Below are 49,224 nucleotides of genomic sequence, written 5' to 3'. Positions count from 1 at the left end.
CAAACGCTGGTTGAGCTGCTGCGGAGCGGTGCGACGAGGTGTGTGTCTGTGGTGGTTGAGCTGCTGAGGAGCGGAGCGACGAGGCGTGTCGAAACCTCTGCCGGCCGGGTTCGGCGACCCGGCCACCGCTGAGGTGGTCGCCACACCACGGAAGCGGCGGAGATTTCGACTCGGGTCCTCGCTTCGCTCGGTCCCGGCTCAATCATCAAGTGGCAAACGCTGGTTGAGCTGAGTGCGGGGTGGTGGGTGGCTGACATTGTTGCCTCACCGGATTTCGACTCGGGTCCTCGCGATGCTCGGTCCCGGCTCGATCATCGAAGGGAGTCCTCGCCCAATCATCAACTGAGCATTGGTGGTTGAGCCGGCGAGGAGCGCAGCGACGAGGCGTGTCGAAACCTCCGGCGGCCGAGTTGCCAACCCGGCCAACTCCGAGGTGGTCACCCGACTCGGGTATCAACCGGCGATCCTGCACGATCGACGTCGGGAACCTCTCAGATGTCCAGTCCGAGAAGGGCGTTCTCCAGGACCTCGGGCATCGCCGGGTGAATCCAGTACTGGCCACGAGCCATCTGTTTCGCGTGCAGCCCAAAGGACATGGCCTGGATGACCGGCTGGATCACCGTCGGAGCCTGCGGACCCATGATGTGGGCGCCGAGCAACTCGCCGGTACCGCGCTCGGCGATCAGCATGCAGAATCCGGTGGTGTCCTCCATCGCCCAGCCATAAGCGACGTCGCCGTAGGCCTGCACCTTGACGGTGATGTCGCGACCGGTGGCGCGGGCCTGTTCCTCGGTCAGCCCGACCGTGGCGATCTGCGGATGGGTGAACACCGCCGCCGGAACGTACCGATGGTCGAACGACTCGAGATCGGTTGCATCCCAACCTTTCAGCACATTCTCCTGCACCACCCTCAGTTCGTGGTTGGCGACGTGCTTCAGCTGGTACGGCGACGACACGTCACCGAGAGCCCAGACCTTCTCCGCCTGCGTGCGGCCGTGGGCGTCGACGATCACCCGACCGTCGTCGGCGAGCGGCAACCCGATGGTCTCCAGACCCAGCCGGTCGCCGTTGGGCTCGCGGCCGGTGGCCACCAGCAGGACGTCGGCGTCGAGGTGCTCACCGTCGGCGAACTGCACCCGCACGCCGCCGTCGGGGAGATCGCCCGCCCCGACCACATGGGTGTCGAGGTGCAGATCCCACCGCTTCCGGGCGACTTCGGTGAACCGGCGCGAGATCTCGTCGTCCAGCTTGCGGAGCATCCGCGGGCCGCGCGCCACGATCGACACCTCGGTGCCGAGTGCGCCGAAGACATGCGCGAACTCGGCGGCGATGTACCCGCTGCCGAGGATGATCATCTTCTGCGGTAACGATTCCAGCCGCATCACATCGACATTGGTGTAATAGCGGACCCCGCTGTCGGCGATGGGCGACGGAACCGATGCGCGCGAGCCGGCGGCCAGCACCACCTCGTCGGCGAGGATCACGTCGTCGGCGGTCACCAGGCGGTAGCGGCCGTCGGCATCCCGGCCGGCAAACCGGACATGCGTGTCGAAGACGGTGATGTTGTCGCAGTCCTCGACGCGATACCGCTTGCCACCCGCCGAGATCGGATCGATCCGGCCGAACACCCGGGACACGATCGACGGCCAGTCGGTCCCGTCGACATGCGAGTGCACGCCGAGCCGATCACCGTCGGCCGCGATCTCGGCGACCTCGGCGGCGTAGACGAACATCTTGGTGGGGATACAGCCGACGTTGAGGCACGTCCCGCCGTAGATGCCCTCCTCGAAGATCGCGACAGACCTGCCGGCGTATCGCTCGTCGGGCAGCGAGTTGCCACTGCCGGAGCCGATGATCGCGAGATCGACGGTGTGGGTGGTCATGGATTCAGTTCTCCTCAGCATCGTGCACGGCAACGCCCGTCCCGGCGGCGACGCCCGGGACGTCGGTCACCGTGGTGTCGGCGTCGACCGTGGCCGCGAGCCAGGCGTCCACCTCGCGGTAGGCCTGCTCACGGGCATGCGCGACCGACAGGAATACGTCGTGCCGGGCATCGGTGACCGGGATCGTGGTCACGCGATTGCCCAGGCAGCCGCTCCACTGCGCGATCTGGCCGACATCGAGCACGGCATCGGCAACGTCGACCGCGGCCGAATACTTCCCGGCGAAATGTGTCTTGTCCGACCGCAGTACCAGCGACGGCACCCCGACATCGATCCCGTGATGCAGATGACGCTGTCCGGTGCGGACCGCGTCGAGGAAGCCGACGGTCACCGGGAAGCCGCCCAACGGCTTGAGGGTGAGGTCATAGCTCCACTCACCGCGCGAGTCCTGGTGCAGGCTCTCGCCATAAGCGGACGAGAGTTCTTGCGGGATGACGGTTTTCGGTTTCACCGCGGCGACGGCTCTGATGCCCATCGATACCGGGAGCGTTCGCAGCACCGGCTTGCCCTGCAGGTCGAACCACGGACTGTTGAGCAGCAGCCCGTCGATGTGGGCATGCCGGACCGGATCGTCACGGCGCAACCGGTCCAGCCACAGCGGGGTGATCAGCCCACCGGTCGAATGGGCGGCCACGAGGATCCGTGTGTCCGGTCCCAGCTCGTCGACGATGATGTCGACGGCCTTGCCGAGCTCCTCGTCGTAACACCGCAGATCGGTGGTGAAGTGCGCGGTGTGGTGCTCCTGCAGGGACCGACCGCACTTGCGCAGGTCGATCGCATAGAACGCACGGCCACGCCCGGCGAAGTACTCGGCCAGCGGCTCGTGGAAGAAATAGTCGGTGAACCCGTGCACATAGAGGACCGCGCCACGCTCGGCGTCGGCGGTGGTGTGCGGGCGTCGGACGAGGGTCGCGGTGATCGGGTCCTCGCCGTCGGGGTCTGGGCCCAGGTCGATCGTGCGGACCTCGTAGTGATCGAGGAAGTGGTCGGGTTGCCAGCCGGATGCGAGGGCGCCGGCGGCGGTCTCAGAAGCGGTGGTCTCAGAAGACGTCACGAGACCACTGTAGAGAGGATCGGCACGCCCGCGACCCGACGGCGACGGCCTGGGACGTGATGGCACAGTGCTCGATGGAATGTCGCACAGCCCACATTCCGTCGACTCCCTTGAGGCGGGTCGGGGTAGATGGGGGAGAATGGGAGGTCGACAACGGACGAGGGTCGTCCGAGCTGCGTGAAGTGGAGTCCAGGGTGTCGCAAACGGTGATCAAGACAGATGTGGCGTTGGTGGGCGCGGGCATCATGAGTGCCACGCTGGGAGCGCTGCTGCGTCAGCTGCAGCCCGACTGGTCGATCAGCCTGTTCGAACGACTCGACGCCGCCGCGGCGGAGAGCTCGGACCCGTGGAACAACGCCGGCACCGGTCACTCGGCGCTGTGTGAGCTCAACTACACCCCCAAGACCGCCGACGGCGATGTGAACATCGACAAGGCACTCAACATCAACGAGCAGTTCCAGGTGTCGCGGCAGTTCTGGGCCCACGCCGTGGACAACGGCGTGCTCGGCGCCCCGGACGAGTTCATCAACCCCATCCCGCACGTCAGCTTCACCCACGGTGCGGCCGGTGCGGAGTACCTGCGCAAGCGCTACGACCGCCTCTCGGCGCAGACCCTCTTCGAGGGCATGGAGTACATCACCGACCCCGACGAGTTCAGCAAGCGACTCCCGCTGATGGCCACCGGGCGTGACTTCGACGAACCGGTCGCCCTGAACTGGTTCACCGACGGCACCGACGTCGACTTCGGCGCCCTCACCCAGGGTCTGCTCAACTTCGTCTCCCGCGGCGGCGACATCTACTTCGGTCACTCGGTGACCAACCTGCACAAGCAGTCCGACGGCAGCTGGATCGTCAAGGTGCGCAACACCCGCACCGGCGAGAAGCTCGAGGTGCACGCCAAGTTCGTGTTCGTCGGCGCCGGCGGTGGGGCCCTGCATCTGCTGCAGAAGTCCGGTATCGCCGAGGCCAAGGGCTTCGGTGGGTTCCCGGTCTCGGGTGAGTTCTTCCGCTGCACCAACCCCGATCTGATCGAGCAGCATGCCGCCAAGGTGTACGGCCAGGCCGCCGTCGGTGCCCCGCCGATGTCGGTGCCGCACCTCGACACCCGGGTGATCAACCACAAGAAGGGCCTGCTGTTCGGCCCGTACGCGGGCTGGTCGCCGAAGTTCCTCAAGAGCGGCAGCTTCATGGACCTGCCTAGCACGATCAAGCCGGGCAACATGCTGCCGATGCTGTCGATCGCGCCGCAGGAGTTCGGCCTGCTCAAGTACCTGATCTCCGAGCTCGCCGCGACCCCCGCCGACCGTGTCGCGACGCTGTCGGAGTTCGTCCCGCGTGCCCTCGGCTCCGACTGGGAGATGATCACCGCCGGTCAGCGCGTCCAGGTGATCCGCAAGACCGGTGTCGGCGGTTCGTTGGAGTTCGGCACCGCCGTCGTCGCCGCCGGTGATGGCACCATCGCCGGACTGCTCGGCGCATCGCCGGGCGCGTCCACCGCCGTGCCGGCCATGCTCAACGTCCTGGAGAAGTGCTTCCCGACCGAGTACAAGACGTGGACACCCAAGCTCACCGAGATGATCCCGTCGTTCGGGCAGAAGCTGTCGGGCAACCGCGACCTGTTCCGTCAGGTCTGGGACTGGACCAGCACCAGCCTGCAGCTCAAGCGTGACTCGGCGCTCGCCCCGGCCGGAGCCTGAGCCGTGGATGTCCGCGCGGACCGACCCCGGACCGCGCGGGCATCTCGCATCTCACCTGCCCGGATACCGCCGATGGCCGCAGGTGTGATACCCACGAACCCATGACGTCACCGATGCCGGAACCGCAGCTGTATCGGCGGTCGTCCGCCGACCTCGACACCGCGACCCTCTACCGCCTCCTGCGGTTGCGGGTGGATGTCTTCGTCGTCGAACAGGCGTGCCCGTATCCCGAGCTGGACGGCCGTGACCTCGAACCCGCCACCCGCCACTTCTGGTTCGCCGACGACGACGCGGTGCTCGCCACCCTGCGTCTGCTCGAGGACGGGCCGGGCCTCGACGGCCGCATGGTCTACCGGATCGGCCGGGTGTGCACCGAGCGCGCGCATCGCGGCCAGGGGCTGACCGCCCGGCTGATGCAGGCCGCCCTCGACGAGATCGGGGCGCACACCTGCCGGATCGAGGCGCAGGCGTATCTCTCGGAGATGTACGCGCGCTTCGGTTTCCGCGCCGACAGTGACGAGTACCTCGAAGACGGCATCCCACACGTCTCGATGGTGCGTCCCGCCGGGACCACCCCGACCCAGAACCCGGAGGTCACCGACGCGTGACGAGTTCCACCATCCGTCCGGACGGACCGCAGCGGATCGCGAACACGGGCGCCCCCGCGCCGCTGCGCTACCCGTTCACCGCAGTGGTCGGCCAGGACCGGCTCAAACTCGCGCTCATCCTGTGTGCGATCTCACCGGGGATCGGCGGAGTGCTGATCCAGGGTGAGAAGGGCACGGCCAAGTCCACCATCGTCCGGGCGCTGGGGCCCCTGCTCGACGACGGACCACACGGACGGGGACGCGTCGTCGAGTTGCCGATCGGTGCCACCGAGGACCGGGTCATCGGATCGATCGACCTCACCAGCGTGCTGCGAGACGGGCGTCCCGAGTTCACCCCGGGTCTGCTCGCCCGCGCCGACGGCGGCGTGCTCTACATCGACGAGGTCAACCTGCTCGCCGACCATCTCGTCGACGTCCTCCTCGACGCCGCCGCCAGCGGTCGTGTCACCGTGGAACGTGACGGCGTCTCGCACACCCAGCCCGCGGACTTCGTGCTGGTGGGCACCATGAACCCGGAAGAGGGGGAGTTGCGGCCGCAGCTACTCGACCGGTTCGGGCTCGCGGTGGCCGTCACCGCCGCCCGCGATGTCTCCGAGCGCGTCGAGATCGTCCGTCGCCGAATGGATTTCGACACCGACCCGGAGTCGTTCCGGGCCCGTTACGCCGCCGCCGAGGCCGACCTCGCCGACCGGATCGCCCGCGCCCGTGACGTGATCGGCGACGTGGAACTGTCCGACCCCCAGCTGCGGCGGATCGCCGGGATCTGCGCGCATCTCGAGGTCGACGGGATGCGCGGCGACATCGTCGTCGCCCGGACCGCCACCGCGCATGCCGCATTGCGTGGGGCCGACGCCGTCGACGCCGACGACGTCCGGGTCGCCGTCGAACTCGCTCTGCCACATCGGCGGCGCCGCAACCCGTTCGACGAGTCGGGCCTCAGTGACCAGCAGCTCGACGAGGCGCTCGCCGCCGGTGACGACGCCGCCGGTGACGACCCCCAGCCCCCGGACACCGACCCGGACGGTGGGCCGGGCGGCACACCCGACGGTCCCGATCCGAACGCCGGCCCGCAGGGCGACGCCGGATCGGGCGCCGGCCCAGACGAGCCCGGCCACCCCGACAACACCGACACCGGTCCGGCCACCCCGGCCCCGGCACCGGGCACAGAGACGGGTTCCGACGCGGAACCGAAGGGTCCGGCGGGCCACCCACCGGGTGGGGCGTTCGGCACCCCGCCGACCACCGCGCCCCGTCGGATGCGGGCGTTGCGGGTCGACGGGATCGGCGACGGCGACCCGGGCCGCCGGTCACGGGCCCGCAGTCGACGGGGTCAGACCGTGCGGGCCGTCGAGTTCGGCAGCGGCGCACCGGTTCACCTGTTCGGCACGGTCCTCTCGGCCGCGGCGCGGGGCCTCGCCGACACCGGACGGGTCCAGATCACCGAACCGGACCTCAGGGGCGCCGACCGGATCGGCCAGGAGGGCAATCTCGTGGTGTTCGTGGTGGATCTGAGCGGGTCGATGACCGCCCGCCGACGACTCGAAGCGGTCGGTGACCTGTGCGTGGAGCTGCTGCGTGACTCCTACACACGACGCGACCGGGTCGCGGTGATCGTCGCCCGCGGATCCCGCGCCGACACCGTCGTGCCGCCGACCAAGTCGGTGGAGATCGCCGTGCGACGCCTCGCCGGTGTCCGCACCGGCGGGCGCACCCCGCTGGCCGAGGGGCTTGCGATGGCCGACGATCTGATCGCCCGCGCACGCCGGACCGAGCCGCAGCGTCGCCCGTTGTTGGTGGTGCTCACCGACGGCCGGGCGACCGCCGGCGCCGACGCCTCGCAACGCGCGCGGGCCGCCGCGGATCTGCTCGGCGCCAGGGGGATCGACACCGTCGTCGTCGACTGCGAGCAGGGGATGGTCCGCCTCGGCCTGGCCGCCGAGCTCGCCACCCACCTGCGCGCCGACCTGATACCGATGGCACAGCTCAGCGTGACCGCCCTGCAGCGCCCCGCGCACTCCGCCGCCTGAGGTCCGACCACCGACGTCCGGCGCACCCGCCCCGCCCGCCCTTTCACACAGGAGACCCACCGTGCCGCAAGGAGTCCCGACCTCAGTCCCCGACGACGGCCTGACCACGCGCCAGCGCCGCAACACCCCGCTGCTCGCCGTCCACACCGGCGACGGCAAGGGCAAGTCCACCGCAGCCTTCGGCATGGCGATGCGCGCCTGGAACGCCGGGATGCGGGTGGCGGTGTTCCAGTTCGTGAAGTCGGCCAAGTGGAAGGTGGGAGAGGAGTCCGCACTCACCGCGCTCGGCGACGTCCACGAGGCCACCGGCGCCGGCGGACCCGTCGAATGGCACAAGATGGGCCAGGGCTGGTCCTGGCTGCGCGCCAATGCCGATGCCGACGACGATCACGCTGCCGCCGCACGCGCGGGGTGGGACGAGATCGCCCGTCGACTGGCCGCCGAACAGCACGACTTCTACGTGCTCGACGAGTTCACCTACCCGCTGGACTGGAACTGGGTCGACACCGACGAGGTGGTGTCCACACTGGCCGGCCGCCCGGGCCGTCAGCATGTCGTGATCACCGGCCGCCGCGCCCCCCAGGCCCTGGTCGACGCCGCCGATCTGGTCACCGAGATGCGCAAGATCGCCCATCCGATGGATGCCGGCCGCAAGGGTCAGAAAGGCATCGAATGGTGATCCGGTGAGCGCGATCCCGGCGATCGTGATCGCCGCACCCGCCTCGGGTAGTGGCAAGACCACCGTCACCACCGGCCTGCTCGGCGCGCTGCGTGCGGCCGGCCACACCGTCGCGCCGTTCAAGGTGGGCCCGGACTACATCGACCCCGGCTACCACGCGGTGGCCGCCGGTCGTGTCGGCCGCAACCTCGACCCCAACCTGGTCGGCCCCGACGCCGTCGCACCGCTGTTCGCGGCCGGATGCGCGGGCGCCGACATCGCCGTCGTCGAGGGCGTCATGGGGCTGTTCGACGGCCGAATCACCGACGACGATTCCGACCCGATCGGTACCGGCTCCACCGCCCACGTCGCCACCCTGATCGGGGCACCGGTGATCCTCGTCGTCGACGCCGCGGGCCACAGCCAGTCGGTGGCGGCGCTGCTGCACGGCTTCCTCGGCTACTCGCCGGCGGTCCGGATCGCCGGGGTGATCCTCAACCGCGTCGGATCGGCCCGGCACGAGACCGTGCTACGGCAGGCGTGCACCCGGGTCGGGCTCCCGGTCTACGGTGTGCTGCACCGTGATCCGGCGTTGACGGTGCCCTCCCGGCATCTGGGGCTGATCCCCGCCGCCGAGCGTCGGGGCGAGGCGGTGGCCGCGGTCGACGCGATGACCGCCGGGATCGCCGCGGGCCTGGACCTGCCCGGGATCGTCGCCGCCGCCTCGCGACGCACCGCCACCCCGGTCCCGCCGTGGTCGGCCGACGAGGCGATCGGCACCCACCCCGTCGCCGCCCACCCCGGCGGATCGGGGGAGCGGCCGGTGATCGCGGTCGCCGCCGGTGCAGCCTTCACCTTCGGCTATGCCGAGCACCCCGAGATGCTGCGCGCCGCCGGGGCCGAGGCGGTCACCTTCGACCCGCTCACCGACCGACTCCCCGAGCGGACGGCCGGGGTGGTGATCGGCGGCGGCTTCCCCGAAGAACATGCCGAGGATCTCGCCGCGAACACCGACCTGCGCGCCGACCTCGCCGACCACGCCCGGGCCGGGCGTCCGATCCACGCCGAGTGCGCCGGACTGCTCTATCTGTGCCGCGAGCTCGACGGGCATCCGATGGCCGGGGTGATCGACGGCGTCGGACGATTCGGGCCGCGCCTGACGCTCGGCTACCGCGACGGCGTGGCGGTCGGCGACTCGGTGCTCTACCGCACCGGCGAACGTGTCACCGGACACGAGTTCCACCGCTCCCATGTCGAACTCGACGAGCACCCGCCGGCCTGGGGGTGGCGCGATGCCACCGGGACACCTACCGTCGACGGTGTCGCCTCAGGGGTGGTGCATGCGTCCTACCTGCATGTTCATCCGGTCGCGCAACCACAGGCGATCAGCCGGTTCGTCGCCGCGGCGGCCTACGCAACCGTCGGAGAAGGAGACCGCCATGGCTCATGAGATCGGCGAGGCCCTCGACGCGCTCGTGGCGCACGGTGCCGACAAGCCCGAGATCCTGCGCGACCTGCTCGAGTCCGTTCTGGTGGTCGGCCGCGGACTCGACCTCGACCGCGCGCTGACCCGGATCATCGAGGTGGCCGTCGGCGTGGTCGACGCCCGGTACGGCGCACTCGGTGTGCGCGGACACGACTGGCAGCTCAAGGAATTCGTCTACACCGGTATCACCCCCGAGCAACGGGCGGTGATGGGGCCGCTGCCGGTCGGGCGCGGTGTGCTCGGCGTGCTGATGGACTCCCCGCACGTGCTGCGTATCCCCGACCTCGCCCAGCATCCGGCGTCGGTCGGCTTCCCGCCGAACCATCCGCCGATGACCACCTTTCTCGGTGCGCCGATCATCATCCGCGGGTCCATCTTCGGCCGGATCTACCTCACCGAGAAGCAGGGAGCCGCGGAGTTCAGCGAGATCGACGAAACCCTGATCGCCGTGCTGGCAGTCGCCGCCGGCATCGCGATCGACAACGCGCAGCTGTTCGAGAGTGCGCGTACCCGGCAGCGTTGGCTGGAGCTGGTGGCACGGCGTGGGTCCGAGCCGCTCGCCGGGATCGCGTTGTCGGACACCCTGTCCCGGATGTGTGTCGACGTCGCCGAGCTGGTCGGTGCGGTGGATGTCTTGCTGATCACCGGAGAGCCCGACGAACCCGAGATCGGCGGCTCCACTCGACCCGGCGTCGACGCGTGCGGGCTGACCATGCCGGCCGGGCCCGCCCTCGCGGTGCTCCCGGCCGCCGACATCGGGGGTGCGATCGTCCGCGACGGAGCGCAGTGGGCGACGGTGCAGCCGCTGCAGCGGGCGTCGGGGGCGTTCGGGTGGGTGCTGATCACCCATCGCACGAGGCCACTCTGGGACGACGAGGACCTGTCCGGGCTGGTCGGTGTGGCCGAGATCGCCTCGCTGGCCATCGTCTACGCCGAGCAGCAGCAGGTGGCGCGTGACCTCGAGGTGCTCGAGGACCGTCACCGAATCGCGCGTGACCTGCACGATCACGTGATCCAGCGTCTGTTCGCGATCGGCATGTCGGTGCAAACGCTGCAGGCCGGGCGGGCCTCGCAGACCGGGGACGGCGCCGTCGACGACCCGATCACCGTCCGCCTCGATCAGGTGATGACCGACCTCGACAAGACCATCGCGCAGATCCGGACGTCGATCTTCGACCTGCAGACCGTCCCGGGCCACCACGACACCTCGACGCTGCGGCGCCGCGTCCTCGACATCGTGTCCGAACTCGCCGTGCACGCTCCCATCGCGCCCAGCGTGCAGTTCGCCGGTCCGGTCGACACCGTCGTGCCCGAGGCCCTCGGCCCGCACATCGATGCCGTTCTGCGCGAAGGTCTCTCGAATGCCCTGCGACATGCCAGGGCGGAGCACATCTCGGTGGCGGTCAGTGCCGACGACGTGCTCACGGTCGAGATCGGTGACGACGGGATCGGGATCGACACCGCGGTCGCCTACCGCGGGCTGGAGAACCTGACCCGCCGCGCCGAAGAATGCGACGGCACCTTCGACATCACCACCCGGCCCGGCCGTTCCGGTGGGCGCGGGGGCGGCACCACACTCACCTGGTCGGTGCCGCTCACCCCGGGGTAGGAGCGTCCGGATCGGGGCGGGCCCCGATCGGATCCGGCACGATCGGATCTGGCCCTGCCGGATCCCGGCCTCGGGCAGTTCTCGGATCCACGTCAGATCTTGCCGTCGCGGATCTTGGTGGCCATCACCGCGACCTGGGTGCGTCGCTGCATGTCCAGCTTCGCCAGGATGCGCGAGACGTAGTTCTTGATCGTCTTCTCCGCCAAGAACATCCGCTCGGCGATCTGACGGTTGGTGAGACCCTCGCCGATCAGGTTGAACACCTCGCGTTCCTGATGGGTCAGTTCGGCGAGCGGATCGGCCTTCTGTTCCTTGCCGTCACGCAGCTTGGCCAGCAGGGCAGCAGTGCTGCGGTCGTCCAACAGGGACCCGCCCTGCCCGACCGTGCGGACCGCGGCGACCAGGTTGTGGCCGAGGATCTGCTTGAGCACGAATCCGGAGGCACCGGCCAGCACGGCGGCGAGCAGCGCGTCGTCGTCGGCGTAGCTGGTCAGCATCAGGCATCGCACCGACGGATCGGCGGCGCGCACATCGCGGCACAGCTCCACGCCGTTCCCGTCGGGCAGGCGGACGTCGAGTACCGCGACGTCGGGCCGGGTGGCCAGGATCCCGACCTTTGCCTCGCCGACGGTCGCGGCCTCACCGATCACCTCGATGTCGTCGGCGGTGCCGAGCAGATCGCGCAGACCGCGTCGCACCAGTTCGTGATCGTCGACGAGATACACGCGCACGGGCGTGCCGGCCGGGGTGGACATGATTCGAAACTACCGCACCTCCGAAACCGATTCGCGACGTCGGTCCCCATCGGGTCGGGACCTTCGGCACAGGTGTGACGGGTGTGACCGAGACGAAAGTGGTTACCGGCCGGAGTGCGTGTCCGGACTCTGTGACCGGAGTCCCACCGACGAGCCCACGACGAGGTGGGCGACGACGTGCCGCACCGAACCGACGTCCCACAAGAACAAGGAGTCCCTGTGACCACCCTCATCGGAGAAGCCACCAGCGACACCGGCATGACCGGGTCGGATCTGTTGCGCGAGTTGCTGCCGGTCTGCGAGGCCGAGGTGGAACGGCACATGAAGATGACCAAGGACTGGCATCCCCACGACTACGTGCCGTGGGACGAGGGCCGGAACTTCGCCGCACTCGGCGGCATCGACTGGGACCCCGCGCAGTCACAGCTGTCGGAGGTCGCCAAGGCCGCGATGATCACCAACCTGCTCACCGAGGACAACCTGCCGTCGTATCACCGGGTGATCGCCGACAACTTCAGCCTCGACGACGCCTGGGGCTTCTGGGTGGGTCGCTGGACCGCGGAGGAGAACCGGCACAGCATCGTCATGCGTGACTACCTCGTCGTCACCCGCGGTGTGGACCCGGTGGAACTCGAAGAGATCCGCATGGCGCACATGACCCACGGCTTCAACCCCCTGCCCGAGGACGACGGCCAGCGGGACCACAGCTTCGACATGCTCTTCGCCGTGGCGTACGTGTCATTCCAGGAACTCGCCACCCGCGTCAGCCACCGCAACACCGGCAAGGCCTGCGGTGACCCGATCGCCGATCGCATGCTGCAGCGCGTGGCCGCCGACGAGAACCTGCACATGCTCTTCTACCGCAACATCGTCGCCGGGGCGCTCGACCTGGTCCCCGACCAGGCGATGGCCGCGATCTACGCGATCGTCTCGAACTTCCAGATGCCCGGCGCCACCATGCCGAACTTCCGGCGCAATGCGGTGCTGATCGCCAAGGGCGGCATCTACGACCTGCCCCAGCACATGTCGGAGGTCGTGATGCCGGTGCTGCGGAAGTGGCGGATCTTCGAGCGTGACGACTTCGGGCCGCTCGGCGAGATGTACCGCGACAAGCTCGCCGACTTCCTCGAGGAGATGAACGTCAAGGTCGACAAGTTCGAGCGGGCCCGTGAGCGTGCGCTCGAGCGTGCCGCCCGCAAGGAACGGGCCGGGGCGTGACCATCGTGGCCGAGGTACCGGTCGGATTCGAGGCGGCGATCACCATGGCCGAGGCCGCGGCCAGCCGCAATCCGACCTGGTGGAACGAGGTCCGCACCCACAGCGACGACGCGGCCGCCGGGGAGTACTGGAGTTCGATGCTGCTCGGCACCCTGCTGCAGTCGGCGGCCCACCGCCTCGGCGTGCCATCCGCCGACGTGTGGGCGCACATCCGGCGGACCGGGGAACTGCCGCTCTGAACCCCGGTCGGTAGGGTGTTCACTCATGGTTGCGCCCCCTGCCGACACCACGTCCCCTGAGCCCGGAACATCCGGCTTCGGCCACTATCTGGCAGGTCTCGACCTCGTCGGCCGCAAGGTGGTCGTGGTGGGCGGCGGGTCGGTGGCGCAACGCCGGCTGCCCAACCTGGTGTCGGTGGGTGCCGATGTGCACGTCATCGCGGTCGAGGCGACTCCGGCGGTCGAGTCGTACCCGGGGATCACCCTGCATCACCGGGCCTATGCCGACGGCGACCTCGACGGCGCCTGGTACGCCATGGCCTGCACCGACGACCCGGAGGTCAACGCGGCCGTCGTCGCCGAGGCCGAACGCCGTCACACCTTCTGCGTGCGCGCCGACGACGCGCGTTTCGGCACCGCCGTCACCCCGGCGTCGGGGCGTCACCGCGATGTCCAGTTCGGCGTGCTCGCCGGTGGCGACCACAAGTTGTCGGCGTCGTTGCGTGCGGCCATCTCCCGCGCCCTCGCCGACGGCGAGCTGGCGGTCGAGGAGGCGCCGCACCCGCCCGGCGTGGCCCTGGTCGGCGGGGGCCCCGGTGACCCGGACCTGATCACCGTCCGCGGTCTGCGGCTGCTGATGGCCGCCGACGTCGTCGTCGCCGACCGGCTTGCGCCACCGGCGCTGCTCGCCGCACTCGGCCCGCAGGTCGAGATCATCGACGCCGCGAAGGTGCCCTATGGGCGGGCGATGAAGCAGGAGGCCATCAACGACGTCCTCGTCGCCAAGGCCAAGGAGGGCAAGTTCGTCGTCCGGTTCAAGGGCGGCGACCCGTATGTCTACGGCCGCGGATTCGAGGAACTGCAGGCGTGTGTGGCCGCCGGGGTGCCGGTGAGCGTGGTGCCCGGCATCACCAGTCCCATCTCGGTGCCCGCGTCGGCCGGGATCCCGGTGACCCATCGCGGGGTGACCCACGAGGTGGTGATCGTGTCGGGGCATGTCGCCCCCGACCATCCCGACTCCCTGGTCGACTGGCCGGCGCTCGGGAAGCTGCGCGGCACCCTGGTGCTGATGATGGCGGTGGAACGGATCGACAAGTTCACCGCGGCCCTGCTCGACGGCGGACGCCCCGCCGACACGCCGGTCGCGCTGATCGAGAACGGTTCGCTACCCACCCAGCGGCTCATCCGCACCGACCTCGCGCACGCCGCACAGACCGCGGCCGACGAGAACTTGAGGCCGCCCGCGATCGTGGTGATCGGCACCGTCGCCGGGTTCACCGACGCCGACGCTCTCACCGGCGGATAGGTGTCGGCCACGTCTCGATTCGTCATCGGGGATTGGCATATGCGCGGCGGGTACCGGTAGCGTCGACCTCCATGTCGACATCGGGCCACACACAGCGCCGAGTGTCCGGCGGCATGGGGGAGGGTCCGGGGACCCCGTCGTCGGCCGCCTTCCAACCGGTATTCGGACTGGCCATCCTGGTGTTGTCGGGGATGCAGTTGCTGATGGTGCTCGACGGTACCGTCGCCGCCCTCGCGTTGCCGTCCATCCGGGATCACCTCGACATGGGGGAGTCCACCGCCAACTGGGTGATCACCTCGTATGTGCTGGCCTTCGGCGGACTGATGCTGCTCGGTGGCCGACTCGGAGACACGTTCGGCCGCAAACGCATGTTCATCATCGGCGTCACGGCGTTCACGGTGACGTCGCTGCTGTGCGGTGTGGCCTGGGACAGCACGAGCCTGATCATCGGCCGCGGTCTGCAGGGGGCCTCGGCGGCGATCGCCGCACCCACCGCAATGGCATTGGTCGCGACCACCTTCGCACCCGGTAAACCACGAAGCCAGGCCTTCGCGATCTACGCCGCGATGACCGGACTGGGGTCGGTGGCCGGCCTGATCCTCGGTGGCGTGCTCACCCAGGTGTCCTGGCGGCTGGTGTTCCTGATCAACGTGCCGATCGGTATCGCGGTGGCCGTCGGGGCACTGTGGGTGCTGCGTGAATCGCAGGGGGAGCGGCTGGCGCTCGACGTGCCCGGAGCCGTTCTCGCCACACTCGGCTGCACCCTGCTGGTCCTCGCGGTGAGCGAAGGACCCAACGGGTGGGGACGGCCGCTGGTGATCGTGTCGTTCGTGCTCGGCACGGTCGCGCTGATCGCATTCGTGATGGTCGAGCGGCGTGCCGCCAACCCGATCCTGCCGTTCGTGTTGTTCGACAACTCCAGTCGTGTGGCCGCACTCGGGGCGATCTTCCTGTCCAGCATGATCATGATGTGCATGGCGGTGTTCATCTCGCAGTACCTGCAGGGAATCCTCAAGTACACACCGATCCAGAGTGGACTGGCCGTGGTGCCCTTCGCCGTGGGACTCGGCGTGGCCGCCGCCATCGCCTCCAAGTTGGCGTTGCTGATCCAGCCGCGCTGGCTGGTGTTGTTCGGCGGTGCGGTGATCCTGTTCGGCTGTCTCTACGCCTCCTCGATCGCCGACGACAAGCCGAGCTATCTGCCCAGCATCGCGATCCCGGTGATCGTGATCGGATTCGGCGTGGGGCTGGCGGTGATCCCGCTGACGTTGTCGGTGGTGGCCGGTGTCGGCCCTACCGAGATCGGTCCGCTCACCGCCCTCGCCCAGGTGGCGCAGAACCTCGGCGGGGCCATCGGTCTGGTCATCGTCGGCGCCATGGTCACCTCGCGGGCTCTGTCGCAGGGCGGTACCACGGCACCGGTGGAGACGATGAACGAGACCCAGCTCGCGGCGCAGGCCGACGGCTACGGACTGGCCTTCGCCTGCTGTGCCGGTATCGCGGTGATCGCGGCGGTGGTGGTGCTGTTCATGCGGTTCACCCCCGAAGAGGTCGCCGAGGGACAGGCCGCGCAAGAGGCGGCCAACTCCGATCTCGACCCGAACTAGTCGTCGCCCCGTCTCCCGAACACGTTCACCGGGCGTCCGTTCGCGTTGACTGGGCGCCTGATTTCGTTGACCGGGCGCCTGACTTCGTTGACCGGGCGCTCGATCGCGTTGACCGGGTAGCCGGCCACGTCACCATCGGATGTGGGCGAGTCCCACTCGTACCCGGCGCAGTTGCCGCCGCGGCCCACGAAGCGGCGGACGGCGCAGGGTTAGTCCGGTCAGGGCGGCAATCGTCTCGACGACGGCATCGAGCGAGCGGCCGTCGGTCGGCACGTGGACGGCGAACCGCGGAGCGGCGAGTGCCTCGACGCAGCGGTCGATCTGTGCCATCGCCCATGTCTCCTCGCGTCCCGCGACCCGGCCGATCCAGTACCCGCTGCGCGTACGGAGCCGGCGCTGCAAGGTCGCCGGTGTCGCCGACAACGAGACGTGGGTGACGTCGATGCCACGGTCGGCGAGGCCGGCCATGATCTCGTCGAAGTGGTCGGCGTCGACCAGCGTCATCGGCACGATCACCGGACCGTCCCACTCGGCGACGGCGTCGGCGAGGGTCGCGACCACCGCCGATCGCCAGTGCGGTCGGTCCTGGAAGTCGCGGCGCGCGTGGGCGGGCAACACCTTGTGGATGCCGTATCCGATCAGCTCGGGATCGGCGACATGCGCGTTCCCGCAGCGGCGGGCCAGTTCGAACGCCGTGTGGGTCTTGCCCGCGCCGAAGGCGCCGTTGATCCAGACCAGCATGGCGCCGAGTGTAGGGACCGGCACGTGAACTCCTTGTGAGCGTTGGCGCCCGGTCAACCTGTTCTGGCACCCGGTCGACGTGGTAGGGCGCCCGATCGGCGGGATGGGGCACCCGGTGTACGTCCTCATGCGCCCAGTCGACGCGATCAAGCGCCCGGTCAACGAGATCTGACGCCCGGTCGGCGGGATGGGGTGCCCGGTCAACGAGATCTGACGCCCGGTCGGCGGGATGGGGCGCCCGGTCGGCGGGATGGGGCGCCCGGTGAACGTGCTCATGTGCCCACTCGACGGGCAGGGAGGACTATTCGGTGACGACGACGATCTCGGTCGGCGAGGCGATCTCGACCCGCTGTCCGGCGTCGGCGAGTACAGCGGCGAGTGCGTTGACATCGCGCACGATGCGCCGGGTGCGGACCAGCTCGCGTGCCATCAGCCCCTTGTAGTGCTTGTTGAAGTGGCTCACCACCTTGCGGGAGCCATCGGCGGACTCGGTCACCACGGTCGCGGTGACCGCCCCCGACACCGGCCCGAGCTGCTGGTAGATCCCCGACCGCAGATCCACCACGAAGTCGTCGACCGCGTCGAGCGTCGCCGACAACTCGCGCTTCCACACCGAGGTCAGCGTGCCGAAGCCGGGTAGTTTGGAGCCGCCGGAGAGCCGATAGGCGGGAATCGGATCACCGGCACGTACCACCCCGAACAGTGCCGAGCCGATCGCCAGCCGCTCGGCGGCCTTCGCCTTGCCTGCCCTGGTCAGGGACGCGTGGTCGAGGGCGTCGTAGAGCACCCCGGTGTACCGCTCGATCGCCGGACGGGTGGGCGAGAGCCACAGGTCGGCGTTGCGGTCGACCTCGTCGAGCTGGGTACGACCCAGGCCGAGCGCCTTCTGGCTGGCGTCGAGGTCGGCGGCGAGGACGACCAACGCATCGCCCAGGGTCTTGCGGATGGGATTGAGGTCGCCGAAGGAGAGGGCGTCGAGGTCGAGCGGTGAACCCGGGCCACCGTCGGACTTGGTCTCCGAGGGAGGGAGGATGACGAGCACCGCAACACCATAACTAAACTGGTCACCCGTGATCACACGCATGTCGACCCTGTTCCTTCGCACGCTGCGCGACGACCCTGCCGATGCCGAGGTGCCCAGCCACAAGCTGCTGGTCCGTGCCGGGTACGTCCGACGCGCGGCGCCGGGTGTCTACAGCTGGCTCCCGTTGGGGCTGCGCGTGCTCAGGGCCGTCGAGAACGTCGTCCGCGAGGAGATGAACGCCATCGGTGCGCAGGAGATCCTCCTGCCCGCGCTACTGCCACGCGACCCCTACGAGCAGACCGGCCGGTGGACCGAGTACGGCGATGCGCTGTTCCGTCTCAAGGACCGCAAGGGCGTCGACATGCTGCTCGGCCCCACCCACGAGGAGCTGTTCACCCAGCTGGTCAAGGGTGAGTACTCGTCGTACAAGGACATGCCGGTCACCCTGTACCAGATCCAGACCAAGTACCGCGACGAGGAGCGTCCCCGCGCCGGCATCCTGCGCGGCCGCGAGTTCGTGATGAAGGACTCGTACTCCTTCGACCTCGACGACGACGGTCTCAAGGCCAGCTACGACGCCCACCGCGAGGCCTACCAGAAGATCTTCGCCCGCCTCGGCGTCAAGTACGTGATCGTCGCCGCCACCTCCGGCGCGATGGGCGGCAGCGCCTCCGAGGAGTTCCTCGCCGAGAGCGAGGTCGGCGAGGACACCTTCGTGCGCTGTCTCGAGTCCGGATATGCCGCCAACGTCGAGGCCGTGATCACCCCGCCGGTCGAGCCCGTCCCGTTCGACGGTCTGCCGCAGGCGAAGGTGCACGACACCCCCGACGCCCCGACCATCGATTCGCTGGTCGACTGGGCCAACAATGCCCTCGACGGCACCTACACCGCCGCGGACACGCTGAAGAACGTGCTGGTCAAGGTCCGTGCCCCGGGTGCCGACTGGGAATTGCTCGGCGTCGGCGTGCCTGGCGACCGTGAGGTGGACTTCAAGCGCCTCGAGGCATCGCTGGAACCGGCCGAGGTGGAGTTGCTCACCGAGGACGACTTCACCGCCAACCCGTTCCTGGTCAAGGGTTACATCGGACCGAAGGGGCTGCAGGACAACGAGGTCCGCTACCTCGTCGACCCGCGCGTCGCCGACGGCACCGCGTGGATCACCGGCGCCGACGAACCCAACAAGCACGTCGTCGGCCTGGTGTCCGGCCGCGACTTCACCCCCGACGGCACCATCGAGGCAGCGGAGGTCCGCGACGGTGACGCCTCGCCCGACGGCAAGGGCACCCTGGTCAGCGCCAAGGGCATCGAGATCGGACACATCTTCCAGCTCGGTCGCAAGTACACCGATGCCTTCGAGGTGGACGTGCTCGGCGAGACCGGCAAGCCGGTCCGCCTCACCATGGGCTCCTACGGAGTCGGTGTGTCACGACTGGTCGCGGTGCTCGCCGAGCAGTGGCACGACGACAAGGGCCTGCGCTGGCCGCGTGAGGTCACACCGTTCGACGTGCACCTGGTGATCGCCAACAAGGACCAGGCCGCGATCGACGGGGCGGGCACGCTCGCTGCCGACCTCGACGCCGCCGGCCTCGAGGTGCTCCTCGACGACCGCAAGGCATCGCCGGGCGTGAAGTTCAAGGATGCCGAGCTGCTCGGTATGCCGACGGTGGTCGTCGTCGGACGTGGTTACGCCAACGGCGTGGTCGAGCTGCGTGACCGGTTCACCGGCGAGAGCACCGAGGTGCCGGTGGCCGACGCGGTGTCGGCGATCACCGCGGCCGCCCGGAGCTGATCGGCGCCGGCGAGATCCCCACGCGATCACCATGGGCACGGTGGATCTGCCGCGCCCCTGGTGATTCGGCGCGCCCCTGGTGATTCGGCGCGCCCCTGGTGATTCGGCGCGCACGTGGTGGTCGGGCGCACAGCGCAGGTGCGCACGCGTCCGTGGTGTGGCTGCGGTGCGCGGACCGTGGACCACTACGTCGCCGGGGCGCCCGGGAAGGCGACGGTGGCCGGTTTGTCACCCAACGCCACCCGCCAGTCGGAGGCCCGGCGTGCCGATGCCGTCAGTTCGTCGACGGCGAGGGTGTGGGCCTTCTCGTCGTCGGACTGCTCGAGCACCGCGCGGTAGGCGACGGTGCAGTCGACCTCGGCGGCCAGCGCCACCTTCGCCGCGCTCAGCGGATCGGTCACGTCCACCGGCAGTGTGTAGCCGGCGGCGGCCAGCGGGGGGGTGCCGCCGGCCGCGGTGATCGCCGCGCCGACCGCATCCCGCGCGGTCCGATGGGCGGCGATGTTCTCGTTCACCGTCGGTCGGCGCGCGGCCGTCACGAACGCGGTGATCACCCCGTAGGTGAAGATCGCCGCATTCTCTGCGTCGGCGGCTGCGGTCAGGGACTCGATGGTGCTCATCCGAGCTGTACCTCCACGAGGGTCGTCGTCGATGCGCCGACCGACCCGGCCAGGCCCGACGAATACCCCGACAGCGAGATCGCCGCCTGACGGGCGGCTGTGGCCGAGGAGGTCAGCGAGGTGCGCAGGTCGTCGAGGGTGGCCGGCCCGGTCGGTGCCGTCGGGGTGGGTGTGACCGACGCCGACGCCGACGCCGTCTCCGACACCCGGGACGCGATGTCCTGGTCGAGGCGGGTGATCTCGGCGGTCAGGGCCTCGGCATGCTGCTTGCGCTGATCGGCCACCACCGCGAGCGCCGCGGAGTACTCGGTCACACGCGGGGCGAGATCGCGGGCCGTGGCCGCATCGACGTTCGCCGACCGTGCCAGCGGCAGCAACGCCTCGGCGGTGGTCTGGCCGGGGGTCGGGCCGCTCTCACACGCCGACACCGATGCCGCGACCACCACTCCGGCGCCGATCACCAGACCGCCACGCAGGACGGTGCGTCGGTTCGGGGATGCCGGGTGGGGGGCGGGGTCGATCGGCAGCTCGGTCACCCGAGACATGATGCCAGCCGGGTGGACCGGTGGTGGTCACGTGCTGGATGACCGATTCCGTACCGACATCCTCTAGCATGGTGTGCGCTCGCAGACGCCGTGATCGGCCGGACCGACGCCGTCGATCCCGATCCGAACAGCCCCGGCGATTCGGACAGCCCACACAACTGAACACCGACGACAACTGAACACCGACGACAACTGAACACCGACGACAACTGAACATGAGGAGGACACGGTGAGAATCGACGGAGATCGGGTACGCGACCTCGTCGAAGGCATCGTCACCTCGTGCGGACTCGACCTCGAGGACGTCGTGGTGACCACGTCCGGGGGACAGGACGAGATCGTCTTGGTCGTCGACCGCGACGGCGGTACCGACCTCGACCTGCTCGGCGATCTGACCCGAGAGATCAACGACGTCCTCGACGCCCACCCGGACGTCTCCGAGGACGCCTACACCCTGGAGATCACCTCGCCCGGCATCGGCCGGCCTCTCACGTTACCCCGCCACTGGCGCCGCGCGCAGGGACGCAAGGTCCGCATCGACCTCACCGGAATCGACCTCACCGGAGATGCCGACCGGAAGGTCACCGACGACAAGCGGATCACCGGCCGGATCGGGACCATCACCGACGACGCGGTCGAGATCGTCAGCAACAACAAAGGCCGGATCGGCATGCGCACGGTGCCGTTCGACACCATCGCCGCGGCGGTGGTGGAGGTGGACTTCTCCCGGCCCAGCGTCGCCGACCTGCAGCGGTGCGGACTCGACGAGGACGAGATCGCCCGCCGGCGCGATCCCGGACCCACCGAACTCGACAGATGAAACCGACAAGTGAATAGGAGTCCTTCCCGATGAACATCGACATCAACGCCCTGCGGATGATCGAGGCCGACAAGGGTATTTCGATCGACACGGTGATCACCGCGATCGAGACGGCCCTGCTCACCGCCTACCGTCATACCGACGGCTTCGCCCCGCACGCCCGGATCGACGTCAACCGCAAGTCCGGTGCCGTCCGCGTGATGGCGCAGGAGCTCGACGACCACGGCAATGTGGTGCACGAGTACGACGACACCCCCGAGGGCTTCGGCCGCATCGCCGCCACCACCGCCCGGCAGGTCATCCTGCAGCGTCTGCGTGACGCGGAGAACGAGAAGAGCTTCGGTGAGCTGGCCGCGCACGAGGGCGAGATCGTGGGCGGTGTGGTGCAGCAGGACGCCCGCGCCAACGCCCGCGGCATGATCGTGGTGCAGATCGGCAACGAGGCCAATGCCACCGAGGGCATCATCCCCTCGGCCGAGCAGGTGCCGGGCGAGACCTACCGCCACGGCGACCGGATCAAGTGCTACGTGGTGGGCGTGGCCCGCGGTCAGCGCGGTCCGCAGATCACGCTCTCGCGTACCCACCCGAACCTGGTGCGCAAGTTGTTCTCGCTCGAGGTGCCCGAGATCGAGGACGGTTCGGTGGAGATCGTGGCCGTCGCCCGCGAGGCCGGCCACCGGTCGAAGATCGCGGTGCACACCGGGGTCAGCGGACTCAACGCCAAGGGGGCGTGCATCGGCCCGATGGGTCAGCGCGTGCGAAACGTGATGAGCGAACTGGCGGGGGAGAAGATCGACATCATCGACTTCGATTCCGATCCCGCGGTGTTCGTCGGGAATGCCCTGTCGCCGGCGAAGGTTGTGTCGGTGGAGGTCGTCGACGCGGCGGCCAAGGCGGCGCGCGTGGTGGTCCCCGACTACCAGCTGTCGCTGGCCATCGGCAAGGAAGGGCAGAATGCCCGGCTCGCCGCCCGGCTCACCGGGTGGCGGATCGACATCCGCTCGGACGCCGACACCGGTCCCGCCGGAGATGCCGAGGCACCCCGTCCCGACGCCAGGTGACAGGCGATTGTCCTACCGGCCACGACGCGCGCTAGACTAAGCGATGGTTCAGCGAAAGTCGTCGGCACCGTCAACGGACGGAGGTCGGCGTGATCGGCGTCGAGCCGTGCGGCAGGGTTCCGCGCGGGTCGGCCGGCATCGTCCGATTCGGATGTGTGTCGGATGTCGGCAGCGGGCTGACACCTCGGATCTGATCCGGGTGGTCGCCCGCGCAGGGGAGGACGGCCAGTGCGTCGTCGTCGATCTCGCGAAGACCATGTCGGGACGGGGTGCGTGGCTGCATCCGCGGAGGGACTGTGTGTCCGTCGCGGTGAGGCGACGCGCGTTCGCCGCGGCACTGAGGACGCCGCGTCTGGTCGTGGAACCGGACGACCTCACCGAAGTGATCGGAACCGGAGTCCCGGCACCGGCCACGGACGACAGCACAGGCCCCGACAACGGGCCAGAACAGGTAGCAGAAGACATGAGCACACCGTGAAGTCACCACGATGACCTCGTATCGGACGTAATCCGAGGCCGCAGCGGGCAGCCCCGCTCGGCCTCCATAGTGAGGAGAGCAGTGGCAGGCAAGGCCCGCGTGCACGAACTGGCCAAGGAACTGGGAGTGACGAGCAAACAGGTGCTCGAGCGACTCAAGGAACAGGGCGAGTTCGTCAAATCCGCGTCGTCGACCGTCGAGGCCCCGGTGGCCCGTCGACTCCGCGAATCATTCCCCAAGAAGGACGGCTCCGGCGGAGCCGGTTCTTCGGCACCGAAACCCGGTGCCAACGGATCGAACGCCAAACCCGGCGCCGGTCCGCGTCCCGGCCCGCGTCCGGGATCCCCCAAGCCCGGTCCCGCGCCGGCGCCCGAGGCCCCGGCAGCGCAGGCACGTCCTGCCGCCCCGGCCCGTCCGGCCGCACCTGCGGCCGCCGCGCCGTCGGCCCCGTCGCGCCCGCAGCCCGGCCCCAAGCCGAGTACGGCAGCACCCGGCCCCAAGCCCGGTGCACCGCGTCCCGCGGCCGCACAGCAGAGCGCTCCGGAGACCAAGCCCGCCGGACAGAGGCCCGGCGGCCCCACCCCGGGCCCGCGTCCGGGACCCAAGCCCGGTCCGCGCACCCCGCGTGTGGGCAACAACCCGTACTCGTCGGCTCCGGCCCCCGCGCCGCGTCCGCCGGCCCCGCGTCCCGGCCAGGGCGGTCCTCGCCCCGGCGGCGGACGTCCCGGTGGTGCCCAGGGTGGCGGCCGTCCCGGTCAGGGTGGCCCCCGTCCCGGTGGTGGTCAGGGCGGTAACCGTCCGAGCCCCGGCAACATGCCGCCGCGCCCGAACCCGGGTGCGATGCCCAGCCGTGCCGCACGGCCCGACGCCCGTCCGGGCGGTCGTGGCGGCGGCGCCGGTCGTGGTGGCCCCGGTGGCGGTGGCGGCGGCGGTGGATACCGTGGTGGCCCCGGTGGCGGTGGCGGAGGTGCCCCCGCCGGTGGTGGCTTCCGCGGACGCCCCGGTGGCGGTGGTGGCGGCGGTCGTGGCCGCGGCGGTGCCGCGGGTGCGTTCGGCCGTCCCGGCGGTGCCCCGCGCAGGGGTCGCAAGTCGAAGCGGGCGAAGCGCGCCGAGTACGAGAGCATGCAGGCACCGGCAGTCGGCGGTGTCCGGCTGCCCCGCGGCAACGGTGAGGTCATCCGCCTCGCCCGCGGCGCATCGCTGTCGGACTTCGCGGACAAGATCGGTGCCAACCCGGCATCGCTGGTGCAGGCCTTGTTCAACCTCGGCGAGATGGTCACGGCGACCGAGTCGGTCAACGACGAGACGCTGGAGCTGCTCGGCGGCGAGATGAACTACAGCGTCCAGGTCGTGAGCCCGGAGGACGAGGACCGCGAGCTGCTCGAGAGCTTCGATCTCAGCTACGGCGAGGACGAGGGTGGCGAGGAAGACCTCGCACAGCGGCCGCCGGTGGTCACCGTCATGGGTCACGTCGACCACGGCAAGACCCGACTGCTCGACACCATCCGTAAGGCCAACGTCCGCGAGGGCGAGGCCGGTGGTATCACCCAGCACATCGGTGCCTACCAGGTCGACACGCACCTCAACGGTGAGGATCGCCTGATCACCTTCATCGACACCCCGGGTCACGAGGCGTTCACCGCCATGCGTGCCCGTGGTGCGAAGGCCACCGACATCGCGATCCTCGTGGTCGCGGCCGACGACGGCGTCATGCCGCAGACGGTGGAGGCGGTCAACCACGCCCAGGCGGCCGACGTGCCGATCGTCGTGGCGGTCAACAAGATCGACAAGGAAGGCGCCGACCCGACCAAGATCCGTGGTCAGCTCACCGAGTACGGTCTGGTGCCCGAGGAGTACGGCGGCGAGACCATGTTCGTCGACATCTCGGCCAAGCAGGGTCTGCACATCGAGGAACTCCTCGAGGCAGTGCTGCTGACCGCCGACGCATCGCTGGATCTGCGGGCGAACCCGGACATGGACGCGCAGGGTGTGGCCATCGAAGCCCACCTGGACCGCGGTCGTGGCCCGGTGGCCACCGTGCTGGTCCAGCGTGGCACCCTGCGGGTCGGCGACTCCGTGGTCGCCGGCGACGCCTACGGTCGCGTGCGCCGCATGGTCGACGAGTACGGCGACGACGTCGAAGAGGCGCTGCCGTCGCGTCCGGTCCAGGTCATCGGCTTCACGTCGGTGCCCGGTGCCGGTGACAACCTGCTCGTCGTCGAGGAAGACCGCATCGCCCGGCAGATTGCCGACCGGCGCAATGCGCGCAAGCGCAACGCGCTGGCCGCACGCAGCCGTAAGCGGATCAGCCTCGAGGACCTGGATTCGGCGCTCAAGGAGACCAGCCAGCTCAACCTCATCCTCAAGGGTGACAACTCGGGTACCGTCGAGGCGCTCGAAGAGGCGTTGCTCGGGATCGAGATGGGCGACGAGGTCTCGTTGCGGGTCATCGACCGCGGTGTCGGTGGCGTCACCGAGACCAACGTCAACCTGGCTGCGGCGTCGGATGCGATCATCATCGGCTTCAACGTCCGTGCGGAGGGCAAGGCCACCGAGCTGGCCAACCGCGAGGGCGTCGACATCCGGTACTACTCGGTGATCTACCAGGCCATCGACGAGATCGAGAGCGCGCTCAAGGGCATGCTCAAGCCGGTCTACGAAGAGGTGGAGCTCGGCCGCGCCGAGATCCGCGCGATCTTCAAGTCGTCGAAGATCGGCAACATCGCCGGTTGCCTCGTGCAGTCGGGCATCGTGCGCCGCAACGCCAAGGCCCGTCTGCTGCGTGACAACGTCGTGGTCGCCGAGAACCTCACGATCGCCTCGCTCCGTCGCGAGAAGGACGACGTGGTCGAGGTCCGCGAAGGCTACGAATGTGGTCTGACGGTCACCTACAGCGACATCAAGGTCGACGACGTGATCGAGACCTACGAGTTGCAGGAGAAGCCGCGCGACTGACGCGCACCGTTACACCCAGGCTCCCCTTCCGCCCGGCACGCACCGCACCCGGTGCCTGCCGGGTCGGGAGGGGAGCATCTTCTGACCTCAGGGAGGAACCCGATGGCCGATCCGGCACGAGCACAACGACTCGCCAAGCGGATCTCGTCGATCGTCGCGTCGGCGATCGCGAACGAGATCAAGGATCCGCGGCTGGCACATGTGACCGTCACCGACGCACGCGTCACCGCGGACCTGCACGACGCCACCATCTTCTACACGGTGATGGGTGCGGGCATCGATGACGAACCCGATCTCGAGGGTGCCGCGGCCGGCCTCAAGAAGGCCACCGGCATCCTGCGCTCCAAGGTGGGCGCCGGCACCGGTGTCCGATTCACCCCGACACTGACCTTCGTCGTCGACACCGTGCCCGACGCGGCCCGGCAGATGGAGGAACTGGTCGCCAAGGCCCGGGCGAGTGACGAACTCGTCGCCAGGCAGGCGGCGGGTGCGAGCCCGGCCGGTGACGCCGACCCCTACCGCAGCAAGGACGACGACCATCCGGAGACCGCGGACGGCGAGGACGCCGACGAGTGACCGCCGGTTCGAGTTCGGACGTCGCGGCACTGCTACGCCGCGCCGCCGACGACGCGGGAGCGGTGACCGTCCTGTGTCACATGCGACCGGACGCCGACACGATCGGCAGTGGTCTGGCGCTCGGTCTGGCCCTGGACCGTCTCGGGATCGACGTCGAGGTGGCGTTCCCGGGACCCGAGGATCTACCGGCCGCGTTACGGGAGCTGCCGGGCAGCAAGCTGCTCGTCGATCCCGCGGATCTGGTGGGACATCGGGTCGCGGTGTCGGTGGATGCGGCGAGTATCCAGCGTCTGGGAGCGCTCGGTACGCACTTCGGTGCGGCCGAGTCCTCCGTGGTGATCGACCACCACGCCTCCAACCCGGGGTTCGGTGACATCGACTTCATCGACCCGGCCGCCGACTGCACCGCGGAGTTGGTGCTGCGCGTCCTCGACGACATGGGGGCAGACGTCGATGTCGACATCGCGACCTGCCTGTATGCGGGACTGACCACCGACACCGGTTCGTTCCGGTGGGCGCGGCCGGACTCCCTGCGGGTCGGGGCCCGACTGCTCGACGTCGGGGTGGACGGACGCGGCTGGAGCCGACGGCTCTTCGACACCCATCCGTTCTCCTGGTTCGGCATGGTCTCCCAGGTCCTCGGCGCCGCACAGCTCGATCGAACCGCCTGCGGTGGTGAGGGTCTGGTGTATGCGGTGGTCGACGCCGCAGCCCTCGCCGACCTCAGCTGGGAGGAGTCGGAGAGCATCGTCGACATCGTGCGCACCGCCGCCGAGGCCGAGGTCGCCGCGGTGTTCAAGGAGGTGGAGGCCGGGCAGTGGACGGTCTCGCTCCGATCGAAGAACACCGTCGACCTGGTCCCGATCGTCCGTGGGCACGGCGGCGGCGGCCACCGGCGTGCCTCCGGGTACAGCGATGCCGGCCCGATCGACGAGGTCGTCGCGCGGCTGCGGGACTCGCTCTGATCCCCGCACCCCCGGCACCCGCCGACCTCGACCCCGGGATGCGACGGGTCGGTGTCCTGACGGTGTCGGCGCTGGCGGTGCTGATCGCACCGCCGCTGTACCTGCTGTTGGACCTGGCCGTGGTCGGCAGGCTCGGCGGCGACGAACTCGCCGCAGTCGCCGTGGCCACCCTGGTGCTGTCGATCATCAGCACCCAGTTGACGTTCCTGTCGTACGGGACCACCGCCCGCTCGGCCCGCCGGTTCGGTGCCGGCGACCGGGCCGGGGCGGTGGAGGAGGGTGTGCAGGCGAGCTGGATCGCCGTCGGCGCGGGACTGCTGATCGTCGTGATCGCCTACCCGATCGCCCCCTGGGTGATGTCGGCGCTGGTCGGACACGAGTCCCCGGCGTCGGCGGTGGTCGCCGCGGATGCCACCCAGTGGCTGCGCATCGCGGTGTTCGGGGTTCCGTTGATCCTGCTGTCGATGGCCGGCAACGGCTGGATGCGGGGGGTGCAGGAGACCCGTCGTCCGATCGTCTACGTGGTGGTGGGGCTGTCGGTGGCGGCGGTCCTCGTCGTCGGGCTCGTGCACGGCATCGGCTTCTTTCCACGGCTCGGTCTCGACGGCAGCGCCGTGGCGAACGTGATCGGCCAGGGGATCACCGGCCTGCTCTTCGCGGCACGGGTGATCCGGGAACGCGTCGCCGGCGCCGAACGGCCATGGGCGGCGTTCGCTCCGCGCCGGTCGGTGATCGGCGCACAGCTGCGCATGGCCCGGGACCTGATCGTCCGGAGCCTGAGCTTCCAGATCTGCTTCGTCTCGGCGGCCGCGGTGGCCGCTCGGTTCGGGGTGGCCCAGGTCGCCGCCCACCAGCTCGTGCTGCAACTGTGGGACTTCATGTCGCTGTTCCTGGACTCGGTGGCGATCGCCGCGCAGGCCCTCGTCGGTGCCGCCCTCGGCGCGGGGTCGGTGGCCGTGGCGCGCAGCGTCGCCCGGCGGGTCACCATCATGTCGGCGGTGGCCGCGGTGCTGATGGCCGGTGTGTTCGCGCTCGGGTCGTCGGTGCTGCCGCGGGTCTTCACCTCCGACGACGAGGTCCTCGCCGCGATCGGGGTGCCGTGGTGGTTCTTCGTCGGCATGCTGCCGGTCGCCGGGGTGGTGTTCGCGCTCGACGGTGTCCTGCTCGGAAGCGGCGACGCCGCGTTCCTGCGTACCGCCACCCTGATCGGCGCGCTCGTCGGCTTCCTGCCGCTGATCTGGATGTCGCTGGCCTTCGACTGGGGCCTTGCCGGGGTGTGGTCGGGTCTGGTGCTGTTCATGGTGATCCGGTTGATCGCCGTGGTGTGGCGGGTGGCCTCCGGTCGCTGGCACCGGACCGGTACCGAGATCGCCTGAACACCGGGCGGTCAGACCCCCGACGCGGTGCGGGAGTCCGCCGATTCCACCGCACGCCGGGGTCCGTGGCACGATGGATCCTCGTGGCAACTCTCTGGGCGATCAGCGATCTGCATGTTGCACATCGCGGCAACGAGCACATCATCGACCAGATCCGGCCGAGCTCCGACGACGACTGGCTGATCGTGGCCGGTGACGTCGCTGAACGCACCGACGACATCATCGACACCCTGCGGCGGCTGCGTGCGCGCTTCCACACCGTGATCTGGGTACCGGGCAACCACGAGCTCTACACCACGGCCAAGGACCCGTTGCAGGTGTTCGGCGTGGCCCGGTACGACTACCTGGTGCAGGCGTGCCGGGACATCGGGGTGATCACCCCGGAGGACATCTACCCGAGCTTCGATCCCGGCGACGGCAGCGGTCCGGTACGGGTGGTGCCGATGTTCCTGCTCTACGACTACACGTTCCGTCCGGAGGGCACGGCCACCGCGCTCGCGGCGCTCGCCGTCGCGCGGGAACGCAATGTGGTGGCCACCGACGAGTTCCTGCTCTCACCCGAGCCGTACCCCACCCGCGATGCGTGGGGACGGGCACGCGTGGCCGCCACCCGCACGCGGCTCGAGGCCGTCGACCCGGCCGAGTCGACCATCCTGATCAACCACTGGCCACTGCGCCGCGAACCCACCGACACCCTGATGTACCCGGAGTTCGCGCTGTGGTGCGGCACCGTCGAGACCGCCGACTGGCACACGAGATTCAACGCCGCCTGCTGCGTCTACGGGCACCTGCACATCCCGCGCACCACCTTCTACGACGACGTCCGGTTCGAGGAGGTGTCGGTGGGCTATCCGCGTGAGTGGAAGCGTCGCGGCCTGCCCGAACCCCTGCTGCGGCAGATCCATCCCGATCCGGGCCTGCGTGAGGCCGACCTGCCCGCCCACGGCGCCCGCTTCGAGCTGCCACCCGACTACGAGGAGCGGGCCCGGGAGTTCGCCCGCCGGATCGAGGAACGACGCCGCAGGCGGTCGGGGTCACAGCGATCCGGGTCGGCGCCGACCGGCCAGACCCCGAAACAGGCCGACCCCGATCAGACACGTACCGACGACAGCCTGGGAGACACACCGTGATCGAACGACTGTTGCCCGCCGGTGTGGCCGCGGCGGAATCCTTCGGTGACCCACCGGGTCTGACCCCGATGCCCGCCGAGGAGTCGCTGATCTCGCGGGCGGTGGAGAAGCGTCGCCGCGAGTTCACCACCGCGCGCCACTGTGCGCGGCAGGCGCTCGGCGAACTGGGTATCGACCCCGTGCCGATCATGCGGGGTGAACGCGGAATGCCGTTGTGGCCCAAGCAGGTCGTCGGCAGCCTGACCCACTGCGACGGGTATCGCGCGGCGATCGTCGGGTTCTCGATGGCGGTGCGGTCGGTCGGCATCGACGCCGAACCGCACGCCGAGTTGCCCGACGGTGTGCTCGACCACACCAGCCTGCCCGCCGAGCGGGAGGTGCTCGCGACGCGCCCGGACACCCTGCACTGGGACCGGCTGTTGTTCTGCGCCAAGGAGGCCACCTACAAGGCGTGGTTCCCGCTGACCGAGCGCTGGCTGGGATTCGAGGACGCGCACATCACCTTCGAGCAGGACACCGCCGACGTGGGGGTGACCGGCCCGGAGGCCGTGGCCTCGGGGCGATTCACCTCCCGCATCCTGATCGACGGCCGGACGATCGACGGGGGAGCACCGCTGAACGAACTACACGGCCGCTGGCTCGTGGACCGCGGACTGATCACGACGACGATCGTGATGGTGTGACATGGCCGACGCCTCCATCGAGAACGCCGGGCTGGTCATCATCGACAAGTCCGGCGGCATCACCAGCCACGACGCGGTGTCACGCTGCCGCAAGATCTTCGACACCCGGCGTGTCGGCCACGCCGGCACCCTGGACCCGATGGCCACCGGCGTGCTCGTCATCGGGATCGAGCGCGCCACCAAGCTGCTCGGGCTGTTGTCGTTGACCACCAAGGCATATGTGGCCACCATCCGGCTCGGGTCGTCGACCACCACCGACGACAAAGAGGGCGAGATCCTCACCCGCGGCGACGTGGCCGAGGTGACCGACGAGGCGATCGCCAGCGGTGTGGCGGCGCTGACCGGCGACATCGAGCAGGTCCCGGCGAAGGTGTCGGCGATCAAGGTCGACGGACGGCGCGCGCACGCGCTGGTGCGCACCGGCGCCGACTTCGACCTCGAGGCCCGCCCGGTGACGGTGTCGCGCTTCGACATCCTCGAGATCCGCCGGATCGACGACGGGTTCATCGACCTCGACGTCGAGGTGGACTGCTCGGCGGGCACCTACATCCGTTCCCTGGCACGTGATCTGGGCGCCGGGCTGGGCGTCGGCGGGCATCTCACCGCGCTGCGACGCACCGCCGTCGGACCGTTCACACTCGAGCACGCGCGCACCCTCGACGAGCTCGCCGGGCACCCGCAGCTGTCGCTGACGATCGACGAGGCGGCCTTGCTGTCGTTCCCGCGCCGCGACATCGACGCCGACGAGGCCGAGTCGATCAGCCAGGGTCGCTGGCTGGAGCCGATCGGGCTCACCGGGATTCACGTCGCCGTCGACCCCGACGGCCAGGCGATCGCACTGATCCAGGAGAAGGGCCGCCGGGCGAGTTCGGTGATGGTGGTCCGTCCCGCCACGCTCCGCTAGGCAGGCCGACGCCCCGGTGATCGGGCTCGGCGGTGGGTTCGACTCCGCCGGCCCGACGTCGCCAGGGAGTCGAACATCGGGTCCGAGAGGGCTCAGGCCCGCGACACGAGGAAGATCGCGCGGGCGGCGATGTCGCCGAGATCGATCGGGTCGGCGTCGTTCACCGAGATCGAGATGGTCCCCGCGAACGGACGCTTCTCGATCACCGTCACCGTGCAGTCCAGTGCCACACCGACCTGGTCGAAGTACCGCAGCATCTCCGGATCGGTGTCGGAGATGCGTGCGATGGTCCCCGACGTCCCCACCTCGATGTCGGCGAGGGAATCAGCGGCCGGACTCGGCACCGATCCGTCGATCGCCGGGATCGGGTCGCCGTGTGGATCGCGGTCGGGGTGGCCGAGTTTGGCGTCGAGGCGGGCCATCAACCGGTCGGAGACGGCGTGCTCGAGCACCTCGGCCTCGTCGTGCACCTCATCCCAGCCGTAGCCGAGTTCGCGCACCAGGAAGGTTTCGAGCAGCCGGTGCCGACGCACCATGAGGATCGCCGCCGTGCGACCGGCGTCGGTGAGCGTCACCGCACCGTACGGCTCGTGGGAGACCAGGCCCTGATCGGCGAGTTTGCGGATCGACTCCGACGCCGTCGACGCCGACACGCCCATCTTGTCGGCGAGCAGCTTGGTGGTGACCTTGACCTCGGCCCACTCCTGGGAAGTCCAGATGACCTTCAGGTAGTCCTGGGTGACGGTCGACAGTGACTCGACCGCTCCATCGGCCGGGACTTCTCTGCGGGCCCCGGACGTTCCTCTGCTGGGCATGCAGAGAAGCTTATGCGCGGACGGCGACACGGGCGAAATGCGTGGTGCGTGTCGGGTGTCGTTCACCGGCCGCCGTCCACCCCGACACCTCGGGTTCACACCGGGCGGTCGTGGTGGTGGGCGCGGCGCGTGCGCCGTAGTCTGGTGCGCGTGTTGCGTTGGCGAGGTCTCGAGGATGTCCCCGCGGATTGGGGTCGGTGTGTGGTCACGATCGGTGTCTTCGACGGTGTGCACCGTGGGCATGCGCAGCTGATCGGTGCTGCCACCACGGCCGCACGAGACCGCGGGGTGCCTGCGGTGTTGATGACCTTCGATCCCCATCCGGCGGAGGTGGTGCGCGCGGGTAGTCATCCGCCGCAACTGACCACGCTCACCCGGCGGGCGGAACTGGCCGAGGAACTCGGCATCGACGTGTTCTGCGTCATGCCCTTCACTCCGGAGCTGATGTCGAAGTCGCCCAAGGACTTCGCCCACGACGTCCTCGTCGAGAGCCTGCATGCCGCCGACGTGGTGGTCGGCGACAACTTCACCTTCGGGCGCAAGGCCGCCGGCGACGTGCCCAAGCTGATCGAACTCGGCAAGAAGTTCGGCTTCGAGGTGCAGGCCATCTCGCTGTTCGGCGAGCACGCGGTCACCTTCTCCTCCACCTACATCCGCTCGTGCGTGGGCGCCGGCGACGTCGAGCGGGCCGCCGAGGCCCTCGGCCGTCCGCACCGCGTGGAGGGCGTGGTGGTGCGCGGCGACGGCCGCGGCCGCGAACTCGGTTTCCCCACAGCCAATGTCGCGCCGCCCATGCATGCGGCGATCCCCGCCGACGGTGTGTACGCGGCGTGGTTCACCGTCCTCGGTGCCGGTCCGGTGGTGGGGCAGGTGGTCCCGGGTGAACGCTACGAGGCGGCGGTGTCGGTGGGTACCAACCCGACCTTCTCCGGCCGCACCCGCACGGTGGAGGCGTTCGTCCTCGACACCAGCGCCGACCTCTACGGCCAGCATGTCGCGGTCGACTTCGTCGCCCGGATCCGGCCGATGGAACCGTTCGAGAGCGTCGATGCACTGATCGTCGCGATCGGCGACGACGTGGAGAAGACCCGTGGCATCCTCGAGGCCGAGAAACTGAGGTAGGCGAGGACGCCGTCGGCACGATCTCGCCGGTTCCGGATCGGTCATGAGCCCACGAGGCAGGGTCCCACGCCCACGATTTGGGCGGAGCGCATCCGGTTCGGTAACCTGGATCGTCGGTGATGCTGCGGTCCGCGGTGGCACACCGGTCCCACGCAGACATCCGGGTGGATGTGGTGCGGTGGGACACCATGATCGCGCGGCACTGAGAAACGGAGAACATCCATGGCACTGACTGCTGCCGAGAAGAAGACCATCCTGGCCGAGTACGGCCTGCACGAGACCGACACCGGTTCCCCGGAGGCCCAGGTCGCGCTGCTGACCAAGCGCATCACCGACCTGACCGAGCACCTCAAGGAGCACAAGCACGATCACCACAGCCGTCGGGGTCTGCTGCTGCTGGTCGGCCGTCGTCGTCGCCTGCTCAAGTACGTCGCCAAGGTCGACATCAACCGCTACCGCTCGCTGATCGAGCGCCTCGGCCTGCGTCGCTGAGCGACCTGCCGAACGCGTCGCCGAGCGGCGCAGGGTAGCCCCGATACACCACCGGACCGGCCATCTCCACTGGAGGTGGCCGGTTCCGTGGTTTGTCGATGGTAGGCTGGCCAACGGAACGTTGCCGTGGGCAAAGTCCCCAGGATGTGATCCCAGTGTCAGATCGGTCCTCGGTAGTGGCCGCCGGAACACGAGGTTCCGGCCGCTTCGATCGAAGGCCGTCTGAGCTCCAGGCAGGCAAGACGAGCATGCCGTCACCTCCGGTCGACGATGTCTCACACCCGTTCTGGGTTGCCGGACGCACGCAGACGAGATCGCGTGCACGCTTCACCTCGGACTTCTTCCCCGATGGGGCGCGGCACCCATATCCGCATAATCACGGCCGCACGATGCGGCCCACACCGGCCGCAGGATGCGACCGAAACGAAGGGATCATCACCCCACATGACCGATGTGACCACCAATGACGACTTCGTCGACTACGACGACGCCATCACCGAAGCCACCGCCATCATCGACAACGGCAGCTTCGGCACCCGCACCATCCGATTCGAGACCGGCCGTCTGGCCCTGCAGGCCGCCGGCTCGGTGACCGCCTACCTCGACGACGAGACCATGCTGCTGTCGACCACCGCGGCGTCGAAGCACCCGAAGGAGCACTTCGACTTCTTCCCGCTGACCGTCGACGTCGAGGAGCGCATGTACGCCGCGGGCCGTATCCCCGGCTCGTTCTTCCGTCGCGAGGGCCGTCCGTCCACCGACGCGATCCTGACCTGCCGTCTGATCGACCGTCCGCTGCGCCCGTCGTTCGTCGACGGCCTGCGCAACGAGATCCAGGTTGTCGTCACCGTGATGAGCCTGAACCCCAACGACCTCTACGACGTCGTCGCGATCAACGCGGCGTCGGCGTCCACCCAGCTCGCCGGACTGCCGTTCTCCGGCCCGGTCGGCGGCGTGCGTGTCGCGCTCATCCCCACCGAGGAGAACAAGGCCGGCCAGTGGGTCGCGTTCCCGACCGCCGAGCAGCTCGAGGGTGCCGTCTTCGACATGGTCGTGGCCGGTCGCATCGTCGGCGGTGAAGGCGACTCGGCCGACGTCGCGATCATGATGGTCGAGGCCGAGGCCACCGACAACGTCATCGATCTCATCGCCGGTGGCGCACAGGCCCCGACCGAGTCGATCGTCGCCGAGGGTCTCGAGGCCGCCAAGCCGTTCATCGCGCGCCTGTGCGAGGCGCAGAAGTCGCTGGCCGACGCCGCCGCCAAGGAGACCGGACAGTTCCCGCTGTTCCCGCCGTACGAGCAGGACGCCTTCGACGCCGTGGCCGCCGTGGCCACCGAGCGCCTCTCGGAGATCCTGACCATTCCCGGCAAGCAGGAGCGCGACGACAAGACCGACGAGCTCAAGGACGACGTCCTCGCGCAGCTCGCCGAGCAGTTCGAGGGTCGGGAGAAGGAGATCGGCGCGGCCTACCGCTCGGTCACCAAGAAGCTGGTGCGCCAGCGCATCCTGACCGATCACTTCCGCATCGACGGCCGCGGCATCACCGACATCCGCTCGCTGTCGGCGGAGGTCGCGGTCATCCCGCGCGCCCACGGCTCGGCACTGTTCGAGCGTGGCGAGACCCAGATCCTCGGTGTCACCACCCTGGACATGGTCAAGATGGCCCAGCAGATCGACTCGCTGACGCCGGAGACCTCCAAGCGCTACATGCACCACTACAACTTCCCGCCGTACTCGACCGGTGAGACCGGCCGCGTCGGCTCGCCGAAGCGCCGCGAGATCGGCCACGGTGCGCTCGCCGAGCGTGCCCTGGTGCCGGTGATCCCGAGCGTCGAGGAGTTCCCGTACGCGATCCGTCAGGTGTCGGAGGCGTTGGGTTCCAACGGTTCCACCTCGATGGGCTCGGTGTGTGCCTCCACCATGTCGCTGCTGAACGCGGGTGTGCCGCTGCGTGCCCCGGTCGCCGGCATCGCGATGGGCCTGGTGTCCGACACCGTCGACGGCGAGACCCGCTATGTCGCGCTGACCGACATCCTGGGCGCCGAGGATGCCTTCGGCGACATGGACTTCAAGGTGGCCGGCACCAAGGACTTCGTGACCGCGCTGCAGCTCGACACCAAGCTCGACGGCATCCCCTCCAAGGTTCTCGCCGGCGCGCTGAGCCAGGCCAAGGACGCCCGTCTGACCATTCTGGACGTCATGGCCGAGGCCATCGACGAGCCGGACGAGATGAGCCCGTACGCCCCGCGGATCACCACCATCAAGATCCCGGTGGACAAGATCGGCGAGCTGATCGGCCCCAAGGGCAAGACGATCAACGGCATCACCGAGGAGACCGGCGCCAACATCTCCATCGAGGACGACGGCACCGTGTTCGTCGGTGCCGCCGACGGCCCGTCGGCGCAGGCCGCGATCGACAAGGTCAACGCCATCGCCAACCCGCAGCTGCCGAAGGTCGGCGAGCGCTTCCTCGGCACCGTCGTCAAGACCACCGCTTTCGGTGCGTTCGTGTCGCTGCTGCCGGGTCGCGACGGCCTGGTGCACATCTCCAAGCTCGGTAAGGGCAAGCGCATCAACAAGGTCGAGGACGTCGTGAACGTGGGCTCCAAGCTCCGCGTCGAGATCGCCGACATCGACGAGCGCGGCAAGATCAGCCTGGTCCCGGTGGACGAGGACGCCAAGTCCGACGCCCCGGCCGAGGCTGCCACCGCCGACGCCTGATCGACACATCCGACACCGGCCCGTCCCGCACGTCGCGGGGCGGGCCGGCGTCGTGCCGGGGCCGGTTGTGGTCCACGAGGTACGGCGGTGACACCCGTGGGTTAGATTGCCGTGGTGACCGCTGCAGTGCTCGACGTCCTGCCGATCGCCATCGGGTTGCTCGTGGCGTCCGCACCCCTGGTGATGGTCAGCCTGGCGCTCGTGATCAAGCGGACTGCGCTGGTCGGCTGGTCTTTTGTCGGCGGCTGGATTCTCGGTCTGTTCGTCGCAAGTGCCGCGCTGGTCGCGCTGGCCGATGTGCTTCACATTTCCGGGGGACAGGGACCGATCCTGGGCGCGCTCGGTCTGGTGCTCGGTCTTCTGCTCGTGGGCTTGGGCGTTCGGAAGTGGCACAAGGCATGGCGACATCACGGTGACGACGAGGTGCCGTCCTGGTACGGGCTCATCGAGACGGTCGGAAGTGTCAAGGCCGCGGCGCTGGGCGTGGGCATGGCCGCCGGGAATCCGAAGAACCTGCTCATCACCCTCTCCGCGTCCACTGTCGTTGCCGAGGCCACGTCCCGGGTCGGCGAGCAGGCGGTGGCGGTGGCGGTCTTCGTGGTGGTCGGGAGCCTGGCGATCGCGGCACCCACGGTGCTCGCGACGATCGCGGGCGCACGGGCTCAGCCGATGCTGACGCGGCTCGACGAACTGATCACCCGGCACAACGCGGTGATCGTGGGTGCGGTCCTGATCGTCCTGGGTGCCGTGGTGGCATCGAACGGTCTCGAAGCGATATAGAGCGTGTCTCGTGGGTCCCGTCTCGACCGTCGAGGGTGGCTGGTTGAGCCGTCGAGGAGCGGAGCGACGAGGCGTGTGTGTTTGGTGGTTGAGCCGTCGAGGAGCGGAGCGACGAGGCGTGTCGAAACCTCTGTCGGCCGACGTCACGTGGTGACCACTTCGGAGGTGGTTGGTACATGGTCGGGTCACTGGGTCTCGACTCGGGTCCTCGCGATGCTCGGTCCCGGCTCGACCATCGAAGATCGCTGGTTGAGTTGAGCCGTCGAGGAGCGGAGCGACGAGGCGTGTGTGTTTGGTGGTTGAGCCGTCGAGGAGCGGAGCGACGAGGCGTGTCGAAACCTCTGTCGGTTGATGTCGGGTGGTGACCACTTTGGAGGTGGTTGGTGACATTCTCTGGTCACTGGGTCTCGACTCGGGTCCTCGCGATGCTCGGTCCCGGCTCGACCATCGAGGGTGGCTGGTTGAGCCGCTGAGGAGCGCAGCGACGAGGCGTGTCGAAACCGCCGTCGGCCGTCCGAGTGACCGGCAGTGGGCGTCGACACCGCTACGGTTGGTGACATCACCGGGAGCATCCTCGAGCCGATCGGGTCCACGGAGAGGTCACATGAGCGAGAAGAACAGGCCGAAGACTGACCGGGAGCGCCGGCCGTGGTTGTATGTGCGCGTGCCGGAACGGCCGTTGTTCGGTGAACCGGCGGCGCCACTGCGGATGCGCGGCAGCGACATCCATGCTGACCCAGTTCCCTACGTCCGCGCGGATCTCTTCCGGTTCCTGCGCAGCCATGCGCCATTCGACGCGCTGCCCTCCGACACCCTTGCCCGGATGCTGGTGGACGTCGGCGACGTGACCGAACCTGCCGGCGCGGTTCTGGTGGACGGGTTCACCGAGCCGACCGACGTGGTGGTCGCGGTGATCAGCGGGCGCGTCGGGCTGCAGGAGTCCGCAGACACCGACGGGTTCTCCGAAGTACTCGGTCCCGGAGCGGTTTTCGGGGTGTCTCCGGGACCGGGCGATGAACTGCGCGGACCCCGTGCCGTCGTCGTCGAGAAGGCGCGGATCTGCCGTATCCCCGGTGATGCCGCACGACGTGCTCTGCGCGGGCGATCGTCGACCGGCATTCCCGGGCTCGCCATGCGACTGTCGGTGCCGCGGCGCCGTGGCATGCTGCCGGGCGGCACCGGCCTGGTGGGCGACCTGCTGGTCGACACCCCACCGATCCTCGACGCGCACACCACGATCCGCGGGGCCGCGACAGTGATGGCCGCCCGTCGGGGACCGGTCTGTTACGCCACCGCTGACGGCGCGATACGAATCGTCACCGATGCGGCTCTGCGCGACCGGATCGCCGCGGGCGGGAGCACGGACGCGTCGATCGTCGAGATCGGTGCCGCCCCCACGATCACCGTGGGTCCGGACGTGTCGGTGTCCGACGTCGTCACCCGGATCGTCGATCATCCCGCCGCCGATCACATCCCGGACGTGGTGGCGGTGGTCGGCCTCGACGGCACCCTGCGCGGTCTGCTGACCCCGCGTGAACTGTTACCGGCGCGCGTCGACGAGGCGATGGCGTTGCGGGCCGAACTCGCCTCGGCCGCCACGGTGGACGAACTGCAGGACTTCACCCGCCGGTGGCGCTACCTGGTCACCGACCTGGTGCGCCGAGGCCGCGCCGCTCAGGAGGTCACCGCCGTGGCGTCTTCGCTGCTGCAGACCTCGCTGCGCCGGGCAGCAGCCCTGACCGAGGCCGCGCACCCGGATCTCGCCTGGGACTCGGCGACGTGGATGTGCCTGGGCAGCGTGTCACGTCGCGAGGCGGTGCCGAGCTCGGATGTGGAATCCGCGGTGATCCTCGCCGACGCCGTGGACGCGACCATGCGAGAGCGGCTCGTCGCCGCCTTCGGCGAGGTCGACGAGATCCTCGCCGGCGGTGACATCGCGCCGGACGACAACGGGGTGCGGGCGTCGGCGCCGCTGTTCACACGGACCCTCACCGAATGGCGGTCGGCGGCAGCCGCGTGGACCGACGCGCCGCTGGAGAACCGGGGAATGCTGTTCACCGCGTTGCTCTTCGACGCCCGGCCCTTGACCGGCAGTTCGCCGGAATCGCTCGGACCGCGCCTGTTCGGCGATCTCCGCAGCCGCCCCGACATGCTGAGAGTGCTTCTGGCCGAGTCGCTCTCGACCCGATCCCGGCTGCGGTCGATGCGTGATGTGCTGACTCGCCGGGCCGGTACCTTCGACATCAAATCCCATGCCCTGACCCCGCTGATCAACCTGGCCCGCTGGGCGGCGATCAGCGTCGGCGCCACCGAGGTCGACACCCGGGCGAGGCTGCGCGCTGCGGCGGCGAGTCCGCTTCTGGGGGAAGCGGACTCGGCCACCCTGCTCGAGGTGCTCGACGTGCTGCAGCGGGTCCGGCTGACCTACCAGGTCGCATTGCTCGACCGGGGCGAGCAACCGTCGGATCTGGTCACGATGTCACGACTGTCGCCGATCGACCGCAGTCTGATCGCCCAGTCGGTTCGCGAGATCGCCGCCGTCCAACGACGCATGGCCGGGCTGAGTGCCGTGGTCGGCGCCGGTGACCTCACCACGACGGACTGATCTCACAGTCTTCTGATCTCACCACCGCGTCCTCGTGAGCGGGACACCAGTTGCACCGGCGTCGGCGGCACAGCCGAATCCGGTCACCCAGCGGCCGTCGTCGAGTTCCACCTTGCCCAGCGACATGGGGGAGGGCAGCGCCGCGAGGAATCCGCCGAGTGCGGCCGGCGAGAGCGTCCACACCTCGCCGTCGATCGTGGTTCCGGCATCCGGGTCACGGATGAGACCTGGTTTGGCGGGCACGGTGTCGAGTTCGACCAGCCGATACGACGCCGCGGTCCGGACCTCACCCGACCAGCGCGCGCCGCGCTCGGCGAGTTCGTGCGTCAACGGGCCACCGCGCATATGCGCCCCGAACACCGCGAGTTCGGTGCTCGCGACGTGCGCCTCCGGCCACGCCGCATCGTTCGACCCCGCATCGTTCGGCGCTGCAGAGTTCGGAGCTGCAGAGTTCGACGCCGCACTCTCCGGTGCCGTGCCGGTGAAGCGCCGGGCGAGGTCCATCATCACCGCGTCGTCGTGCCCGCGACCGAGGAACGTGACCCCGAACTGGGCGGTGCTGCCGTCGGATTCGGTGACCGTGCCGGCGGGCACGGCGACCGCGCACAGGTCGAACAGATTGCAGAAGTTGGTGTAGGTGCCCATCCGGGAGTTGACGCCGATCGGGTCGGCGGCCACCTCGGCGAGGCTCGGGTGCATCGGTGCGGTCGGGACCAGCAGCGCGGTCGCCTCGCCCCAGAGCTCGACCGACTCGTCCCGCAATCGTGCGAGGGTACGTCTTGCCCGGAGCAGATCCACCGCGCCGAACCGATCCGCGGACCCGATGATCGACGCCACCGTGGGGTCGAGTCCGGCAGTGTCGTCGTCACCGGCCACCGAACGCACGAACTCGCCCACGGCGTCGAATCGTTCGGCGACCAGCGCGTCCTCGTAGAGGAGTCTGGCCGCGGCGAGGAACGGTGACAGGTCGATGGTCTTGACCCGCATCCCGGCCTTCTCGGCGCGGGCCACGGCGTCGTCGAACGCCTCCCGCCAGGCATCGTCGAGTTCCGGGAGTTGCTCGGGGACGGCCAGAACCGGGACGTCCGGCGCGGCGAGCGCACACGCCGGACCGAAAGGGCGTGGACCGGTGGCCGCGGCCATCGCGGCCGTCGCGCGATCGGCGGTGGCCAGGTCGGCGGCGAGGATGCTGATGACGTCGATGCTCGCGCACGCCGGCACCAGACCCACCGTCGAGACCGCACCGACCGTCGGCTTGACCCCGACGATGCCCTGCAGGCCGGCCGGGACCCGGCCCGATCCGGCGGTGTCGGTGCCGATCGCGATGTCGGCGAAGCCGAGCGCCACCGCGACCGCCGACCCCGAACTCGACCCGCCCGAGATGCGGTCGGGGCGGCGGGAATCGCGGACCGCCCCATACGGACTCCGCGTGCCGACCAGGCCGGTGGCGAACTGGTCGAGGTTGGTCTTGCCGATCACTACGGCGCCCACGGCCCGCAATGCGGCCACCGCGGGAGCATCGGCCTCGGGAGTGAAGGCGTAGCCGGGGCAAGCGGCGGTGGTGGGCAGGCCGGCGACGTCGACGTTGTCCTTGACCGCCAGGACCAGCCCGGCGAGCGGACCGTCGGCGGCCACCGACGCGGCGTACTCGGCGGCCACCTCGGCGCGCGGACGCAAGGTGATGAACACCTCCGGCCGGTCGGCGTCGGCGATCCGGGCGTAGATGTCGTCGATGCGGGTCATGCGACTTTTCCCTCCTCGGAGAACACGGATGTATCGGTGGCGGCAGGGGTCGCTTCCGGGGTGTGCCGGGCGGCGAACTCGCCCCCGAGCGACCAGCGTCGACGTTCCTCGTCGCGGGCGAGTTCCATCGCGGTGCGGGTGGCGGCGATGTCGTCGGCTTGGGCGTCGAGGAAACGTTGATGCTCCCCGAGCGAGAACGTGCCGTCGGTGATGCGGGTGGAGTCGCCCCGCCCGGCGGCTACGTCGGCACGCATGTCGAGCAGTTCCTCGGCGCTCACCGGGTACCAGCGGATGCGGTCGAAGAAGCGCAGTAGCCACGGATGCTCGGGGTCGAAACCCGTTGCGGGGAGCGGGTGCCGGTGATTCCACACCTGGGTGGTGCGGCCGACGAACTGGTAGCCGCCCGGCCCCTCCATGCCGTAGATGCACATGTAGGCGCCGCCGATCCCGACCGCGTTCTCCGGCGTCCAGGTGCGTGCCGGGTTGTACTTGGTGGTGACCAGACGATGGCGGGGGTCGAGCGGGACCGCCACCGGCGCACCGAGATACACATCGCCGAGACCCAACACGAGGTAGTCGGCGTCGAACACGATCCGGTGGACGTCGTCGACGGAGTCCAGACCGTTCATCCGGCGGATGAACTCGATGTTCCAGGGACACCAGGGGGCGTCGGACCGCACCCCGAGCATGTAGCGTTCGATGGCCTCGCGGGTGGCCGGGTCGTCCCACGACAGCGGCAGTTCCACCGTGCGGCTGGGCACCACGAGATCGGTGGCGGCCGGTAGCTCCGACTCGCAGTCGGTGAGCCACTCGCGCATCGCGGTCTGCGACCACACATCCGGATCGGCCTTGACCTGCAGGGAACGGATTCCCGGCGTGAGGTCGATCAGGCCGTGCGGGGACTCCGCGGCGATCCGCTCGGCCAGCGCGTGCACGCGGGCGCGCAGCTCCAGGTCCAGACGCATGTCGCCGTACTCGACCAGGATGTTGTCGTCACCGGAGCGCCGGTAGGTCACCTCGGTGGTGCCGTCGGCGGTCGTGGTGCGTCCGAGGATGCCGTGATCGGCGTCGCCGCCGGTGGACAGGACGTGTGCGAAGTTCGCCCGTCGGCCCGGTCCGAGCTGTCCGGGGGATGCGGCTGCGGTGGCCTTGATCGCGACGAACCGCACGGTGTCACCGGGTTTGAGCTGTCCGAGCTTCCAGCGTTCGGCCGCGACGACCGTCACCGGGCAGACGAATCCGCCGAGGCTGGGGCCGTCGGGGCCGAGAAGGATGGGGGTGTCGCCGGTGAAGTCGAGCGCACCCACCGAGTAGGCGTTGTCGTGGATGTTCGACGGATGCAGGCCGGCCTCGCCACCGTCGGTCCGCGCCCACCGCGGCTGCGGACCGATCAGGCGGATACCGGTGCGGTCGGAGTTGAAGTGCACCGCGTATGCCGTGGACATGAGGTCGTCGACGTCGTCCTCGGTGAAGAACTCCGGCGCCGAATGGGGCCCGACCGTCACCCCGAGCTCCCACGACTCGGTCAGTGCGGGTTGCTCGTCGGAGGAGATGCGGGTCGCCGGGCGGATCGGCTCGCCCGCCAGGTCGAGGGAGTCGCCATCGGACAGGGTGCGGCCGTCCTTGCCGCCGAACCGTCCCATGGTGAAGGTGGACCGGCTACCGAGGTACTCCTCGGCGTCCAGGCCGCCGCCGACCGCGAGGTACACCCGCAGGCCCAGTCCGGCCACCATTCCGACGTCGAGGACCTGCCCGGCATCGAGATGGATCGGAACCCATTGCGCCACGGCCCTTCCGTCGACGGTGACCGGAACCGGGGCGCCGGTGACGGCGACCACGGTCGGGGCGTCGAAGCGCACCCGCGGGCCGGCGAGGGTGGCCTCCAGGCCGGCCGCCGACGACGGGTTGCCGACCGCCCGGTTCGCCAGCCGGAACGACAGGTCGTCCATCGGCCCGGACGGCGGCACCCCGATGTTCCAGTAGCCCACCCGGCCCGGCCAGTCCTGGATGGTGGTCAGTGGACCGGCCCGCAGGATGTCCATCGTGGTCATTGTCGTCACCTCGAGAGTCGTTGCAGCAGTGGGTTTCAGATGGGATGGTTCAGGTGGAGGCCGTGGAGCCGGGACGTTCAGGCGCCGGGCCGCGTGACGATCACCCGGACGGCGGTGGGATCGAATCCGTTGCAGGGGTTGTTGATCTGCGGGCAGTTCGACACCAGCACCAGGGTGTCGGCGTCGGCGCGCAGTGCCAGACGTTTGCCGGGCGCCGACAGCCCGTCGACGATGCCCAGCGAACCGTCCGGGTCGACCGGCACGTTCATGAAGAAGTTGACGTTGCCGACGAGGTCACGTTTGCCGAGCCCGTGCTTCGCCCCGCCGATCAGGAAGTTCTCGACGCACGCGTGCTGATGTTTGGTGTGGTGGCCGTAGCGCAGCGTGTTGGACTCCTGCGAGCAGGCGCCGCCCAGGGTGTCGTGGTTGCCGACCTCGTCGGCGACGATCGTCATCATCGGTTGCGACTCCTGGTCGCGGATCACCGAACCGGTGGTCAGGAAGATGTTGCCCTGTGCCGCGATCGTGGCCTGGGCGGAGTAGCGGATGGTGTGGTCGTGACCGCCGTAGAACAGGGTGTCGACGGCCTGGTTGCCATGGAGGTCGACGATGGTGAGCACGTCGCCGGCGGCGACGACACCCGACCAAGGGGAGCGCTCGTCGACGATCTCGTCACCGACGACGACGCCGGCGATGAGGGCCAGGTCGGCGGCCGGGGCGGTGGTCAGATCGGTGCGGGGTGACTCGGTGATGGTCATGGTGTGTTCTTCCGGGAGGTGATCGCGATCAGAGGTGGGCGGCGAGGTGGGCGTCCTCGCTGTTGGCGACGGCGCGGGCATACTCCGGATCGACCGTGACGGCCTCGGGGCCCAGTGCCCCGCCGACGAGGGTGTCGAGGTCGGTGCCGGCCCGCCAGGCGAGCACTTCGAGCGGGCCGGTGGCGAACTCGGATGCGGGGTCGAGTGGATGGGCGGTGTTGGCGAGGGCGACGATCACCGGCAGATGGACGATCAGCTCCACCGACGTGTCCGGGCCGGCCGAGCCGGTGGACACCAGCGCGCCGTCGTCGGCGACGGTGATCCCGTGGAAGAACGAGAGCGACGGCGCCACATCGGTGGCGGTCAGCCCGTTCTTGGCCGCCGCCAGCAGCAGCAGTTCGCGCCCGGCCGGAGAGGATGAATGGGCTTCTCCCGAATCATATTTCGCGGTGTTGTCGGCGAGTGTGGTGGTGCCACACAGAGCGTCATGGTGGGCGCTGGTGTCGGCGACGACGGTGGCCAGCACCCGGCCCTGGTCGCTGAGCAGGGGATGGCCGGTGGTCAGGTATGCCTGCCACGGCACCTTCACGGTGTCGGCGACGTTGAGCCGCTCCCAGGGGGCGTCGGCACGCCACATCAGCAGGTGCGCACACGCACTGCCGGTCAGGTCGCGCAGGCGCAGTCGGGTCCCGCGGGCGAGGACCTTGGTGGTGTAGCGCCCACCGGGCACCGTCTCGGCCCAGGTCAGGTCGGCGGCGTCGACGCTGGTCGGCGGGGTGGGCCAGTCGGTGGCGGGCACCACGGGCATGGCGTCGGTGACGGTGCGGGCCTGGGCGCGGGCGTGCTCGCGGGCTCCGGCGGTGGTGGCGGTCCCGGCTGTCGACGTGCTGGTGATGGTCATGGATCCTCCTCGAAGGCTGTGCGGTGCAGATGGTTCGGAATCAGGCGGTCGGCTTGCCGACCGGGCGGGGGTGGGTCTTGCCGTGCGGGAAGCAGGCGATGCCGACCAGGACGGTGGCGGCGATGCAGATCGGGCCTGCCCACCGCAGGATGGGCATCTCGCCGGCCGGGTCGAAGACCTCGGCGCGCGGCCAGGCCAGGTTGATCACCATCAGGGCGCCGTAGATCACCGCGAGGGCGTTGACGACAATCCCGAAGGGGCCGAGCCCGAACAGCTTCTTGCCCTCGGCGTCGACGGCCACGGTCCCCTCCGGCCAGCCCTGCAGGCGGCGGTAGAGCATCGGCGCGGTCACCGCGAGGTAGGCCAGGTAGATCAGGATGATGCAGACACTGGCGAGGGTGGCGAAGATCGCCGAGTTGCCGACGTTGACCAGCAGGATCGCGATGCAGGCGACGCCGATCAGGATGGCCGGTGCGATCGGGGTCCCGGTGCGCGAGTTGACATGTGACAGGGTCGTCGAGAAGGGGAGCCGACCGTCACGGGCCATCGAGAACATCAGTCGCGAGCAGGCGGTCTGGATGGCCAGGGTGCAGATGAAGATCGCCACCGCGACGTCGCAGAGCAGGACCTTGCCCCAGAAGCTGCCGAGGACCGAGTCGAGCACGTAGGGCAGTCCGCCGACGGCGAGTTCCTCACCGAGGGTGGGGGCGGCCATGAGGGCGCCGAGCAGCATCAGGCCGCCGCCGATCGCCGAGACGGTCAGTGCCATCCGGATGGTGCGCGGGGCGACGCGACGTGGGTTCCTGGTCTCCTCGGCCAGCTCACCGGCCGAACCGAAACCGACCATCACGTAGGCCGCCATCAGACCGGAGACGATGAACGCCCAGATGTAGCCCGGCTGCTGGCCGGGAACGCCGGTGTCGAAGACGACGCCGGGACCGCGCCGGGCATGGGTGAACAGGGCGAGGACCACCGCGACCACACCGACGAGCTCGCAGGTGACGCCGATGTTGTTGACCAGGCTCATCCAGCGCACCCCGACGCAGTTGATCGCGGTGACCACGACGATCAGGATCGAGCCGAGGAGCACTGCGTTGGCCGCACCGGAGGTGCTGGTCAGGGTCGGGTCGTCGCCGATGATCTGGAATCCCGTCCACACGCTGGGCAGGACGACCTGGAGGGCGATGGCCGCGGCCGCCGCGGTGACGATCTGGGCGATCATCATGAACCATCCGCCGAACCAGCCGATCACCTCGCCGCCCATCCGGCGCGACCACTGGTAGATGGCACCGGAGAGGGGGTAGCGGGCGGCGATCTCGGCGAAACACAGGGCCACCAGGAACTGGCCTGCGTAGACGATCGGCCACGTCCAGAAGAACGCCGGGCCACCGAAACCGAACCCCAGCCCGAACAGCTGGAAGATGGTGGTGAGGATGGAGACGAACGAGAATCCCGCGGCGAACGAGGCGAACTTGCCCAGCGAACGGTGCAATTGCTGGTCGTAGCCGAAGGCGGAGAGATCGTCGGCGTCATGGCCGATGGTGGGAGACGCGGCCCCCTGGTCGGTGTGTGCGGTCTGGTCGGTTGCGGTCATGCGATGTCCTTCGAACGAGAGCTCCCCGTCGAGCGTTTATCTGTCGAGTGATAGATAACCGTCCGGATTTTTCTGTCGGGTGATAGGTATGTTTCGGATTCGGTAACTTCGGTGACGGTCGTGTTACGTCGCGGCCGACGAACCAGGAGGTGCACATGCCGGCGACGGCGGGCCGCGCAACACCCGGCCGTGGACGACCGCGACTGGAGCGGCCGAAACGCGATGCGACGACGGCGCGCGAGGAGATTCTCGACGCCACTGCCGAACTCTTCGTGCGACACGGATACAGCGGGACCTCGACGCGCATGATCGCCGACGCCGTCGGCGTCCGGCAGTCCTCGCTCTACCACCACTTCAAGAACAAGGACGATCTCCTCGCGGCTCTACTCGAGACCACGGTGGTGAGCCCACTGCACTATGCACGCACACTGCTCCACGCCGACGGGCCGGCACGCGATCGCCTGCTCGACCTCGCCGACTTCGATGCCCGGCAACTCGTCGATGCCCGCTGGAACCTCGGATCGCTGTATCTGTTGCCGGAGGTCGCCGACGAGCGCTACGCCGAGTTCCGCCTGGCCCGACGGGCGTTGGCCGACGTCTACGAGCAACTCAGCGCCGCGGCGCTCGGTGACGCCGCCGACGATCGGCGCCTGCTGCCGTTCCGGATGGTCGAGTCGATCATCATGCTGCGCTCCGACGAGGAACGCGGCGAACTCGCCGACCACTGCGCCGGCGACCTGGTGGGCACCATCGTCGCGGCGATCGCGTCGCTGGTGTCACCGCCCCGCGGCGGGCACGACTAGGCTCGACGACGTGTGTCTGATCCTGTTCGCGCTCGACGTCGATCCGCGACATCGCCTGGTCCTGGCCGCCAACCGCGACGAATTCCATGCCCGGCAGACCGCGGGCGTGCACCGCTGGGACGACCGGCCCATCCTCGCCGGGCGTGACCTCACCGCCGGTGGAACCTGGTTGGGGGTGTCCACCCGCGAACCGAAACACGGTGCTGCCGGGGGTGATACGCGGCTTGCCGCGGTCACCAACGTGCGTGACGGAGTCGCCGTCCCCGACCCGGACAAACGGTCCCGCGGACGACTGCCGGTGGACTTCCTGGTCGGCGACCGATCCGCCGAGGACGCCGCCCGAGACCTGGTGGCCCACGCCGACGAGTACGCCCCGGTCAACCTCGTCGTCGACGACGGCGAACAGATGTGGTGGGCCACCAATCATTTCGGACCCGTGGCACGACGCGTCGAACCGGGCGTGCACGGACTGTCCAACGGTCGGCTCGACGAGAGATGGCCCAAGGTGCGCGCAGGGACCGCCGGGTTGTCGACGCATGTCGGCGACGACCCGGCGGCACTGCTCGACATGCTCCACGACACGGTGACCGCCGACCCGGCGTCATTGCCGCACACCGGAATCCCCGCCGACCAAGAACTCGGGCTGTCGGCGGTGTTCGTCGACCTGGGGGACTACGGCACCCGCTCGAGCACTGTTGTCCGGATCGGTGCCGACGGCCACGGCGATCTCGCCGAGCGCCGGTACGTTCCGGGTGCGCCGTCGGAGACCTCGACCTTCACCTGGTGACGGTTGGCACTCGCGTCGCAGCGGTGGCTGGCAGTCAACCGGCCTCGACACCACCATCGATGGTCGAGCCGGGACCGAGCATCGCGAGGACCCGTGTAGAGGCCCGGTGACTCGATGATGTCGGCTACCACTTCGGAGGTGGTCGCGAGGTGACGTCGGCCGGCGGGGGTTTCGACACGCCTCGTCGCTGCGCTCC

Annotated in this window: 41 protein-coding genes; 28 read left to right on the top strand and 13 right to left on the bottom strand. The window is 69.3% G+C overall.

Annotation, left to right across the window (positions count from 1 at the left end; all coding sequences use genetic code 11):
• Positions 1-491: 491 nt before the first annotated feature.
• Together ACWDUA_RS04010 and ACWDUA_RS04005 are read right to left on the bottom strand one after the other, a co-directional pair.
• Entirely contained in the window at positions 492-1,883 is a 1,392-nt protein-coding gene (locus ACWDUA_RS04010; RefSeq protein WP_449749687.1) for a mycothione reductase, read from the bottom strand.
• Positions 1,884-1,887: 4 nt separating this feature from the next.
• Positions 1,888-2,997 carry an alpha/beta hydrolase gene (locus ACWDUA_RS04005; protein WP_449749686.1) on the bottom strand — a complete coding sequence of 370 codons (1,110 nt, stop codon included), beginning with the start codon at positions 2,995-2,997 and terminating at the stop codon, positions 1,888-1,890.
• A 194-nt stretch (positions 2,998-3,191) separates the two neighbouring features.
• On the opposite strand from ACWDUA_RS04005, the gene mqo reads away from it, so the two are divergent.
• The 6 genes from mqo to ACWDUA_RS03975 all read left to right on the top strand — a co-directional run bounded on the left by mqo (position 3,192) and on the right by ACWDUA_RS03975 (position 11,082).
• Positions 3,192-4,694 (top strand): malate dehydrogenase (quinone), encoded by a 1,503-nt coding sequence (gene mqo, locus ACWDUA_RS04000; protein ID WP_449749685.1) that lies wholly within the window; start codon positions 3,192-3,194, stop codon positions 4,692-4,694.
• Between the two features lie 101 nt (positions 4,695-4,795).
• On the top strand, positions 4,796-5,302 hold the full coding sequence (locus ACWDUA_RS03995) for a GNAT family N-acetyltransferase (protein ID WP_449749684.1): 507 nt from the start codon (positions 4,796-4,798) through the stop codon (positions 5,300-5,302).
• Complete coding sequence (locus ACWDUA_RS03990) at positions 5,299-7,329, top strand: VWA domain-containing protein (RefSeq protein ID WP_449749683.1); 2,031 nt, start codon at positions 5,299-5,301, stop codon at positions 7,327-7,329. Before ACWDUA_RS03995 ends, ACWDUA_RS03990 begins: the two co-directional genes overlap by 4 nt.
• A 61-nt stretch (positions 7,330-7,390) precedes the next feature.
• The gene (gene cobO / locus ACWDUA_RS03985) at positions 7,391-8,008 is read left to right on the top strand and encodes a cob(I)yrinic acid a,c-diamide adenosyltransferase (RefSeq protein WP_449749682.1); all 618 of its coding nucleotides are present in this window, start codon (positions 7,391-7,393) and stop codon (positions 8,006-8,008) included.
• Positions 7,971-9,437 carry a cobyrinate a,c-diamide synthase gene (locus ACWDUA_RS03980; RefSeq protein WP_449749681.1) on the top strand — a complete coding sequence of 489 codons (1,467 nt, stop codon included), beginning with the start codon at positions 7,971-7,973 and terminating at the stop codon, positions 9,435-9,437. Before cobO ends, ACWDUA_RS03980 begins: the two co-directional genes overlap by 38 nt.
• Positions 9,427-11,082 carry a GAF domain-containing protein gene (locus tag ACWDUA_RS03975; RefSeq protein ID WP_449749680.1) on the top strand — a complete coding sequence of 552 codons (1,656 nt, stop codon included), beginning with the start codon at positions 9,427-9,429 and terminating at the stop codon, positions 11,080-11,082. The genes ACWDUA_RS03980 and ACWDUA_RS03975 overlap by 11 nt, the downstream gene beginning before the upstream one ends.
• Positions 11,083-11,174: 92 nt before the next feature.
• Here the strand turns inward: ACWDUA_RS03975 and ACWDUA_RS03970 are convergent, their stop codons facing one another.
• On the bottom strand, positions 11,175-11,837 hold the full coding sequence (locus tag ACWDUA_RS03970; RefSeq protein WP_449749679.1) for a response regulator: 663 nt from the start codon (positions 11,835-11,837) through the stop codon (positions 11,175-11,177).
• Positions 11,838-12,056: 219 nt separating this feature from the next.
• On the opposite strand from ACWDUA_RS03970, the gene ACWDUA_RS03965 reads away from it, so the two are divergent.
• The 4 genes from ACWDUA_RS03965 (at position 12,057) to ACWDUA_RS03950 (ending at position 16,186) form a co-directional block, all read left to right on the top strand.
• The gene (locus ACWDUA_RS03965; RefSeq protein ID WP_449749678.1) at positions 12,057-13,055 is read left to right on the top strand and encodes an acyl-ACP desaturase; all 999 of its coding nucleotides are present in this window, start codon (positions 12,057-12,059) and stop codon (positions 13,053-13,055) included.
• Positions 13,052-13,294 carry a hypothetical protein gene (locus ACWDUA_RS03960; RefSeq protein ID WP_449749677.1) on the top strand — a complete coding sequence of 81 codons (243 nt, stop codon included), beginning with the start codon at positions 13,052-13,054 and terminating at the stop codon, positions 13,292-13,294. Before ACWDUA_RS03965 ends, ACWDUA_RS03960 begins: the two co-directional genes overlap by 4 nt.
• Positions 13,295-13,319: 25 nt before the next feature.
• Entirely contained in the window at positions 13,320-14,579 is a 1,260-nt protein-coding gene (gene cobA / locus ACWDUA_RS03955) for a uroporphyrinogen-III C-methyltransferase (RefSeq protein ID WP_449749676.1), read from the top strand.
• Between the two features lie 113 nt (positions 14,580-14,692).
• Positions 14,693-16,186 (top strand): DHA2 family efflux MFS transporter permease subunit, encoded by a 1,494-nt coding sequence (locus ACWDUA_RS03950; RefSeq protein WP_449749722.1) that lies wholly within the window; start codon positions 14,693-14,695, stop codon positions 16,184-16,186.
• Between the two features lie 129 nt (positions 16,187-16,315).
• Here the strand turns inward: ACWDUA_RS03950 and ACWDUA_RS03945 are convergent, their stop codons facing one another.
• Together ACWDUA_RS03945 and yaaA are read right to left on the bottom strand one after the other, a co-directional pair.
• Positions 16,316-16,951, bottom strand: a complete 636-nt coding sequence (locus ACWDUA_RS03945) for an AAA family ATPase (RefSeq protein WP_449749675.1) — start codon at positions 16,949-16,951, stop codon at positions 16,316-16,318.
• A gap of 277 nt (positions 16,952-17,228) precedes the next feature.
• Positions 17,229-18,011 carry a peroxide stress protein YaaA gene (yaaA, locus tag ACWDUA_RS03940; protein WP_449749674.1) on the bottom strand — a complete coding sequence of 261 codons (783 nt, stop codon included), beginning with the start codon at positions 18,009-18,011 and terminating at the stop codon, positions 17,229-17,231.
• Here yaaA and ACWDUA_RS03935 point away from each other — a divergent pair.
• Positions 18,010-19,740, top strand: a complete 1,731-nt coding sequence (locus ACWDUA_RS03935) for a proline--tRNA ligase (protein WP_449749721.1) — start codon at positions 18,010-18,012, stop codon at positions 19,738-19,740. The genes yaaA and ACWDUA_RS03935 overlap by 2 nt on opposite strands.
• A gap of 185 nt (positions 19,741-19,925) precedes the next feature.
• On the opposite strand, the gene ACWDUA_RS03930 is transcribed toward ACWDUA_RS03935, so the two are convergent.
• Positions 19,926-20,360, bottom strand: coding sequence for a ferritin-like domain-containing protein (locus tag ACWDUA_RS03930; protein ID WP_449749673.1), 435 nt, complete (start codon positions 20,358-20,360; stop codon positions 19,926-19,928).
• Positions 20,357-20,905: a hypothetical protein gene (locus ACWDUA_RS03925; protein WP_449749672.1), complete on the bottom strand. Its 549-nt coding sequence runs from the start codon at positions 20,903-20,905 to the stop codon at positions 20,357-20,359. Before ACWDUA_RS03925 ends, ACWDUA_RS03930 begins: the two co-directional genes overlap by 4 nt.
• 229 nt (positions 20,906-21,134) lie before the next feature.
• Between ACWDUA_RS03925 and rimP the strand changes: the two genes are divergently transcribed.
• From rimP to truB, 10 genes are all read left to right on the top strand, one after another.
• Positions 21,135-21,725 (top strand): ribosome maturation factor RimP, encoded by a 591-nt coding sequence (rimP, locus tag ACWDUA_RS03920; protein ID WP_449749671.1) that lies wholly within the window; start codon positions 21,135-21,137, stop codon positions 21,723-21,725.
• 29 nt (positions 21,726-21,754) lie between these two features.
• Positions 21,755-22,786, top strand: coding sequence for a transcription termination factor NusA (gene nusA, locus ACWDUA_RS03915; protein ID WP_449749670.1), 1,032 nt, complete (start codon positions 21,755-21,757; stop codon positions 22,784-22,786).
• A gap of 43 nt (positions 22,787-22,829) precedes the next feature.
• Positions 22,830-23,264 (top strand): YlxR family protein, encoded by a 435-nt coding sequence (locus ACWDUA_RS03910; RefSeq protein ID WP_449749669.1) that lies wholly within the window; start codon positions 22,830-22,832, stop codon positions 23,262-23,264.
• Positions 23,265-23,345: 81 nt separating this feature from the next.
• On the top strand, positions 23,346-26,219 hold the full coding sequence (infB, locus tag ACWDUA_RS03905; RefSeq protein ID WP_449749668.1) for a translation initiation factor IF-2: 2,874 nt from the start codon (positions 23,346-23,348) through the stop codon (positions 26,217-26,219).
• A 102-nt stretch (positions 26,220-26,321) separates the two neighbouring features.
• Complete coding sequence (gene rbfA / locus ACWDUA_RS03900) at positions 26,322-26,795, top strand: 30S ribosome-binding factor RbfA (protein WP_449749667.1); 474 nt, start codon at positions 26,322-26,324, stop codon at positions 26,793-26,795.
• Positions 26,792-27,760 (top strand): DHH family phosphoesterase, encoded by a 969-nt coding sequence (locus ACWDUA_RS03895; RefSeq protein WP_449749666.1) that lies wholly within the window; start codon positions 26,792-26,794, stop codon positions 27,758-27,760. The genes rbfA and ACWDUA_RS03895 overlap by 4 nt, the downstream gene beginning before the upstream one ends.
• A gap of 38 nt (positions 27,761-27,798) precedes the next feature.
• Positions 27,799-29,136 carry an MATE family efflux transporter gene (locus ACWDUA_RS03890; RefSeq protein ID WP_449749665.1) on the top strand — a complete coding sequence of 446 codons (1,338 nt, stop codon included), beginning with the start codon at positions 27,799-27,801 and terminating at the stop codon, positions 29,134-29,136.
• An 83-nt stretch (positions 29,137-29,219) separates the two neighbouring features.
• Positions 29,220-30,266, top strand: coding sequence for a metallophosphoesterase family protein (locus tag ACWDUA_RS03885; protein ID WP_449749664.1), 1,047 nt, complete (start codon positions 29,220-29,222; stop codon positions 30,264-30,266).
• Positions 30,263-30,949, top strand: coding sequence for a 4'-phosphopantetheinyl transferase family protein (locus ACWDUA_RS03880; protein WP_449749663.1), 687 nt, complete (start codon positions 30,263-30,265; stop codon positions 30,947-30,949). The genes ACWDUA_RS03885 and ACWDUA_RS03880 overlap by 4 nt, the downstream gene beginning before the upstream one ends.
• A 1-nt stretch (position 30,950) precedes the next feature.
• Positions 30,951-31,853, top strand: coding sequence for a tRNA pseudouridine(55) synthase TruB (gene truB / locus ACWDUA_RS03875; RefSeq protein ID WP_449749662.1), 903 nt, complete (start codon positions 30,951-30,953; stop codon positions 31,851-31,853).
• A 92-nt stretch (positions 31,854-31,945) separates the two neighbouring features.
• Here the strand turns inward: truB and ACWDUA_RS03870 are convergent, their stop codons facing one another.
• Positions 31,946-32,668 (bottom strand): metal-dependent transcriptional regulator, encoded by a 723-nt coding sequence (locus ACWDUA_RS03870; RefSeq protein ID WP_449749661.1) that lies wholly within the window; start codon positions 32,666-32,668, stop codon positions 31,946-31,948.
• 150 nt (positions 32,669-32,818) lie between these two features.
• Between ACWDUA_RS03870 and ACWDUA_RS03865 the strand changes: the two genes are divergently transcribed.
• From ACWDUA_RS03865 to ACWDUA_RS03845, 5 genes are all read left to right on the top strand, one after another.
• Complete coding sequence (locus ACWDUA_RS03865) at positions 32,819-33,790, top strand: bifunctional riboflavin kinase/FAD synthetase (protein WP_449749660.1); 972 nt, start codon at positions 32,819-32,821, stop codon at positions 33,788-33,790.
• A 222-nt stretch (positions 33,791-34,012) separates the two neighbouring features.
• Positions 34,013-34,282, top strand: a complete 270-nt coding sequence (gene rpsO, locus ACWDUA_RS03860) for a 30S ribosomal protein S15 (RefSeq protein ID WP_449749659.1) — start codon at positions 34,013-34,015, stop codon at positions 34,280-34,282.
• 444 nt (positions 34,283-34,726) lie between these two features.
• Complete coding sequence (locus tag ACWDUA_RS03855) at positions 34,727-37,006, top strand: polyribonucleotide nucleotidyltransferase (RefSeq protein WP_449749658.1); 2,280 nt, start codon at positions 34,727-34,729, stop codon at positions 37,004-37,006.
• Between the two features lie 114 nt (positions 37,007-37,120).
• Positions 37,121-37,786: a GAP family protein gene (locus ACWDUA_RS03850; protein ID WP_449749657.1), complete on the top strand. Its 666-nt coding sequence runs from the start codon at positions 37,121-37,123 to the stop codon at positions 37,784-37,786.
• A 604-nt stretch (positions 37,787-38,390) separates the two neighbouring features.
• A complete protein-coding gene (locus ACWDUA_RS03845) occupies positions 38,391-40,391 on the top strand; it encodes a putative nucleotidyltransferase substrate binding domain-containing protein (protein WP_449749656.1) in 2,001 nt (666 codons plus the stop codon).
• 18 nt (positions 40,392-40,409) lie between these two features.
• Here the strand turns inward: ACWDUA_RS03845 and atzF are convergent, their stop codons facing one another.
• From atzF to ACWDUA_RS03820, 5 genes are all read right to left on the bottom strand, one after another.
• On the bottom strand, positions 40,410-42,134 hold the full coding sequence (atzF, locus tag ACWDUA_RS03840) for an allophanate hydrolase (protein ID WP_449749655.1): 1,725 nt from the start codon (positions 42,132-42,134) through the stop codon (positions 40,410-40,412).
• Complete coding sequence (locus ACWDUA_RS03835) at positions 42,131-44,185, bottom strand: 5-oxoprolinase/urea amidolyase family protein (RefSeq protein ID WP_449749654.1); 2,055 nt, start codon at positions 44,183-44,185, stop codon at positions 42,131-42,133. The genes atzF and ACWDUA_RS03835 overlap by 4 nt, the downstream gene beginning before the upstream one ends.
• Positions 44,186-44,262: 77 nt before the next feature.
• On the bottom strand, positions 44,263-44,943 hold the full coding sequence (locus ACWDUA_RS03830; RefSeq protein ID WP_449749653.1) for an urea amidolyase associated protein UAAP2: 681 nt from the start codon (positions 44,941-44,943) through the stop codon (positions 44,263-44,265).
• A gap of 28 nt (positions 44,944-44,971) precedes the next feature.
• Positions 44,972-45,844 (bottom strand): urea amidolyase associated protein UAAP1, encoded by an 873-nt coding sequence (locus ACWDUA_RS03825; protein WP_449749652.1) that lies wholly within the window; start codon positions 45,842-45,844, stop codon positions 44,972-44,974.
• A gap of 40 nt (positions 45,845-45,884) precedes the next feature.
• Positions 45,885-47,438: an amino acid permease gene (locus ACWDUA_RS03820; RefSeq protein WP_449749651.1), complete on the bottom strand. Its 1,554-nt coding sequence runs from the start codon at positions 47,436-47,438 to the stop codon at positions 45,885-45,887.
• Positions 47,439-47,593: 155 nt separating this feature from the next.
• On the opposite strand from ACWDUA_RS03820, the gene ACWDUA_RS03815 reads away from it, so the two are divergent.
• Positions 47,594-48,241: a TetR/AcrR family transcriptional regulator gene (locus ACWDUA_RS03815; protein WP_449749650.1), complete on the top strand. Its 648-nt coding sequence runs from the start codon at positions 47,594-47,596 to the stop codon at positions 48,239-48,241.
• Between the two features lie 10 nt (positions 48,242-48,251).
• The gene (locus ACWDUA_RS03810) at positions 48,252-49,028 is read left to right on the top strand and encodes an NRDE family protein (protein ID WP_449749649.1); all 777 of its coding nucleotides are present in this window, start codon (positions 48,252-48,254) and stop codon (positions 49,026-49,028) included.
• The last annotated feature ends 196 nt before the right edge of the window (positions 49,029-49,224 follow it).

Source organism: Gordonia sp. NPDC003376 (assembly GCF_053589235.1).
This window is presented reverse-complemented; position numbering and strand designations above follow the sequence as displayed.

Bases quoted from the DNA above. Each gene is read 5' to 3' on its own strand.
- ACWDUA_RS03855 (WP_449749658.1), top strand. From the start codon at position 34,727: ATGACCGATGTGACCACCAATGACGACTTCGTCGACTACGACGACGCC.
- ACWDUA_RS03890 (WP_449749665.1), top strand. From the start codon at position 27,799: ATGCGACGGGTCGGTGTCCTGACGGTGTCGGCGCTGGCGGTGCTGATC.
- ACWDUA_RS03930 (WP_449749673.1), bottom strand. From the start codon at position 20,360: ATGAGCACCATCGAGTCCCTGACCGCAGCCGCCGACGCAGAGAATGCG.
- ACWDUA_RS03910 (WP_449749669.1), top strand. From the start codon at position 22,830: ATGGTTCAGCGAAAGTCGTCGGCACCGTCAACGGACGGAGGTCGGCGT.
- ACWDUA_RS03935 (WP_449749721.1), top strand. From the start codon at position 18,010: ATGTCGACCCTGTTCCTTCGCACGCTGCGCGACGACCCTGCCGATGCC.
- cobA (WP_449749676.1), top strand. From the start codon at position 13,320: ATGGTTGCGCCCCCTGCCGACACCACGTCCCCTGAGCCCGGAACATCC.
- ACWDUA_RS03970 (WP_449749679.1), bottom strand. From the start codon at position 11,837: ATGTCCACCCCGGCCGGCACGCCCGTGCGCGTGTATCTCGTCGACGAT.
- ACWDUA_RS03830 (WP_449749653.1), bottom strand. From the start codon at position 44,943: ATGACCATCACCGAGTCACCCCGCACCGATCTGACCACCGCCCCGGCC.
- ACWDUA_RS03925 (WP_449749672.1), bottom strand. From the start codon at position 20,905: ATGTCTCGGGTGACCGAGCTGCCGATCGACCCCGCCCCCCACCCGGCA.
- rpsO (WP_449749659.1), top strand. From the start codon at position 34,013: ATGGCACTGACTGCTGCCGAGAAGAAGACCATCCTGGCCGAGTACGGC.
- atzF (WP_449749655.1), bottom strand. From the start codon at position 42,134: ATGACCCGCATCGACGACATCTACGCCCGGATCGCCGACGCCGACCGG.
- ACWDUA_RS03835 (WP_449749654.1), bottom strand. From the start codon at position 44,185: ATGACCACGATGGACATCCTGCGGGCCGGTCCACTGACCACCATCCAG.
- ACWDUA_RS04010 (WP_449749687.1), bottom strand. From the start codon at position 1,883: ATGACCACCCACACCGTCGATCTCGCGATCATCGGCTCCGGCAGTGGC.
- ACWDUA_RS03975 (WP_449749680.1), top strand. From the start codon at position 9,427: ATGGCTCATGAGATCGGCGAGGCCCTCGACGCGCTCGTGGCGCACGGT.
- ACWDUA_RS03820 (WP_449749651.1), bottom strand. From the start codon at position 47,438: ATGACCGCAACCGACCAGACCGCACACACCGACCAGGGGGCCGCGTCT.
- ACWDUA_RS03980 (WP_449749681.1), top strand. From the start codon at position 7,971: ATGCCGGCCGCAAGGGTCAGAAAGGCATCGAATGGTGATCCGGTGAGC.
- ACWDUA_RS03995 (WP_449749684.1), top strand. From the start codon at position 4,796: ATGACGTCACCGATGCCGGAACCGCAGCTGTATCGGCGGTCGTCCGCC.
- rbfA (WP_449749667.1), top strand. From the start codon at position 26,322: ATGGCCGATCCGGCACGAGCACAACGACTCGCCAAGCGGATCTCGTCG.
- nusA (WP_449749670.1), top strand. From the start codon at position 21,755: ATGAACATCGACATCAACGCCCTGCGGATGATCGAGGCCGACAAGGGT.
- truB (WP_449749662.1), top strand. From the start codon at position 30,951: ATGGCCGACGCCTCCATCGAGAACGCCGGGCTGGTCATCATCGACAAG.
- yaaA (WP_449749674.1), bottom strand. From the start codon at position 18,011: ATGCGTGTGATCACGGGTGACCAGTTTAGTTATGGTGTTGCGGTGCTC.
- ACWDUA_RS03950 (WP_449749722.1), top strand. From the start codon at position 14,693: ATGGGGGAGGGTCCGGGGACCCCGTCGTCGGCCGCCTTCCAACCGGTA.
- ACWDUA_RS03870 (WP_449749661.1), bottom strand. From the start codon at position 32,668: ATGCCCAGCAGAGGAACGTCCGGGGCCCGCAGAGAAGTCCCGGCCGAT.
- ACWDUA_RS03815 (WP_449749650.1), top strand. From the start codon at position 47,594: ATGCCGGCGACGGCGGGCCGCGCAACACCCGGCCGTGGACGACCGCGA.
- ACWDUA_RS03825 (WP_449749652.1), bottom strand. From the start codon at position 45,844: ATGACCATCACCAGCACGTCGACAGCCGGGACCGCCACCACCGCCGGA.
- ACWDUA_RS03845 (WP_449749656.1), top strand. From the start codon at position 38,391: ATGAGCGAGAAGAACAGGCCGAAGACTGACCGGGAGCGCCGGCCGTGG.